42 protein-coding genes and 1 other RNA gene (2 of these 43 only partly in view) are annotated in these 57,671 nt (G+C 61.2%); 16 read left to right on the forward strand and 27 right to left on the reverse strand.

The features are described 5' to 3' along the window. The 6 genes from ND528_RS02595 to dnaX all read right to left on the reverse strand — a co-directional run. Window positions 1-1,310 carry the 5' end (the start) of an SET domain-containing protein-lysine N-methyltransferase gene (locus ND528_RS02595; RefSeq protein WP_263469607.1) on the reverse strand. It extends 4,615 nt beyond the left edge of the window, so 1,310 of the gene's 5,925 nt are visible here — the first part of the coding sequence; the start codon lies at window positions 1,308-1,310; its stop codon lies beyond the left edge, outside the window. Between the two features lie 165 nt (window positions 1,311-1,475). Continuing rightward, the gene (locus ND528_RS02600) at window positions 1,476-2,624 is read right to left on the reverse strand and encodes an acyl-CoA dehydrogenase family protein (protein ID WP_263469608.1); all 1,149 of its coding nucleotides are present in this window, start codon (window positions 2,622-2,624) and stop codon (window positions 1,476-1,478) included. A 189-nt stretch (window positions 2,625-2,813) separates the two neighbouring features. After that, window positions 2,814-3,416 carry a recombination mediator RecR gene (gene recR, locus ND528_RS02605; RefSeq protein ID WP_016773861.1) on the reverse strand — a complete coding sequence of 201 codons (603 nt, stop codon included), beginning with the start codon at window positions 3,414-3,416 and terminating at the stop codon, window positions 2,814-2,816. A gap of 66 nt (window positions 3,417-3,482) precedes the next feature. Then, window positions 3,483-4,517: an NADP-dependent oxidoreductase gene (locus ND528_RS02610; RefSeq protein ID WP_130911529.1), complete on the reverse strand. Its 1,035-nt coding sequence runs from the start codon at window positions 4,515-4,517 to the stop codon at window positions 3,483-3,485. Between the two features lie 264 nt (window positions 4,518-4,781). Further along, window positions 4,782-5,120 carry a YbaB/EbfC family nucleoid-associated protein gene (locus ND528_RS02615; protein ID WP_003223337.1) on the reverse strand — a complete coding sequence of 113 codons (339 nt, stop codon included), beginning with the start codon at window positions 5,118-5,120 and terminating at the stop codon, window positions 4,782-4,784. Between the two features lie 66 nt (window positions 5,121-5,186). After that, on the reverse strand, window positions 5,187-7,271 hold the full coding sequence (gene dnaX, locus ND528_RS02620; protein WP_263469609.1) for a DNA polymerase III subunit gamma/tau: 2,085 nt from the start codon (window positions 7,269-7,271) through the stop codon (window positions 5,187-5,189). Between the two features lie 145 nt (window positions 7,272-7,416). Here dnaX and ND528_RS02625 point away from each other — a divergent pair, with 145 nt between their 5' ends. After that, complete coding sequence (locus ND528_RS02625; RefSeq protein ID WP_263469610.1) at window positions 7,417-8,166, forward strand: substrate-binding periplasmic protein; 750 nt, start codon at window positions 7,417-7,419, stop codon at window positions 8,164-8,166. A 107-nt stretch (window positions 8,167-8,273) separates the two neighbouring features. Here the strand turns inward: ND528_RS02625 and ND528_RS02630 are convergent, their stop codons facing one another. The 8 genes from ND528_RS02630 to ND528_RS02665 all read right to left on the reverse strand — a co-directional run bounded on the left by ND528_RS02630 (window position 8,274) and on the right by ND528_RS02665 (window position 20,413). Further along, complete coding sequence (locus ND528_RS02630) at window positions 8,274-10,241, reverse strand: hypothetical protein (RefSeq protein WP_263469611.1); 1,968 nt, start codon at window positions 10,239-10,241, stop codon at window positions 8,274-8,276. Window positions 10,242-10,277: 36 nt separating this feature from the next. Beyond that, entirely contained in the window at window positions 10,278-10,766 is a 489-nt protein-coding gene (locus ND528_RS02635; protein WP_263469612.1) for a hypothetical protein, read from the reverse strand. Between the two features lie 204 nt (window positions 10,767-10,970). Further along, an RNA gene (gene ffs, locus ND528_RS02640) (signal recognition particle sRNA small type) lies at window positions 10,971-11,067 on the reverse strand. A 132-nt stretch (window positions 11,068-11,199) separates the two neighbouring features. Next, window positions 11,200-12,363, reverse strand: coding sequence for a zinc-binding metallopeptidase family protein (locus tag ND528_RS02645; RefSeq protein WP_263469613.1), 1,164 nt, complete (start codon window positions 12,361-12,363; stop codon window positions 11,200-11,202). 312 nt (window positions 12,364-12,675) lie between these two features. Continuing rightward, complete coding sequence (gene ligA / locus ND528_RS02650; protein WP_263469614.1) at window positions 12,676-15,033, reverse strand: NAD-dependent DNA ligase LigA; 2,358 nt, start codon at window positions 15,031-15,033, stop codon at window positions 12,676-12,678. A 140-nt stretch (window positions 15,034-15,173) separates the two neighbouring features. Beyond that, window positions 15,174-16,037 carry a cell division protein ZipA gene (gene zipA / locus ND528_RS02655; protein ID WP_016773851.1) on the reverse strand — a complete coding sequence of 288 codons (864 nt, stop codon included), beginning with the start codon at window positions 16,035-16,037 and terminating at the stop codon, window positions 15,174-15,176. A 225-nt stretch (window positions 16,038-16,262) separates the two neighbouring features. Then, window positions 16,263-19,751: a chromosome segregation protein SMC gene (smc, locus tag ND528_RS02660; protein ID WP_263469615.1), complete on the reverse strand. Its 3,489-nt coding sequence runs from the start codon at window positions 19,749-19,751 to the stop codon at window positions 16,263-16,265. Window positions 19,752-19,753: 2 nt separating this feature from the next. Continuing rightward, window positions 19,754-20,413: a GntR family transcriptional regulator gene (locus tag ND528_RS02665; protein ID WP_039763015.1), complete on the reverse strand. Its 660-nt coding sequence runs from the start codon at window positions 20,411-20,413 to the stop codon at window positions 19,754-19,756. A 268-nt stretch (window positions 20,414-20,681) separates the two neighbouring features. Here ND528_RS02665 and xdhA point away from each other — a divergent pair, with 268 nt between their 5' ends. The 4 genes from xdhA (at window position 20,682) to guaD (ending at window position 26,821) form a co-directional block, all read left to right on the forward strand. Next, complete coding sequence (xdhA, locus tag ND528_RS02670) at window positions 20,682-22,136, forward strand: xanthine dehydrogenase small subunit (protein WP_122602796.1); 1,455 nt, start codon at window positions 20,682-20,684, stop codon at window positions 22,134-22,136. Next, entirely contained in the window at window positions 22,129-24,528 is a 2,400-nt protein-coding gene (gene xdhB, locus ND528_RS02675; protein WP_217850993.1) for a xanthine dehydrogenase molybdopterin binding subunit, read from the forward strand. The genes xdhA and xdhB overlap by 8 nt, the downstream gene beginning before the upstream one ends. A gap of 118 nt (window positions 24,529-24,646) precedes the next feature. Then, window positions 24,647-25,507 carry a xanthine dehydrogenase accessory protein XdhC gene (gene xdhC, locus ND528_RS02680; RefSeq protein ID WP_263469616.1) on the forward strand — a complete coding sequence of 287 codons (861 nt, stop codon included), beginning with the start codon at window positions 24,647-24,649 and terminating at the stop codon, window positions 25,505-25,507. A gap of 9 nt (window positions 25,508-25,516) precedes the next feature. After that, window positions 25,517-26,821: a guanine deaminase gene (gene guaD, locus ND528_RS02685; protein WP_263219290.1), complete on the forward strand. Its 1,305-nt coding sequence runs from the start codon at window positions 25,517-25,519 to the stop codon at window positions 26,819-26,821. A gap of 156 nt (window positions 26,822-26,977) precedes the next feature. Here guaD and ND528_RS02690 read toward each other — a convergent pair whose 3' ends face one another. Then, a complete protein-coding gene (locus ND528_RS02690) occupies window positions 26,978-27,742 on the reverse strand; it encodes a GntR family transcriptional regulator (protein WP_007918375.1) in 765 nt (254 codons plus the stop codon). Between the two features lie 359 nt (window positions 27,743-28,101). On the opposite strand from ND528_RS02690, the gene ND528_RS02695 reads away from it, so the two are divergent. Further along, entirely contained in the window at window positions 28,102-29,292 is a 1,191-nt protein-coding gene (locus tag ND528_RS02695) for a benzoate/H(+) symporter BenE family transporter (RefSeq protein ID WP_263469617.1), read from the forward strand. Between the two features lie 250 nt (window positions 29,293-29,542). Here the strand turns inward: ND528_RS02695 and ND528_RS02700 are convergent, their stop codons facing one another. Continuing rightward, a complete protein-coding gene (locus tag ND528_RS02700) occupies window positions 29,543-29,887 on the reverse strand; it encodes a YggL family protein (protein WP_016773843.1) in 345 nt (114 codons plus the stop codon). A 234-nt stretch (window positions 29,888-30,121) separates the two neighbouring features. On the opposite strand from ND528_RS02700, the gene dacB reads away from it, so the two are divergent. Then, window positions 30,122-31,582, forward strand: coding sequence for a D-alanyl-D-alanine carboxypeptidase/D-alanyl-D-alanine endopeptidase (gene dacB / locus ND528_RS02705; RefSeq protein ID WP_024012313.1), 1,461 nt, complete (start codon window positions 30,122-30,124; stop codon window positions 31,580-31,582). A gap of 159 nt (window positions 31,583-31,741) precedes the next feature. Here the strand turns inward: dacB and ND528_RS02710 are convergent, their stop codons facing one another. Both ND528_RS02710 and rlmKL read right to left on the reverse strand, forming a co-directional pair. Beyond that, a complete protein-coding gene (locus ND528_RS02710) occupies window positions 31,742-34,126 on the reverse strand; it encodes a sensor domain-containing diguanylate cyclase (RefSeq protein WP_263469618.1) in 2,385 nt (794 codons plus the stop codon). A 145-nt stretch (window positions 34,127-34,271) separates the two neighbouring features. Then, window positions 34,272-36,542, reverse strand: coding sequence for a bifunctional 23S rRNA (guanine(2069)-N(7))-methyltransferase RlmK/23S rRNA (guanine(2445)-N(2))-methyltransferase RlmL (gene rlmKL / locus ND528_RS02715; RefSeq protein WP_039763005.1), 2,271 nt, complete (start codon window positions 36,540-36,542; stop codon window positions 34,272-34,274). Window positions 36,543-37,072: 530 nt separating this feature from the next. On the opposite strand from rlmKL, the gene rmf reads away from it, so the two are divergent. After that, window positions 37,073-37,288: a ribosome modulation factor gene (rmf, locus tag ND528_RS02720; protein WP_003223300.1), complete on the forward strand. Its 216-nt coding sequence runs from the start codon at window positions 37,073-37,075 to the stop codon at window positions 37,286-37,288. 299 nt (window positions 37,289-37,587) lie between these two features. Here the strand turns inward: rmf and ND528_RS02725 are convergent, their stop codons facing one another. Beyond that, entirely contained in the window at window positions 37,588-38,607 is a 1,020-nt protein-coding gene (locus tag ND528_RS02725; protein ID WP_016773841.1) for a quinone-dependent dihydroorotate dehydrogenase, read from the reverse strand. Between the two features lie 218 nt (window positions 38,608-38,825). On the opposite strand from ND528_RS02725, the gene ND528_RS02730 reads away from it, so the two are divergent. The 8 genes from ND528_RS02730 (at window position 38,826) to cobA (ending at window position 50,621) form a co-directional block, all read left to right on the forward strand. After that, the gene (locus ND528_RS02730) at window positions 38,826-40,037 is read left to right on the forward strand and encodes a CmpA/NrtA family ABC transporter substrate-binding protein (protein WP_263469620.1); all 1,212 of its coding nucleotides are present in this window, start codon (window positions 38,826-38,828) and stop codon (window positions 40,035-40,037) included. 15 nt (window positions 40,038-40,052) lie between these two features. Continuing rightward, on the forward strand, window positions 40,053-40,628 hold the full coding sequence (locus tag ND528_RS02735; RefSeq protein ID WP_007916390.1) for an ANTAR domain-containing response regulator: 576 nt from the start codon (window positions 40,053-40,055) through the stop codon (window positions 40,626-40,628). A gap of 432 nt (window positions 40,629-41,060) precedes the next feature. Then, the gene (locus tag ND528_RS02740) at window positions 41,061-42,272 is read left to right on the forward strand and encodes a nitrate/nitrite transporter (RefSeq protein ID WP_016773839.1); all 1,212 of its coding nucleotides are present in this window, start codon (window positions 41,061-41,063) and stop codon (window positions 42,270-42,272) included. Between the two features lie 7 nt (window positions 42,273-42,279). Next, window positions 42,280-43,950: a bifunctional protein-serine/threonine kinase/phosphatase gene (locus ND528_RS02745; RefSeq protein ID WP_263469621.1), complete on the forward strand. Its 1,671-nt coding sequence runs from the start codon at window positions 42,280-42,282 to the stop codon at window positions 43,948-43,950. A 417-nt stretch (window positions 43,951-44,367) separates the two neighbouring features. Continuing rightward, the gene (gene nirB / locus ND528_RS02750) at window positions 44,368-46,821 is read left to right on the forward strand and encodes a nitrite reductase large subunit NirB (protein WP_016773837.1); all 2,454 of its coding nucleotides are present in this window, start codon (window positions 44,368-44,370) and stop codon (window positions 46,819-46,821) included. After that, window positions 46,818-47,135 (forward strand): nitrite reductase small subunit NirD, encoded by a 318-nt coding sequence (nirD, locus tag ND528_RS02755; protein ID WP_016773836.1) that lies wholly within the window; start codon window positions 46,818-46,820, stop codon window positions 47,133-47,135. Before nirB ends, nirD begins: the two co-directional genes overlap by 4 nt. Continuing rightward, complete coding sequence (locus ND528_RS02760; RefSeq protein ID WP_263469622.1) at window positions 47,135-49,846, forward strand: nitrate reductase; 2,712 nt, start codon at window positions 47,135-47,137, stop codon at window positions 49,844-49,846. The genes nirD and ND528_RS02760 overlap by 1 nt, the downstream gene beginning before the upstream one ends. A 13-nt stretch (window positions 49,847-49,859) precedes the next feature. Then, a complete protein-coding gene (gene cobA / locus ND528_RS02765) occupies window positions 49,860-50,621 on the forward strand; it encodes a uroporphyrinogen-III C-methyltransferase (RefSeq protein WP_263469623.1) in 762 nt (253 codons plus the stop codon). A gap of 102 nt (window positions 50,622-50,723) precedes the next feature. On the opposite strand, the gene ND528_RS02770 is transcribed toward cobA, so the two are convergent. From ND528_RS02770 to ppsA, 8 genes are all read right to left on the reverse strand, one after another. Continuing rightward, complete coding sequence (locus ND528_RS02770; RefSeq protein ID WP_016773833.1) at window positions 50,724-51,758, reverse strand: OmpA family protein; 1,035 nt, start codon at window positions 51,756-51,758, stop codon at window positions 50,724-50,726. Window positions 51,759-51,865: 107 nt separating this feature from the next. Further along, complete coding sequence (gene sigX, locus ND528_RS02775; RefSeq protein ID WP_016773832.1) at window positions 51,866-52,456, reverse strand: RNA polymerase sigma factor SigX; 591 nt, start codon at window positions 52,454-52,456, stop codon at window positions 51,866-51,868. 90 nt (window positions 52,457-52,546) lie between these two features. Then, on the reverse strand, window positions 52,547-53,371 hold the full coding sequence (locus ND528_RS02780) for a mechanosensitive ion channel family protein (protein WP_016773831.1): 825 nt from the start codon (window positions 53,369-53,371) through the stop codon (window positions 52,547-52,549). 2 nt (window positions 53,372-53,373) lie between these two features. Next, window positions 53,374-53,622 (reverse strand): hypothetical protein, encoded by a 249-nt coding sequence (locus ND528_RS02785; RefSeq protein ID WP_003223293.1) that lies wholly within the window; start codon window positions 53,620-53,622, stop codon window positions 53,374-53,376. 63 nt (window positions 53,623-53,685) lie between these two features. Then, window positions 53,686-54,681, reverse strand: a complete 996-nt coding sequence (locus ND528_RS02790) for a zinc transporter ZntB (protein ID WP_263469624.1) — start codon at window positions 54,679-54,681, stop codon at window positions 53,686-53,688. Window positions 54,682-54,702: 21 nt separating this feature from the next. Then, window positions 54,703-55,194, reverse strand: a complete 492-nt coding sequence (rraA, locus tag ND528_RS02795) for a ribonuclease E activity regulator RraA (RefSeq protein WP_016773829.1) — start codon at window positions 55,192-55,194, stop codon at window positions 54,703-54,705. Window positions 55,195-55,405: 211 nt separating this feature from the next. Continuing rightward, entirely contained in the window at window positions 55,406-56,395 is a 990-nt protein-coding gene (locus ND528_RS02800; protein ID WP_263469625.1) for a lysophospholipase, read from the reverse strand. A 98-nt stretch (window positions 56,396-56,493) separates the two neighbouring features. Further along, a protein-coding gene (ppsA, locus tag ND528_RS02805; RefSeq protein ID WP_263469626.1) for a phosphoenolpyruvate synthase crosses the window boundary here: on the reverse strand, window positions 56,494-57,671 show its end. Its footprint extends 1,192 nt past the window's final position; only the last 1,178 of its 2,370 coding nucleotides appear in the window; the start codon falls outside the window, past its right edge; it ends in the stop codon at window positions 56,494-56,496.

Genomic DNA, 57,671 nt, shown 5'->3' on the forward strand with positions numbered 1-57,671 from the left:
GCATTGGCGAACTGCTCTTCGAAAGCCGCCAGCACGCCAAATGCCGGGTTATGGTTTACAGCCTCCAGCGGAAGGCGAGCGTCGGTTGACTTGAGGGGCCGCAGATTGGGCAGGTCCATCATTGCGTAATCCAGAAGCGAATGAGTGCCACCGAACCCTCTTTGCCCGTTTTCCCCTCGATACATATCTGTACTGAGCGCCTTCACTTCAAACAGCGCACCGAGATCACCAAATCGCTTCTTCAGAATTGCCAGTGCGATTTCTCTGCGCGTTGGTATCTCACTGGTCAATATGCTGGAGGCAGCAAGTCGCTGATCAAGTTGTGCGTTGAATGCATTTCTCGCCGTTTCGAGTGTCGCGGCGGTGTACGCGTCATCGTAGTTTCTTCTTATCACTCCGTTGGCTACTGCCCAATCCAGTACCGAAACTGTCCGGGCGCTTTGAGTGACGGCGGTATCGATCTGGCGGAATTGGTCAGCATCATTCATGACCTGAGCGAACGTCATGTCGAGAACCTTGCCCGGGTGCAACGCCTCTATTGTCATTGCCGCGATCGTCACGTTGGCCCAGGCCTGGCTGCCGATTGTTACATTAGGGGGAACCTGCTGAATCAACAGAGACGGGGCGATTCTGGCAATCAGGATGCGGGCACCGATTTTTGCCATTGCGGCGCTGGTGCGACCGGTCGAGCTCAAGTGCTCAGCAAGACCATCCACGACCGCGCGAGGAGCCTTTCCCCAATACTGCTCACTGGCCAGGTCAAAACCAGCGACTTTATTGCGCACGGGGGCGACGATTGATTCAGGATCCAGCTGCAGAGCAATCCCGGCCAGCAGGTAATCCGTGACGCTTCTATCGCTTTCCATGCCCTGCATTTTATGTTGCAGCGCTTTGCCCATCAGCTGCCCCTGTGGGGAGTCGACCAACGCTTCGAGCATCTTCGCCGGCTCATGCTGCGCCATTAAGGGGATGGGGTGGCAATAGTTCAGGAACTCCAGCACACCGCCCTTGATTTGCATGACCAGCGGCTGATCGCCCAAATGGTGTTGATGGCTCATGGTGACAAGACGCAAGCGGCGCTGCTCGTCTGTGTTCAAGGGAATCGACCATGACAACGCTCCTCCGAGATTGCCCAAGCGGCGCAATTCGGCGCCGGCGATTCTGTCAACGTCGGGAGGTAACGCAATATCCCCTCTTGATCCCTCAGGGGTGGTCAACGACTCGACTTTGTCGGCTGGTGGGTGCGCGTGGTTATCAGATGTACTGGCCACGAACGGAAGATGTGGGGGTGCTGGGGTAATGCCGGTCATGAAAAATACCTGTCCTTGGTAAAAAGTCATCCTGCTGTACTGCTCTTGGGGAATGTACCTGCCAGTCCGTGATGCAGTCACCCCGCCTTCGCGGCGAATTTGATTCAAGTTATCTTCGCTGTCCCTCCGGGCGAGCTTGCTCACAAGCAGCCCTCACGCTTTTGGTCAAAGCCCCATCTGCTTGCTGATGATTTCGTTCATCACTTCCCGCGTCCCGCCGCCAATCGACAGAATGCGGTTATCCCGATACAGCCGTTCCACCAGGCTTTCGCGCATGTAACCGAGCCCGCCAAGAATCTGCACGGCCTCGGTGGTGATACGGTCCGAGGTGTCGGTGGCGAAGTTCTTCGCCATGGAAATCTCCTTGATCACGCTCTGCCCCGCCGCCATTTTTGCCGCTTGCCGATACGTGAACTCGCGCGACACTTCCAGCGCCGTGGCCATTTCGGCGAGCCGATGCTTGATCACCTGAAATTTGCCGATGGGCTTGCCGAATGCCTCCCGCTCGCGCGCCCACTTCAGGCTCTCCTCCAGCGCCAATTGCGCCGTCATGTTGGCCATCAGCGCCAGCGCCAGGCGTTCGCTCTGGAAATTGCCCATGATGCAGGCGAAGCCCATGTTCTCCCCGCCGATGAGGTTTCCTACAGGCACGCGGCAATCGTCGAAGAACAATTCAGCCGTGTCCGACGCCCACCAGCCCATTTTCTTTAACTGCCGACCCACGGTGAACCCAGGCGTACCCTTCTCGATCAGCAACAAACTGATGCCGCCAAACCCCGGCGCACCGGTACGCACAGCGACGGTGTAGAAATCCGCGCGCACGCCGCTGGTGATAAAGGTCTTGCTGCCGCTGACCCGGTAGAAGTCACCGTCACGCACGGCGCGGGTTTGCAGGTTGGCGACGTCGGAACCGCCACCGGGCTCGGTCACCGCCAGGGCGCTGATCTTTTCGCCGCTGAGCACTTGGGGGACGACCCGCTCTCGCACCTCAGGCCGCGCCCATTTGACGATCGGTGGCAGGCCGATATCCAGCGAACCCAGCCCCGCCACCAGGCCACCAGAGCCACAGCGCATCAGCTCTTCACTGGCGGCGACCTTGGCGAACAGATCGCCTTCATGGCTGCCGCCAAGCGCTTCGGGATAGCCGATACCGAGAATGCCCGCCGCACCGGCCTTGAGGTACAGCTCACGGGGAAAGCTTTCGGCTTCTTCCCACTGATCGATGTCCGGCAGGATCTCGCGCTCGACGAAACGTCTGACGCTGTCGCGTATCAATTGGTGGCTGGGGTCGAAGTATTCCTGAAAGGCAGGCATGGGCGAGCTCCACGGAAGGGTTCGCCGACGTTAACCGAGCGCTTGCTTGGTTATCAATGAGATTGTGTGAATCAGATGGACCGCGGCGCGCCATTCGCGAGCAGGCTCGCTCCCACAGGGGATTTGTGAACGACACAAAAATGTGGGAGCGAGCCTGCTCGCGAAGGCGTCAGTTCAGACGCCGCAAATTCAGAGGGAAATCGGTTTACGCCCGGCAAACGAATGCGCCAGCGTGCCGCCGTCGACCAGCTCCAGCTCACCGCCCAGCGGCACGCCGTGGGCAATCCGCGAGGCGACCAGGCCTTTGTTGTTGAGCAACTGCGCGATGTAGTGCGCCGTCGCTTCGCCTTCCACGGTCGGGTTGGTGGCGAGGATGACTTCGGTAAAGGTCCCCGCCTCTTCAATCCGCGCCATCAGTTGCGGAATACCGATCGCTTCCGGCCCCAGGCCATCCAGCGGCGACAAGTGCCCCTTGAGCACGAAATAGCGGCCACGGAAGCCGGTCTGCTCTACCGCATAAACATCCATCGGCCCTTCGACCACGCAAAGCAGCGTGTCATCGCGGCGCGGGTCGGCGCATTGCGGGCACAGATCGTCTTCGGTCAGCGTGCGGCATTGGCGGCAATGGCCGACGCCTTCCATGGCCTGGCTCAAGGCCTGGGCCAGACGCGTACCGCCGCTGCGATCACGTTCGAGCAACTGCAACGCCATGCGCTGAGCGGTTTTCTGACCCACGCCCGGCAAGGTGCGCAGAGCGTCGATCAGTTGGCGAATCAAAGGGCTGAAGCTCATGGGTAAACAGTCCGACTAAACAACGAGACGCGGTTTATACCCGCGCCTCTGGCCAGCGTCAAATCCTCAGTCCTGGGCGACCCGGACTACCAGTTTGCCGAAGTTGCGCCCTTCCAGCAGACCGATGAAAGCCTCGGGCGCCTGCTCCAGGCCTTCGACCACATCCTCGCGGAATTTCACTTTGCCGTCGCGTACCCACGGCACCATGTGGCTGATGAATTCCGGCTGACGATCACCATAGTCATCGAAGACGATGAAGCCCTGAATCCGCACACGTTTGGTCAACAGTGTGCGTTGCAGCATCGGCAGGCGATCCGGGCCGGTCGGCGCTTCGGCGGCGTTGTAGCCGGCGATCAGGCCGCACAACGGGATGCGCGCCTTGGGATTGAGCAACGGCACGACCGCGTCGAAGACATGGCCGCCGACGTTCTCATAATAAATGTCGATGCCGTTGGGGCAGGCCTTGGCCAGTTGCTCGGCGAAGTCGTCGGCCTTGTGGTCGATGCAGGCATCAAAACCCAGCTCCTCAACGACGTATCTGCACTTCTCGGCACCACCGGCCACGCCGACCGCGCGCAGACCTTTGATCTTCGCCACTTGCCCAACCACCGAGCCGACGGCGCCGGACGCCGCAGCCACCACCAGGGTTTCGCCTTCTTTCGGCTGGCCGATGTCCATCAGGCCCATGTACGCGGTCATGCCCGGCATGCCCAGTACGCCAAGGGCCATCGAAGGGCTAGGCAGGCCGGCCGGGATCGGCATGATGTTGCGGCCATCGCTGATGCTGTGGCTCTGCCAACCGGTGGCGCCAACCACCAGATCACCGGTGTGGAATTTCGGGTGATTGGACTGCTCGACCCGGCTGACCGCGCCGCCGGTCATGACTTCGCCGATTTGCACTGGCGCAGCGTAGGACGGTGCGTCGCTCATACGTCCGCGCATGTACGGGTCGAGCGACAGGTACAGGGTTTTCAGCAATACCTGGCCGTCCTGCAGATCCGGCAGCGCCTCGCGCTCGAGACGAAAGTTCTCCGGGGTCGGCGCGCCGGTCGGGCGCGAGGCGAGGACGAAGCGTTGATTGAGGGTGAGAGGGTCGGACATGTCAGCGTCTCCTGTGAATGGGGAATTCGGTGTATAGGGAGCAGACCTTGGTTGCCGTGGTGTGTTCGATGTTTCTTCAGTTTTGAACGAGGCGCCCCCCCTTCGCGAGCAGGCTCGCTCCCACAGGGGAATGCATTCCAAATGTGGGAGCGAGCCTGCTCGCGAAGGCGTCAGTCCAGCCGGCATATGTCCATCAGGCAGAAACAAAAATGCCAGGCGCGATGCCTGGCATTTTGTGTAGCTCATCTGCCGCCCAAAGGCGAATCAGAATGGCAGTTTCATACCCGCTGGCAGGTTCATGCCGGCGGTCATGCTGCCCATTTTTTCCTGGCTGTTGGCTTCGATCTTGCGCACGGCGTCATTGACGGCGGCGGCGACCACGGCTTCCAGCATCTCTTTGTCGTCTTCGCTCAGGCCTTCGACCAGGCTTGGGTCGATGCTCACGCTCTTGACGTCGTGACGACCGGTCATCACCACGGTGACCATGTCGCCGCCGGCCTTGCCGGTGACTTCGGCGTTGGCCAGTTCTTCCTGCATCTTGGCCATTTTTTCCTGCATCTGCTGCGCCTGCTTCATCAGGCCGGCCATGCCACCTTTCATCATGGGAATCACCTCAAACGTACTTGGATAAAACAGCGCCCGGCCATCGAGGCCGAGCACCTTCAGTTATTAGCCTTGGGTGACCAAGGCGTCGACAGGTTCAATAGTATCGCTTCGCACCACTGCGCCGAACTGCTGAACCATCTGCTGGATGAACGGATCACCGTGGATCGATTCCTCCGCCTCACGCTGGCGATTGGCGCGGCGGCGCGAGGCGGCCTGGGCCGGGGTTTCCTGCTCGGGCTTGATCAGCTCGATGGTCAGCGTCAGCGTGCGCCCGTGGAACTGGTTCAACGCGTCGTTGAGGCGACGCTGTTGCGTGGCGTTGAACAGGGCGCTGTGAGCCGGATCAAGGTGCATCAGCCAGTGATCGCCATCGACCGCAATCAACGTGCAGTTGGCGGCGATGCTGCCGGTCATGCCGGAAATCGGCAGTTTCGGGAACAGCTCCAGCCATTGCAGGGCCAGACCGGTGGCCGGCGCGGCGGCAGGTTCCGGCTCGGGCTCAGGATCGGGATCGGCAGCGTGTTCGCTGGCCAGTTCGTCGAGATAGCTGTAGGCCGAATCCATGTCCGGCTCGATGTAGTCTTCATCCAGCGGCGGTTCGTCGTCCATGTCCATGCCCGGCGTAGCGGCATCGACGTCAGCGACGGATGGCTCGGGAATTGGCGCGGCAGCCCACTCCGGCGCATCCGGGACCACGCTGTCCGGGGTCGGCAACGGCATCGGCGGCAATTCAGGCTGCTCGCCAGCAGTTTCCAGTACCGGCTCGACGGCGGGTTGCTGTACCGGCGCTGGCTCGGCCTCGGCTTCCACCGGGTCGTTCCACGGCAGATCGACCACGGCTTCGACGGCGACTGGCTCAGGCTCCGGTTGTGCTTCGACAACCGGCGCCACAGGTTCTGGCTCGGCAACCGGCGCCGCTACCGGTGCGGGCGCAGGTGTGGGCGCAACAGCCGCAGCGACCACCGGCGCAGGCTTCGGCGCGGCAGCCACTGAGTTTGCGGAATCAACTGTGGCCTGGCTGATCCCCACTGGCTTTAGCGGTTGCCTCGGCGCGTCCGCCGTATCCGCCGGGCGGAACGCGAGCATCCGCAGCAAGACCATTTCGAAACCGCCGCGCGGGTCCGGCGCCAGCGGCAAATCGCGGCGCCCGATCAGGCCCATCTGGTAATAGAACTGCACGTCTTCGGCCGGCAACGCTTGGGCAAGGGCCAATACGCGATCACGGTCGCCGTGGCCATTGTCGACCCCTTCCGGCAACGCCTGAGCGATGGCCACGCGGTGCAGCACGTTAAGAATTTCCGAGAGCACGCCGTTCCAGTCCGGGCCTTGCTCGGCCAAGTGACGCACGGCTTCGAGCAGCGCCTTGGCATCGCCTTCGATCAGCGCATGCAGCACGTCATAGACCTGACCGTGATCCAGTGTGCCGAGCATCGCGCGCACGTCGGTCGCGAGGACCTTGCCTTCACCGAACGCGATGGCCTGATCGGTCAGGCTCATGGCGTCACGCATCGAACCGTCAGCCGCGCGGCCGAGCAGCCACAGTGCATCGTCTTCGAACGGTACGTTTTCCGCGGTCAGAACGTGGGTCAAGTGCTCGACCACACGCTCGGGCGTCATGTTCTTCAGGGAGAACTGCAGGCAACGCGAAAGAATCGTTGCCGGAAGTTTCTGCGGATCGGTGGTCGCCAGGATGAACTTGACGTAGGGCGGCGGCTCTTCGAGGGTTTTCAGCAGCGCATTGAAGGAATGGCTGGAAAGCATGTGCACTTCGTCGATCAGGTAGACCTTGAAGCGCCCACGGCTTGGCGCGTACTGCACGTTATCGAGCAGTTCGCGGGTGTCTTCGACCTTGGTGCGGCTGGCGGCGTCGATCTCGATCAGGTCGACAAAACGGCCTTCATCGATCTCGCGGCACACCGAACACTCGCCGCAGGGGCTGGAAGTGATACCTGTCTCGCAGTTCAGGCACTTGGCAATGATCCGCGCGATGGTGGTCTTGCCGACCCCGCGCGTCCCGGTGAACAGGTAGGCGTGGTGCAGCCGCTGGCTGTCCAAGGCATTGATCAGAGCCTTGAGCACATGGGTCTGGCCGACCATTTCGCGGAACGAGCGTGGACGCCATTTACGTGCAAGAACCTGATAACTCATCGAAAACCGTCGCAGCGAAGGAAGCAGAAGCGGCTAATGCTAGCGGAGCAAGGGCAAAATTGCATCCGGTGTCCTCGTCTAATATGGCTAAGCTGCATCAGCAGAGGCTTTTATCAGCTCGGGATGGGGAATTACCGGAGCGTCTATGCGGTGGGCCGTGGCGGCATTGCTGGGTATCAGCCTCAACGCGATGGCAGCGCAAGCGCCGTTGCGCTTCGCCGTGCCGGACAGTTGGGCGATGCCGATGGTGCAACTGCAAAGCGGCAGACCGACCCAGGGCATCCTGCATGACATTCTGCTCAGCCTGGCGACCCAGGTCGGCGCGCCCGCGCAATTCGTCGTCCTGCCGCGCGCGCGGGTACAGAGCGCCATGGAGCACGGCGACATCGACGTGCGCTGCTATGCCGCACAGTCGTGGCTGCCGAATCAGTCCGGCGATTACATCTGGAGCGTGCCGCTGTGGTTTCAGCGCGACCTGCTGATCAGCCGCAAGGAACAACCGGCGCAGATCAATCCCGCCCGGCTGCCGCGCCAGGCCATCGGCACCGTCCTCGGTTACAGCTACCCTACCCTGCAACCGCTGTTCGACGCCGACCAGTTGCAACGCGAAGACGCGCGCAATCAGGAACAGGTACTGGAAAAGCTCCTAGCCGGGCGATATCGCTATGCGGTGAGCAATCAGTGGACGCTGGACTGGATCAATCAGCGCCTGTTGCCGGAGCAGCAGCTGCAAGGGGTCGCGGTGTTGCAGGAACAGAATATCGGCTGCTATGTGCGGAACGACCCGAAAGTGCCGGTGCAGCGGATCCTGCGCACGTTGCTGCGGATGAAAATGTCCGGCGAGATCGACGACATAATCCGGCTCTACACCGGCGCCGCTTCAACCACACCCTAACCCCGTGTGGGAGCGAGCCTGCTCGCGAAAGCGGTAAAACAGGCGACACAATTGTTGAACACGCCGACGCCATCGCGAGCAGGCTCGCTCCCACAGGGTTGGCCGGGTCAATAACCGTGCGATTCGCGGAATTTCGGCTCACGGCTGTGGTGATAATCGATCCATTCCACCACGTCATAAGGCAGATAGAGCTGCTGGCGGGCACGGGACACGGCGATGTACACGGCACAGATGCGCTGATCGAACTCGTAGGCATCCTTGAATTTCTCATTACTGAGCAACGTCCGGGTCAACAGCACGCGCCTGAACTCCATGCCGCCGGCCCGCTCGGCCATCATCAACAGACAGGCCTTGCCCGGCTCGATGATCTTTTGGCTCAGTCGCGTCAGGTCGGCAATCATGAAGCCGTTTTGCAACTGTGCCTCGATCCACAAGAATGCTTCATCGAACTGGTTGGCGGCGCGCACCTGCTGCCAATCAGCCATGTCGCTGAAATACGGGTGCGGTCCTTTCTCGCTGGACCCGGCGTTATAGAAATCGCGGCGGAACAGCTCGATGGCGGTGGTCATGAAATGCTTGATGTCGTCCTGCGCTTCCCGGTCGGGAAAACTGAAGGCGCAATTGGAATCGTGCAGGTGGATGGCCCACATCATCGTGTCCCACGGTGAAGCGGTCAGCACCACGCAACCTTCGGGCGGCACGAAGGCTTGCGGATAGTACTCGATATCGACGTCGGCGTGACGAGCGCCTTCGAACGGCACTTTGCTCTTGTGCGTGTGGCGCGAGATCAGCGGATTGACCAGGCGCTCGACATTGCGTCCCGAGCGCACCGAATAGCAGATATCGCTCTGACGAACTTCACGCTTGCGCTTGGGCGCCTCGCCCGTGGCCTGCTGATACTCATCGCCGAGGGTGATCAGCACCTGCTGCCCGCGCTCGATGATTTGCAGCAGCGACGCCGGCACATCCTGGCTTTCGTCGATGATCACATGGGTGTAGCGCGGCGGGACGCGGCAACCGGCGAGACTGGCGCGCTTGACCATCAACAACGTCGGAAAACCGCTCTGGCTGGCCCAGGCCGGGTTGGCCTCCAGATACACCCACAGGCGACTGGAGTATTCCAGCAGCGCTTGCGAGTCTGCGCCGGTCAAGGGCTGCTGGAAGTGCGGCAAGTGCCTGGCGGACAGCGTGTGATCTCTTGAGGCGCAGTACAGCTTGAGCACGCGCAGACAAACCTCGAGGGTGCCCGGCCCGTCGTGGTGGCGAAAGCCGAAGATATGCAGTTCCTGCGCCAGCGCCTGTTTGCTCGGGAGACGCGCGGGCGTCCTGGCCATAGGCAACCGGGGACCGAGCAGCTGGGCCTGGGCGAAATCGAAAAAGGTCTGGCCAATTTCCGTGTCGTGGACCTGCACGATGTGCTTGCGCAGCGTCGCCAGTTTCGCCGGGGTGCGCGCCAGTACCAGGGTGCGTTTCGAGCGCAGGCATTCGATCAGCGCGCTGAGCATGTAGCTCTTGCCGATGCCCGCATAACCCTGCACGTGCAGGTCTTCGTCGAGGTTGGCACGGAAGGTTCGCAGCAGTTTGTCCTGCGCCGCACTTAACCAGTGTTCACGCTCGCGTGGCGTGACCATTTGCTGGCGAAACGGGTTGTTCTGTTGCTGATGGCGGATCTTGTAGTCCACATCCCACTGCCCGCCGGGCAACAGAAATGCCTGCGCGGCGACTTCATCGGCCATGAGAAAGCGCAAGTTCAGGCCTTTGAGAGCATTGAGGCCGAAATACAATTTGCGCGAATCGAACAGACGCCGCGCCTCTGCAAGCAGTCCCGCTGATCCGGAGCGCCGAGAGGTGACAGACCAGTCAATGAGTCTGGCGAGAATCTTCTCCGCGGCGCTGGCGCTCAGATCCTGTTCCGTGGCCTGGGCGAGGCTCTGAATGACCAGCACTGCCGCCAGTTCCGGGTCGCTCAGGCTTGCCAGTGTCGCGACACCCTCGGGCTGCAACAGCGCCGTACACGCATCATGGGTGATGGGCAGAAATACCGGGGTGGCCAAATCAAAATGTTCCGGGTGCATACAACCTCGCCGCCTGGGCTTTAATACAACACCAGATCAGTCCTGGTCATTCTCGTCGTGCATTTCATGGGACTGCGGCAAGTTTCCCTCACTGCCGGACTCGGGGCTGATCCGCAGTTCGAAGGAGTAGCCGCCGAGCGTGCCGGACATGCCGCGTCGATCTGCGCCGCCAGCCAGCGGCCCTGCTTCAATCTGCGCCTGCACTTCGTAGAGCGCCATTTCCAGCAGTTTGCGCAGGTGTTCAGGGCTTTGCGCGCTGGCGTGCAGTTGCAGGTCGTACTGGCCGGCCACCGATTCAGTGATGACGGGCTGGTCCTGCACCGCGAGCGGCTGCGCAGCTTCTTCAGCCGCATTGAACACGGTCGAAGCCGCCAGAATCGCGGCGTGCTCCTCATCCATCAGGTCGAGCACTCGCGACAATTCCAGCGTGCGCTCGGGCTGATCCTGCATCTGCGTTTTGACTTCCAGACGCCGCATCTGCCATTCGCGCAGTTTTTCACGAGTCAGATCGTCGATTTCACCCACTTGCCTTACCTCTCGTTGCCAGGCGAGGGAGTATGCCACTGTTCGCTGTCGACAGCCGCACGGGCACCGGGACGCTGCGCGGCTGATCCGCGCGTTTCTGATGGCGGATCAACGCCACTAGCCAAATCGCAGGCATAAAAAAACCGCAGTGGGCAAACCCATGCAGTTCTCTTTGAATTCTCGGTTGGTTCGTTAAGGTGGTGCCCCCACCAGCCACACCCCGGCACACAATGTTCCCGCTGTGGCTGCTTCCTTCCGGATCTGACCAGGTTCACGGGTAATCGTTGCGGGGGGACCGATGGGGTCACCATAACGACGCTTGCCTATCGGCGAGCCGCGCCATTGTACCTGTCTGAGATGAACTTACAACCGTTGGTTGCAGATAAAAAACCTGAACGGCTTCAAGGACATAAACATCACGGCCCTGCGACACCTACAAGGCCAGCACCTCATCCGCCCTGCCCCCGGCCTGCTGGATCACCAGATGAATGAAGTGCAACTTGGCGATCGCCGCCGCCGGCAGTACGAACGGGTAGAAATCCGGCTGGCCCATGCTGCGCGACAGTTCGTTGAGCATGCCGGCCAGTTCGATCCACGCATTGACGAACGACAGGAACGCGCCACCGCCGGGATGCTCGGGGTCGTACAGGGTGCTGGTCGGAAATGGCTGATAGTCGAAGTCCATTTCCCGCGCGCTCATGCCGAAGCCCAGCGCCGTGTCGACCGCGTCCATCATGTGCAGGTAATGCGCCCAGGTTTCCGCCCAGTCTTCCCACGGGTGCATGGTCGCGTAGGCGCTGACGTAATGCTGCGGCCAGTCCAGCGGCGCGCCTTGCTGGTAGTGCCGGTCCAGCGCCTCGGCGTAACTGGCGCGTTCGTCGCCGAACAGATTGCGGAACGCGTCCAGCCAAGGGCCGTTGGCGATGAGGCGGTCCCAGTAGTAGTGGCCGACTTCGTGGCGAAAATGCCCGAGCAGCGTGCGGTAAGGTTCGTGCATCGCCGCCCTGACCTGCTCACGGTGTGCATCGTCGGCCTCTTTGATGTCGAGGGTGATCAGGCCATTGGCGTGGCCGGTCATCGGCGCGTTGCCTTCGAGGTCTACGCCAATGAAGTCGAACGCCAGTCCGGTTTCTTCGTCGACGATTTTCGGGATGACCGGCAAGCCGAGGGTGATCAGTTGCGCGACCAGTCGACGCTTGGCGATTTCGACCTTGCGCCAGCGTTCGGGGTTTTCCGCGACGGACAGGTCGGGAATGGTGCGGTTGAGGCTGCAAGCGATGCACAAGGTGTCGTGATCGTTGGCCGGCAGCAGCCAGTTGCACGCGGCGGGCATGTCGAGGTTGGCGCAGCGGCGGAACAGTCCGGCGTCGGGATCGGCGTCGAGCGTCCAGGTGCCCTCTTCCGGCCCCGGCTGCAGCGAGGTCAGGCGACTTTCTTCAGGTTGATAGCCGAGCAAGGCGTTACAGGCCAGGCACTGACTGTTGCGAAAAAACAGCGACTGGCCGCAACGGCACGGCCAGACTTTGCTGTTGCGCGAGGATCCGGCCACGAACGGCGCGATGATGCGGGAACTGAGCTGCTCGAAGAAGCGGTGCATGGCGATCTCTCCCTGGGACTGGCCAAGACTAGATCATTCTGAAGACAACATCGTTCCCACCCATAACCGCGCAGCCGGGTGATAGCAGCATTGTGGTGAGGGGATTTATCCCCGCTCGACTGCGCAGCAGTCGCAAAAAACCGTACACGCGATACAGATGAAATGATCGGTCGCAGGGTTTTGGGGTCGCTGCGCAACCCAGCGGGGATAAATCCCCTCGCCACAGGTGTCCATCCGGAGAGGGATAAATCCCCTCGCCACAGGGGTTCATCCGGAGAGGGGTAAATCCCCTCGCCACAGGGGTTCATACCGTCAGACAGCGACGCCGTGGGTTTTGAGGAAGGCGATAAACGCTTCTTCGTCCATGACCTTCACGCCCAGCTCATTGGCCTTGGTCAGCTTCGAGCCGGCACCGGGCCCGGCGACCACGCAATGGGTCTTGGCCGACACGGAGCCGGCAACTTTCGCGCCGAGGCTTTCCAGATGATCCTTGGCCACATCCCGGCTCATCAGTTCGACCTTGCCGGTCAGCACCCAGGTTTCGCCGGACAGCGGCAGACCTTCGACGACTTTTTTCTCGCTCTGCCAATGCATGCCGAAATCGCGCAGCTGCTGCTCGGCCCGCTCGGCCAGTTGCCGATGCTCAGGCGAGGCGAAGAACTCGCGCACCGAGTTGGCCTGCTTCTCCGGCAATGCCTGGCGCATGTCCAGCCAGTCAGCGTTCATCACCGCTTCCAGCGAACCGAAGCGATCGGCGAGTTTCTGCGCACCACCGGGGCCGACGAAGGGAATGTGCAGTTTGTCGAGCAAGCCGCCCAACGTGGTACTGGCGGCGAACTCCGCGCCCAGCTCGCCCTGATCCTGAATCTGCAGACCATGGCCGAGCAGTTCGCTGATGACCTGCTGGTTGTGCGCATCCTCGAAGAAGCTGTGAATCTCGTGCGCCACTTCCAGGCCGACGTCCGGCAGGTAAGTCAGCACATGCGGCAAGGCCTGTTGCACGCGCTCCAGCGAACCCAGCGAACGCGCCAGCACCTTGGCCGTTTCTTCGCCGACATCGGGAATGCCGAGGGCGTAGATGAAACGTGCCAGGCTCGGTTGCTTGCTGTCTTCGATGGCTTTGAGAAGCTTGTTGCTCGATACCTCGGCAAAGCCTTCCAGATCGACGATGTCGTCGAACTTCAGCGCATACAGATCGGCCGGCGAGCTGACCAGCCCTTCGTCGACCAGTTGCTCGACGCTCTTGTCGCCCAAGCCTTCGATGTCCATGGCCCGGCGCGAGACGAAGTGAATGATCGCCTGCTTCAATTGCGCGCCACAGGCCAGTCGGCCGACGCAGCGATACACCGCACCTTCGCTGAAGGTTTCCTTGCCCTTGCTGCGCTTGACCAGTTGCGTGCGTTCAACGTGGGAGCCGCACACCGGGCAGCTTTCGGGAATGGCCACCGGGCGCGCGTCATCGGGGCGACGCTCGGTGACTACCTGCACCACTTGCGGAATCACATCACCGGCGCGGCGGATGATCACCGTGTCGCCGATCATCAGGCCCAGTCGCGCCACTTCGTCCATGTTGTGCAACGTGGCGTTGGCCACGGTGACGCCGGCGACCTTCACCGGTTTCAGACGCGCCACCGGCGTCACCGCACCGGTGCGGCCGACCTGGAATTCCACGTCGAGCAGCTCGGTGAGTTCTTCCATCGCCGGGAATTTGTGTGCGATCGCCCAGCGCGGCTCGCGGGCGCGGAAGCCCAGCTCACGCTGGTCAGCGATGCTGTTGACCTTGAACACCACGCCATCGATTTCATAGGCCAGCGAGTTACGACGTTCGCCGATGTCGCGGTAGTACTCCAGGCACTCATCGATGCCCTTGGCCAGCTTCAGTTCGTGACTGATCGGCATGCCCCACTTCTGCAACTGCTTGAGGTTACCGATGTGGGTGTCGGCGATATCGTGAGACACCTGACCGATGCCATAGCAGCAGAATTCCAGCGGACGATTGGCGGTGATCTTCGAATCGAGCTGGCGCAGGCTGCCTGCTGCTGCGTTGCGCGGGTTGGCGAAAGTCTTGCCGCCGATTTCCAGTTGCGAAGCATTGAGGCGCTCGAAACCGGCCTTGGACATGAACACTTCACCGCGCACTTCCAGCGTCGCCGGCCAGCCTTCGCCGTGCAGCTTCAGCGGAATATTGCGCACGGTACGCACGTTGACGCTGATGTCCTCGCCGGTGGTGCCATCGCCACGGGTGGCGCCGCGCACCAACAGACCGTCCTGATACAGCAGGCTGACCGCCAGGCCATCGAGCTTCGGCTCGCAGCTGTATTCCACCGCCGCGCCGCCACCGAACAGATCGCCGGCCGGCACGTCGAGGCCTTCGTTGACGCGGCGATCAAACTCGCGCATGTCGGATTCTTCGAAGGCGTTGCCGAGGCTGAGCATCGGGATTTCGTGACGCACCTGAGTGAATGCGGTCAACGCCATGCTGCCGACGCGCTGGGTCGGCGAATCGCTGGTGATCAGTTCCGGGTTGGCCGCTTCCAGCGCCTTGAGCTCGTGGAACAAGCGGTCGTACTCGGCATCGGGAATGCTCGGCTCGTCGAGAACGTGATAGCGATAGTTGTGCTGATCCAGCTCAGCGCGCAGCTCTAGAATGCGGATTTTGGCGGCGGTCATGGGTGTTCTCTCATAAAGCAAAAGAGCAGCCGAGGCTGCTCCAGTTTCATTCCATTATCGGCGGCGGGGCCAAAAGATCGCAGCCTCGTTGCACTCGTCAGCTCCTACAGGCCGAAGGCTGCGATCTTTCGATTTTGGCCTTAGCGCTTCTGCGTCAATGCGCGGCGTTCGAATTCGACGATGCGCTGACGGTAGTGCTCAATCGTCTGCGCAGTCAGTACGCTGCGCTGATCGTCTTTCAGTTCGCCGTTCAGTTCCTGGGACAGCTTGCGGGCCGCCGCGACCATTACGTCGAAAGCCTGCTTCGGATGACGCGGGCCAGGCAGACCGAGGAAGAAGCTCACCGCCGGAGTGCTGAAGTGGTCGATGTCGTCCAGATCAAAGATGCCCGGCTTGACCGCGTTGGCCATGGAGAACAGCACTTCGCCGTTACCGGCCATGCTTTCGTGGCGGTGGAAAATGTCCATCTCGCCGAAACGCAGGCCGCTTTCGAGAATGTTCTGCAGCAGCGCCGGGCCTTTGAAGCCGGCCGGGTCGCGGCAGATCACGCTGATCACCAGCACTTCTTCGGCTTGCGGCTGATCTTTTTCCGCCACGGCCGCTGCAGGCTTGCTGTCTTCGGCGAAATCGTCATCGCGGCTGCTGAAGCTCGGGCCGCCGTCCAGATCGAGGTCGAGGTTCAGGTCGCCCTGCGCCGGGCCGTTGCTGCCGCGCTTGCCACGTTTCGAGCCGGATTCACGCGGCTCGCGGGCTTCGCGGTTGGGCATGCTCACCGACGGCAGATCGTGCTCGTCCAGTTGCGGCTCTTTGTGCGTGTCCAGGACGCGGGCCGGGCCCAACAGCTCGGCGCTGGTGTCCTCGTCCGGCAGATTGGACAGGCTCCGGTCGAGACGGAATTTCAGCTTTCCCTTGCCGCCGCGCATACGGCGCCAGCCATCGAAAAGAATACCGGCTATCACAATGATGCCGATGACGATCAGCCACTCGCGCAGACCGATTTCCATGTAATCCCGTGCCTCTATAAAAAATGCTGAAAAATAAGGGGTTTACACTGCGTAAACCGCTTTAAAACGTGGCGCCAACTCTATGTTCTGACAGGCGTTTTGCCCACGTATACGAAAAATTGACATTAAACTAGCACGATCAAAGGCTTCGCAGCTACAAGCTTTAAGCTCCAAGCCACAAGCCGTCCACTTGCAGCTTGGAGCTTGTAACCTGCAGCTGCGCCGCTAGGCGTCCACCATCGCCATCGCCTCCTCGACATCCACCGCCACCAGTCGCGAACAGCCCGGTTCATGCATCGTCACACCCATCAACTGCTCGGCCATTTCCATGGCGATCTTGTTGTGGGTGATGTAAATGAACTGCACGGTCTGCGACATCTCTTTGACCAGGCGTGCGTAGCGTCCAACGTTAGCGTCATCCAGTGGCGCGTCAACCTCATCGAGCATGCAGAACGGCGCCGGGTTCAACTTGAAGATGGCAAAAACCAGGGCCAGTGCAGTCAGGGCTTTTTCGCCGCCGGAGAGCAAATGGATGGTGCTGTTCTTCTTCCCGGGCGGCTGCGCCATGATCGTCACCCCTGTATCGAGTAGATCTTCGCCCGTCAGTTCCAAATACGCGCGCCCGCCACCGAAAACTTTCGGGAAAAGTGCCTGCAAACCACCGTTGATCTGATCAAAGGTATCTTTGAAACGGTTGCGGGTTTCCTTATCGATTTTGCGGATGACGCTTTCCAGGGTCTCCAGCGCCTCGACCAGATCGGCGTCCTGCGCATCCAGATAACGTTTACGCTCCGATTGTTGCGTGTATTCATCGATGGCCGCGAGGTTGATCGCACCCAGGCGCTGAATCCGCGCGTTGATGCGTTCGAGTTCTTCTTCGGCCTCGCGTTCACTGGCTTGTGCGGTCAATGTGGCGAGCACGCCGTTGAGATCGTAGCCGTCCTCAAGCAATTGATCCTGCAACGCCTTGCGCCGTACGGTCAGCGCCTGCCATTCCATGCGTTGCTGTTCGAGCTGGCCGCGAATCAACTGCGATTGCTGCTCGGCCTGGGTGCGGCGTTTTTCCGCGTCGCGCAATTCACGATCGGCGTCTTCCAGGGCGATCTGCGCGGTCTTGAGTTCTTCATCGACGGTCATGCGCTTGTCGAGCAACTCTTCGAGTTTCAGACGCAGCTCTTCCAGCGGCGCCTCGCCCTCCTCCAGATTCAGACTCAACTGTTCGCGCTTTTCAGTCAGGCGCTCGGCCTGCATTTCCAGACGCTCCAGCGCCTGCCGCGTGGAGTCATGCTGAGCACGCAACGAGCCGAGACGCACGGCCAATTGATGGGCGTGATCCTTGTGCTGCCGCGCTTCCTGACGCACGCGATCAAGGCGCTCGCGCAGGCTGTCGCGCTGGGCCAGCAGCAACTCGCGCTGCTCGGTGTCGAGCGCCATGGAATCCAGCGCTTCCTGCAAATTCATGCGCGCTTCGCCGACCTGCTCGTGCTCAAGCTCGCGCTGTTCGGCGAGTTCGACCAGTTCTTCATCGAGACGGGTGCGGCGCAATGTCAGCTGTTCGGCTTTGGCCTTGCCGGCGGACAACTGCGCTTTCAGTTCGCCTTGCTGGCGCGCTTCGTCCTGCAGCAAGCGGCGCAGATGTTCGCGGCCGTTTTCCTGCTGGCGCTGCTGCGCGCGCAAGGTTTGCAGACGGGTTTCCATGGCTTCGACCGTGGCTTCGCGCTCTTCGCGCTCCAGTTGCAGGTCTTCGATTTCCTGGCCACGGGCGAGCATGCCGCTTTCCGCTTCGCTGGCGCGACGTACGCGTAAAAAGTGTCGACCGACCCAATAGCCGTCGCGGCTGATGAGGCTTTGCCCGGCGCTCAACTGGCCGCGCAAGGCCAGCGCCTGTTCAAGGCTGTCGACCGGTTTGACCTGGCCGAGCCACGGCGACAGATCGATCTGCGCCTCGACTTTGTCCAGCAGGCTGCCCGCCACCCGCACGCCATCGCTGGCCGGGCTGAGCAGGCGCAAATCGCCTTGAGTGAAACCGGACAGATCAAAACCGCTGAAATCGTCGACCAGCACCGCTTGCAGATCGGCGCCGAGCACGGTTTCCACCGCCAGCTCCCAACCGGCCTCAACCTTCAGACCTTCGGCCAGACGCGGGCGCTCGGCGAGATTGTGTTCCTTCAACCATTCGGCGGTGCCGGTGCCCGGATCGAGCGCGGCCTGCTGCAAGGCTTCCAGCGACGCCAGACGCCCGTTGAGCCGCTGCAGATCGCCCTGCGCCTGCTGCTGTGCGGTCAACGCTTGCTGTAATTCCTGACGCAGTTGTTCAAGCTTTTCGACTTGCGCTTCTTCGCTGGTCTGTAAATCTTCGAGGGTCGCTTCGGACTCGGCGAGCTGCTCGTTGAGCGCCATGATCGCCGCGTCTTCCGGGTCGGCGGACAGCAACGCGCGCTCTTCAGCGAGACGTTTCTGCCGGTCGGCCAGACGCTCCATGCTGCTTTCCAGCTGCTGGATTCGCGATTGCTGGACTTCAGCCTGACGGCGCGGTTCGGCAGCGGTCAGGTTGAAAGCATCCCACTGCTCCTGCCAGCCGTGCATGGTGGTTTCGGCTTCTTCGAGGGCCGCAGCGGCTTCCTCGGCGGCGGCGCTGGTGACTTCCTGTTCTGGCGTGAGCATGTCCAGCTCTTCGCCGAGGGTCAGCAACAGCGTGCGGTCGTGGCCAAGGTGCGATTCGGTTTCCAGACGCGCGCGTTCGGCTTCTTTCAGATCGTCCTGCAACTGGCGCAACCGCTGCTGGCCATGCTGAATGCTCTGCTCGACCCGGGCGATATCGCCGCCGACCGAATAGAAGCGGCCCTGCACCAGATTGAAGCGCTCGGACAGGTCGTGGTGACCGTCGCGCAGGCGTTCGATGGCCGCATCAGCGTTACGCTGTTCAGCGACCAGCGCTTCGAAGCTGACTTCCTGGTTGCCGATGATCGACTCGCGCTGACCGACCTGCTCGTTAAGATCCTGCCAGCGCAGGGCCGACAGTTGCGCCTTGAGCTGACGCTCTTCGGCCTTGAGTTCCTGATACTTTTTCGCCGCCTCGGCCTGACGGTGCAGACGTTCGAGCTGGCGCTCCAGCTCCTCGCGCAGGTCGGTGAGGCGGGCGAGGTTCTCGTGGGTACGGCGGATACGGTTTTCCGTCTCACGGCGACGCTCCTTGTACTTGGAGATGCCCGCCGCTTCTTCGATGAAATTGCGCAGGTCTTCCGGCTTGGATTCGATCAGCTTGGAGATCATCCCCTGTTCGATGATCGAGTAGCTGCGCGGGCCGAGGCCGGTGCCGAGGAAGATATCGGTGATGTCGCGCCGACGGCATTTGGTGCCGTTGAGATAATAAGTGGTCTGGCTGTCGCGGGTGACTTTGCGGCGAATGGAAATCTCCGCATAGGCCGCGTATTCGCCGAGCAGCGTGCCGTCGGAGTTGTCGAACACCAGTTCGATGCTCGCCTGGCTCACCGGTTTGCGGCTGGTCGAACCGTTGAAGATGACGTCGGTCATCGACTCGCCACGGAGGTTCTTCGCCGAACTTTCGCCCATCACCCAGCGCACGGCGTCGATGATATTCGACTTGCCGCAACCGTTCGGCCCGACGACCGCCGCCATGTTACTGGGGAAGTTCACCGTGGTCGGGTCGACGAAGGATTTGAACCCCGCCAGTTTGATGCACTTCAGCCGCACGCTCAGGCAACCGTCAGCGCAGACACCACCAGATCGCAGCTGCGCTGGGCATACGCCGTGAGCACGATGCGGATCTGCGGCAAATCACGGGCGAGTACGGCGGCGAGCAAGCGTTCGAACAGTTCGAGGAATTCGCTCATTTCCGCCTTGCGCTGCTCGAGGGCGAGGAAATACGCGCGGCTCATCGCCGGCTGGAGGTTCTCGACGGTTTCTTGCAGGTACGGATTGTTGGCAAACGGATAGGCGGCGCGCATCACCGCAAAGCTGTCATCGACGAAGCTGCGGATATCGCCGCGTTCGTAATTGGCGGTCAGGCGCTGCTGGATCTGCACGAACGGCGCCATGTCCGACTGCACTTGCCAGCCATTGGCCACCGAATTGCCAAGCAGGATATACAGCTCGCTCATCAGCGTGCACAGGCTCTGCACCTTGTGCGGCGTCAGCTCGGTAACGTGGGCGCCACGACGCGGCAGGATCGCGATCAGGTGACGGCGCTCGAGGATCAGCAAGGCTTCGCGGACCGAACCGCGGCTGACGTTGAGCGCCAGCGTGACCTTCTGTTCCTGGATACGCTCTCCAGGCTTCATTTCGCCACGAATGATGCGCTCGGCGAGGTGGTGAGCGATTTGCTCGGCGAGGCTGTCCGGCGCCTTGAACGTCATGGTTGTCCTTCAAACTCTATCGATCTGCACAAGCGGCGCAGTGTAGCGCAAATGCGCGGTCATGGCGGAGTGCCCACGCAGCGGTTTTTGGCACGAATCCCGCAAAAAAGCGCAGTGACCGATGAAGGTCAATACTGAATAGACACGCTGTTGATCGACGAAACGGATTTTCCTGACCTTTAAGTCAGAAAACCATTGACCGAAAAGTCAGACCTGCTAAATTCGGTTCACGTCGGTTAACAACAATAATGAGTCTGCGAGGCCTTCCGTGATCCAGTTTTTACTTAACCAGGAACTCCGTAGCGAGCACGCCCTGGACCCGAATCTGACTGTGCTCAATTACCTGCGTGAACATGTGGGCAAGCCCGGCACCAAAGAAGGTTGCGCCAGTGGCGACTGCGGCGCCTGCACCGTGGTGGTTGGCGAGTTGCAGACCGATGATACGGGGCGTGAACATATTCGCTATCGCAGCCTCAATTCGTGCCTGACTTTCGTCTCGTCATTGCACGGCAAGCAACTGATCAGCGTTGAAGACCTCAAGCACAAGGGCGAACTGCACAGCGTGCAGAAAGCCATGGTCGAGTGCCACGGTTCGCAGTGCGGCTTCTGCACCCCCGGTTTCGTCATGTCGTTGTTCGCCCTGCAAAAGAACAGCGATGCGCCGGATCAGGCCAAGGCTCACGAAGCGCTGGCCGGCAACCTCTGCCGCTGCACTGGCTACCGGCCGATTCTCGCCGCTGCCGAACAATCCTGCTGCGCCAAGCCTGCGGATCAGTTCGACGCCCGCGAAGCCGAAACCATTGCCCGCCTCAAAGCCATCGCGCCGACCGATATCGGCGAACTCAACAGCGGCGACAAGCGCTGCCTGGTGCCGCTGACCGTCGCTGACCTGGCCGATCTCTACGACGCTTATCCACAAGCGCGGCTGCTCGCCGGCGGCACCGATCTGGCGCTGGAAGTCACCCAGTTCCACCGCACTCTGCCGGTGATGATCTATGTCGGTAACGTCGCCGAAATGAAGCGCATCGAAACCTTCGATGACCGCATCGAAATCGGCGCCGCCACCGCCCTCTCCGACTGCTACGAGGCCTTGAATGCCGAGTACCCGGACTTCGGCGAACTGCTGCACCGCTTCGCTTCGCTGCAAATCCGCAATCAAGGCACCCTCGGCGGCAACATCGGCAACGCCTCGCCGATCGGTGACTCGCCACCGCTGCTGATCGCCCTCGGCGCGCAGATCGTGCTGTGCAAAGGCGAAACCCGCCGCACGCTGAACCTGGAAGATTACTTCATCGACTACCGCGTCACCGCGCGTCAGGAAAGCGAGTTCATCGAAAAAATCATCGTCCCGCGCGCCAGCGCCGAGCAGTTGTTCCGTGCCTACAAAGTGTCGAAGCGCCTGGATGACGACATCTCCGCCGTCTGCGCTGCCTTCAATCTGCGCGTGGAAAATGGCGTGATCAGCGACGCGCGCGTGGCCTTCGGCGGCATGGCGGCGATTCCGAAACGCGCTGCGCACTGCGAAGCCGTGCTGCAAGGTGCACCGTTCAACAACGCCGTGATCGAGCGCGCCTGCGCCGCGCTGGCCGAAGATTTCACACCGCTCTCGGACTTCCGCGCCAGCAAGGAATATCGCCTGCTCAGCGCGCAGAACCTGCTGCGCAAATACTTCATCGAACTGCAAACACCGCACATCGAGACTCGGGTGACCGCTTATGTCTAACCATCACGCCGTAGAGAAGACCCAGGCTGAACTGGCCGAACTGTTCGCCCAGGACCTGACCACCGGTGTCGGCCGCAGCGTCAAGCACGACAGCGCCGCCAAGCATGTGTCCGGTGAAGCGCAGTACATCGACGATCGCCTGGAATTCCCCAACCAGTTGCATCTGTATGCGCGCCTGTCGGACCGCGCCCACGCGAAAATCCTCAGCATCGACACGTCGCCGTGCTACGCCTTCGAAGGCGTGCGCATCGTCATCACCCACGAAGACGTTCCGGGGCTGAAAGACATCGGCCCGCTGATGCCGGGCGATCCGTTGCTGGCTATCGATGACGTGCAGTTCGTCGGCCAGCCGGTGCTGGCGGTCGCGGCGAAAGACCTGGAAACCGCGCGCAAGGCAGCGATGGCGGCGATCATCGAATACGAAGATCTGGAACCTGTGCTCGACGTCGTCGAAGCCCTGCGCAAGCGCCATTTCGTGCTCGACAGCCACACCCACCAGCGCGGCGACTCGGCCTCTGCACTGGCCACGGCGGAACATCGTATTCAGGGCACGCTGCACATCGGCGGCCAGGAACACTTCTATCTGGAGACGCAAATCTCCTCGGTGATGCCCACCGAAGATGGCGGGATGATCGTCTACTGCTCGACGCAGAACCCGACCGAAGTGCAGAAACTGGTCGCCGAAGTGCTCGACGTGTCGATGAACAAGATCGTTGTCGACATGCGCCGCATGGGCGGTGGTTTCGGTGGCAAGGAAACCCAGGCCGCGAGCCCGGCGTGCCTGTGCGCGGTGGTCGCGCACCTCACCGGCCAACCGACCAAGATGCGCCTGCCGCGCGTCGAAGACATGCTGATGACCGGCAAGCGCCACCCGTTCTACGTTGAATACGATGTCGGTTTCGACAGCAGCGGCCGTCTGCACGGGATCAACATGGAGTTGGCCGGAAACTGCGGCTGCTCGCCGGACCTGTCCGCCTCGATCGTTGACCGCGCGATGTTCCACTCGGACAACTCCTACTATCTCGGCGATGCCACCATCAACGGTCACCGTTGCAAGACCAACACCGCCTCGAACACCGCTTATCGTGGTTTCGGCGGCCCGCAAGGCATGGTCGCCATCGAGGAAGTGATGGACGCGATCGCCCGGCACTTGAAGCTCGACCCGCTGGCGGTGCGCAAGGCCAACTACTACGGCAAGACCGAGCGCAACGTCACCCACTACTACCAGACCGTCGAGCACAACATGCTCGAAGAGATGACCGCCGAACTGGAAGAAAGCAGCCAGTACGCCGAGCGCCGCGAAGCGATCCGTCGCTACAACGCCAACAGCCCGATCCTGAAAAAAGGCCTGGCGCTGACCCCGGTGAAATTCGGTATTTCCTTCACCGCGAGCTTCTTGAACCAGGCCGGTGCGCTGATCCACATCTACACCGACGGCAGCATCCACCTGAACCACGGCGGCACCGAAATGGGTCAGGGCCTGAATACCAAAGTCGCTCAGGTCGTGGCGGAAGTGTTCCAGGTCGAAATCGACCGTGTGCAGATCACCGCGACCAACACCGACAAAGTGCCAAACACCTCCCCGACCGCTGCTTCCAGCGGCGCCGACCTGAACGGCAAAGCCGCGCAGAACGCAGCACAGACCATCAAGCAACGCCTGGTCGAATTCGCCGCGCGGCACTACAAAGTCAGCGAAGAAGACGTCGAATTCCGCAACGGCCACGTGCGGGTGCGCGAGCAGATCCTGACCTTCGAAGCGCTGATCCAGCAGGCATATTTCAATCAGGTCTCGCTGTCGAGCACTGGCTTCTACAAGACCCCGAAAATCTATTACGACCGCAGTCAGGCCCGTGGGCGTCCGTTCTATTACTTCGCTTTCGGCGCAGCCTGCTGCGAAGTGATCGTCGACACCCTGACCGGCGAGTACAAGATGCTGCGCACCGACATCCTGCACGACGTCGGCGCCTCGCTGAACCCGTCGATCGACATCGGTCAGGTCGAGGGCGGTTTCGTCCAGGGCATGGGCTGGCTGACCATGGAAGAGCTGGTCTGGAACAACAAGGGCAAGCTGATGACCAACGGCCCGGCCAGCTACAAGATCCCGGCGGTGGCGGACATGCCGCTGGATCTGCGGGTGAAACTGGTGGAAAACCGCAAGAACCCGGAAGACACGGTGTTCCATTCCAAAGCTGTCGGTGAACCGCCGTTCATGCTCGGCATCGCCGCGTGGTGCGCGATCAAGGACGCGGTGGCGAGTCTCGGTGATTATCAGCATCAGCCGAAGATCGATGCGCCGGCCACGCCGGAGCGGGTGTTGTGGGGCTGTGAGCAGATGCGCCAGCTCAAAGCGGTGAAGGCTGTCGAAGCTGAAACCGAGCTGGCTCCGCTCTAGGACCGAGGCGCGGCCATTCGCGAGCAGGCTCGCTCCCACATTTGGAATGCATTGCCAATGTGGGAGCGAGCCTGCTCGCGAAGAGGCCGGCACAGACAACGAAGATGTCGAGGTGAACATGTACAACTGGATCGACGCCCTCGCCGACCTGCAGAACCAGGGCGAACCCTGTGTGCTGGTGACGATCATCGAAGAACTTGGCTCGACGCCACGCAATGCCGGCTCGAAAATGGTCGTCAGCGCCGACCGGATGTTCGACACCATCGGTGGCGGGCATCTGGAATTCAAAGCCATGCAGATCGCCCGCGAGATGCTCGCCAGCGGCAAGCAGGACACCCATCTGGAGCGCTTCAGCCTCGGTGCCAGCCTCGGCCAGTGCTGCGGCGGCGCCACGGTGTTGCTGTTCGAACCCATGGGCCAGGTGCAGGCACAGATTGCCGTATTCGGTGCCGGCCATGTCGGGCGCGCCCTCGTGCCGCTGCTGGCCAGCCTGCCCTGCCGGGTGCGCTGGATCGATTCGCGCGAGGCCGAGTTCCCTGAACACATCCCTCACGGCGTGCGTAAAATCGTCAGCGAAGAGCCGGTGGACGAAGTCGATGATCTGCCCGCCGGCAGCTACTGCATCGTCATGACCCACAACCATCAGCTCGATCTGGAGCTGACCGCGGCGATTCTCAAGCGTAACGATTTCACTTGGTTCGGCCTGATCGGCTCGAAAACCAAACGCGCCAAATTCGAACACCGCCTGCGCGATCGTGGTTTCGACCCGAGCGTGGTGCAGCGCATGCGCTGCCCGATGGGCATCAGCGAAGTCAAAGGCAAACTGCCTGTGGAAATCGCCATCTCCATCGCCGGTGAAATCATCGCCACCTATAACGCCAATTTCGGCCAGCACAGCGCCCGCGCCGAACCGATTGCCCGACTGCTGCCCGCCTCGCGCCGCAGCCAGTCCGCCAAACTCAAAGCCTCAACTGATTAGAGAACCCTCATGCCTCTGACTCGCAAAGCCTACCGCGCCGCCATCCTGCACAGCATTGCCGACCCTGCCGAAGTCGGCATCGAAGCCTCCTATGAATATTTCGAGGACGGCCTGCTGGTGGTCGACGACGGCAAGATCAGTGCCCTCGGCCACGCCAGCGAACTGCTGCCAACCCTGCCGGCAGATATCGAGATCAACCATTATCAGGATGCGCTGATCACACCGGGCTTTATCGACACACACATTCACCTGCCGCAGACCGGCATGGTCGGCTCCTACGGCGAGCAACTGCTCGACTGGCTGAACACCTACACCTTTCCTTGCGAAAGCCAGTTTGGCGACAAGGCCCACGCCGACGAAGTGGCCGATATTTTCATCAAGGAACTGCTGCGCAACGGCACCACCACGGCGCTGGTGTTCGGCAGCGTGCACCCGCAATCGGTGAATTCGTTTTTCGAAGCGGCGGAAAAGCTAGATCTGCGCATGATCGCCGGCAAGGTGATGATGGACCGCAATGCCCCGGATTATCTGGTCGATACCGCCGAATCCAGCTACGTCGACAGCAAGGCGCTGATCGAGCGCTGGCACGGCAAGGGTCGCTTGCACTATGCGGTGACGCCGCGCTTCGCCCCCACCAGCACCCCGGAACAACTGACCCTGGCCGGGCAATTGCTGACGGAATATCCGGATCTGTACATGCAGACCCACATCAGCGAAAACCTCAAGGAAATCGAGTGGGTCAAAGAGCTGTTCCCGGAGCGCAAGGGTTACCTCGACGTCTATGATCACTACCAGTTGCTTGGCGAACGCTCGGTATTCGCCCACGGCGTGCACCTGTGTGACGAAGAATGCGCGCGACTGGCGGAAACCGGCTCGGCGATCTCGTTCTGCCCGACCTCGAACCTGTTCCTCGGCAGCGGCCTGTTCAACCTGCCGATGGCCGAGAAGCACAAGCTCAATGTCGGCCTTGGCACCGACGTCGGCGGCGGCACCAGTTTCTCCCTGCTGCAAACCCTCAATGAAGCCTACAAGGTCATGCAACTGCAGGGCGCGCGGTTGAGCCCGTTCAAGTCGCTGTACCTGGCGACCTTGGGTGGTGCGCGGGCGCTGCGCCTGGAAGACAAGATCGGTAACCTGCAACCGGGCTCCGATGCCGACTTCCTGGTGCTGGATTACAACGCCACGCCGCTGCTGAGCTACCGCTTGAAGCAGTCCAATAACATTGCCGAGACGTTGTTTGTGTTGATGACCTTGGGCGATGACCGCACCGTGGCGCAGACGTATGCAGCGGGGGCGCTGGTGCATCAGCGCTGAGTTTTTCCAGAGCATAAAAAATCCCCCGGCGGTGTTTACCCCGGGGGATTTTTGTTGCCGGTCAGGTTGTCTTCGCGAGCAGGCTCGCTCCCACCTTTGAAATGCATTCCCCTGTGGGAGCGAGCCTGCTCGCGAAAGCCGCGACTCGGTCTCAGCTTAGAGCTTGGCCGCTGGGCGCCCCGGCTTCTTGGTCTGCAACAAATGCGAGAACACCGCATGCAGATCATCCGACGCGCCTTCCTCGTCGAGGTTGAGCTTGCTGTCGATGTGATCCATGTGATGCATCATCAGGTTCACCGCCAGTTCGCCGTCGCGCTTTTCAATGGCGTCGATCAACTGCGTGTGTTCGTCGTACGAACAATGCGAGCGGTTGCCGCTTTCGTACTGGGCGATGATCAGCGAGGTCTGCGACACCAGGCTGCGCTGGAAGCTGATCAACGGTGCGTTCATTGCCGCTTCGGCCAGCTTCAGGTGGAATTCACCCGACAGACGAATACCGGCACCGCGATCGCCGCGGGAGAAGCTGTCGCGCTCGTCGTTGACCATCTGCCGCAGTTCGGCGATCTGCTCGGCCGTGGCATGTTGCACCGCCAGTTCAGTGATCGCCCGCTCGACCAGACGGCGGGCGAGAAACACCTGACGCGCTTCTTCAACACTTGGGCTGGCGACGACGGCGCCACGGTTCGGCCGCAACAGCACCACGCCTTCATGGGCCAGACGCGACAGCGCGCGGCGAATGATGGTGCGGCTGACCCCGAAGATTTCCCCCAGCGCTTCTTCGCTCAACTTGGTACCGGGCGCCAGGCGCTGTTCGAGGATGGCCTCGAAGATATGCGCGTAGACAATATCGTCCTGGGTTCCGCTGCGGCCGGCTTTGCCTGCTCGCGGTTGTTTCTTGAGGGGTTGCAACTGTTCGTTCATGGGCACTCGAGTCGGGAAAACTGCGGCGAATAGACCGTGACTGTAATACGGCACAGTAGGTCGCTGGCAAGTATCGCGTAAAAAACAGCGCGATTGTACACAATGAATGGTGGCAACACGACTGTACGGCTGTTTGCGCCTGCGGCTGTATTGCAACGTTGGGTTACGTTTGAGTTTAGGCTTGATCGCAGAATCCGCTGCATGACCGCAATCCTCCCGTGGGAGCGAGCCTGCTCGCGAAAGCCATTCCACATTCACTATGAATGTTGACTGACCTACCGCTTTCGCGAGCAGGCTCGCTCCCACAGAGGTGATGTGTTGTGGCGGACATCTCCATTGGTATAAGGAACACCGCCGTCATGACCGACGCCACCCACGCCCGCTTGCGCCCTCTGGCCGACACCTCGCCTTCCGCCATCGTCGCCGGTTTCATCGCGATGATGACCGGCTACACCAGTTCGCTGGTGCTGATGTTCCAGGCCGGGCAAGCGGCCGGCCTGAGCAGCGGGCAGATTTCTTCGTGGATCTGGGCAATTTCTATCGGCATGGCAGTGTGTTCGATCGGCCTGTCGCTGCGCTATCGCACACCGATCACCATCGCCTGGTCGACCCCCGGCGCGGCGTTGCTGATCACCAGCCTGGGCGGTGTCAGTTATGGCGAGGCAATCGGCGCCTATGTCACCTGCGCGGTGCTGGTGACGATCTGCGGCCTGACCGGCAGCTTCGAACGGCTGGTAAAAAAGATCCCGGCCTCTTTGGCGGCGGCCTTGCTGGCAGGGATTCTGTTCAAGATCGGCAGCGAAATCTTCGTCGCCGCGCAACACCGTACCGGTCTGGTGCTGGGAATGTTCTTCACTTATCTGCTGGTCAAGCGCCTGTCGCCACGCTATGCCGTGCTCGCGGCGCTGCTGATCGGCACCGCGCTGTCGGGCTTCATGGGGCTGCTGGATTTCAGTGCGTTTCATCTGGAAGTTGCCACGCCAGTCTGGACCACCCCGCACTTTTCACTGGCGGCGACCATCAGCATCGGCATTCCGCTGTTCGTTGTAGCGATGACCTCGCAGAACATGCCCGGCATCGCGGTGCTGCGTGCCGATGGCTATAACGTCCCGGCCTCGCCACTGATCACCACCACCGGCATCGCCTCGCTGTTGCTGGCGCCGTTCGGCTCCCACGGCATCAACCTCGCGGCCATCAGCGCGGCGATCTGCACCGGCCCGCATGCCCACGAAGATCGCAACAAGCGCTACACCGCAGCGGTGTGGTGCGGGGTGTTCTACGGCATTGCCGGGGTGTTCGGCGCGACGTTGGCGGCATTGTTTGCGGCGTTGCCCAAGGAACTGGTGCTGTCGATTGCCGCGCTGGCGCTGTTCGGCTCGATCATCAATGGCTTGAGCATCGCCATGAACGAGGTGAAGGAACGGGAAGCGGCGTTGATCACCTTCATGGTCACGGCATCGGGGTTGACGCTGTTTTCCATTGGTTCGGCGTTTTGGGGGATTGTTGCGGGGGTGCTGACCTTGCTGATCCTCAATTGGCGCAAAGCCTAAGGCACAGGATCAAAAGCCCCTCACCCTAGCCCTCTCCCAGAGGGAGAGGGAACCGACCGTGGTGTTTTGGAAGAGGTGCGCCGACATGGGATACCGAGTCGAACGCGAATCCTGAAAAGCCCAACAATCGGCTCCCTCTCCCTCGGGAGAGGGCTGGGGTGAGGGGCGAATCCACCACCAAACCCAAGCCGTACCACCCAAACCCCAGACGAAAAAAAACGGCGACCCGAAGGTCGCCGTTTTTTCAGTATCACTTGGCCGCGTTGATCGGCTTTTCCGGATACCACACGTCCAGCAGCGGGCTGACTTCGTACTTGGTCAGCTCGGAGCGGTTTTTCAACCAGGCTTCAACGGCAGCACGCTGCTCTTCGTTGACCGAGCCACGCTTCTGCAGGCACACCAGACCGAAGTCGTCGCCGCCAACATAACCCAGACCGTTGGCTTCCATGGCTTCTTTGATGAATGCTTCGAGGAAAGCGTCAATGGCTTCTTCGGACAAGTCTTCTTTGAAGTCCAGGTTCAGTTCGAAACCCAGCTCTTGAAATTCATCAACGCACAGTTTTTTGCGCAGACGCTGGGAACGGTTAGTCGCCATTGGAACAATCCTCTTAAGTAATAACGGCCGGCACTTTACCAGTTTAAGCCGGCGATTGCCCGACTCTCTGGCCGCTGCGGCCGACCGCCTGTAAAAAAATAAGCGATTGGCCGGGCCTGACACGGCACAAGCTGTTACAGCTTGGGGCATAATGCCGACACTTTCATGACCACTGAGGGCCTTTTCATCCATGTCCTCGTCTTTTTTCCCCTCTTTTGCAGGGTTTTATTGCATATGATCAAATCGTTGCGTCCACTGTTTCTCGCCGGCCTTCTTCTGCCTCTGGCCCTGCCTGTCTCCGCTGCCACCATCAACACTTCCCTCACCCCGAACGTCGAAAAAGCCCTCAAGGCCAGCAAGTTGCAGCCCACTGCGCTGTCGCTGGTGATGGTGCCGCTCGACGGTCCGGGCACGCCGACGGTGTTCAACGCCGACGTCTCGGTCAACCCGGCCTCGACAATGAAACTGGTCACCACTTACGCGGCGCTGGAAATGCTCGGCCCCAACCATCAGTGGAAAACCGAGTTCTATACCGACGGCGATCTGAGCGGCGGCATTCTCAACGGCAACCTCTACCTCAAGGGTGGCGGTGACCCGAAGCTGAACATGGAAAAACTCTGGCTGCTGATGCGCGACCTGCGCGCCAACGGCGTGACCCAGATTACCGGCGACCTGATCCTCGACCGCAACTTCTTCGTGCAGCCGCAATTGCCGGAATTCAACGATGACGGCAACGACGACAACAAGCCGTTCCTGGTCAAACCCGACTCATTGCTGGTCAACCTCAAGGCCCTGCGCTTTGTTGCGCGCAATGACGGTGGCCGCGTACTGATTTCGGTTGAGCCGCCGATTGCCAGCATCCGCATCGAAAACACCGTCAAGGCGCTGCCGTCCAAGCAATGCACCGGCGGCGTGCGCTACAACCCGGTGCCGCAGGCCGATGGCAGCGTGACCGTAACCGTCGGCGGCCAGTTGGGCGAAGGCTGCAGTTCGCAGACCTACCTGTCGCTGCTCGACCACGCGACCTACACCGCCGGCGCCGTCCGCGCGATCTGGAAGGAGCTGGGTGGCAGCATTCAGGGCAAGGATCGTCTGGCGCCAACGCCGAGCGGCGCCAAACTGCTTGCCCGCGCGTACTCGCCGGATCTGGCCGAGATCATCCGCGACATCAACAAATACAGTAACAACACCATGGCCCAGCAGCTGTTCCTCAGCCTTGGCCAGCGTTTCCGCAACGATGCCGACGGTGATGACGCCCGGGCTGCGCAGCGCGTGGTGCGGCAGTGGCTGGCGAAGAAAGGCATCACCGCGCCGCATCTGGTGATGGAGAACGGCTCCGGTCTGTCGCGGGCCGAGCGGGTCAGCGCGCGTGAGATGGCCAACATGCTGCAAGCCGCCTGGCACAGCCCGTACGCCGCCGAGTACATCAGCTCGCTGCCGATTGCCGGCACCGACGGCACCATGCGCAAACGCCTGAAAACCACGGCGATGCGCGGTGAGGCGCACGTCAAGACCGGTACCCTGAACACCGTGCGCGCGATTGCTGGCTTCAGCCGTGATGTGAATGGCAATACCTGGGCGGTGGTAGCGATCCTCAACGACAAGGCCCCGTTCGGCGCCTCGTCGGTACTCGATCAGGTGCTGCTGGATCTGTACAAACAGCCGAAACTGCCGCAGACCGCTTCGGTGCTGTAAGCGCGGCAGATTCATTTGTGGGAGCGAGCCTGCTCGCGAAGGCGTCAGTTCAGGCAGCATGTTCAGTGACTGTCAAACCGCTTTCGCGAGCAGGCTCGCTCCCACAGAAAATCAGCGCCAAGTCCCCTCTGCCCCACAGGATCAGGTGTCAGGTTGGAATCAGCTCATCTCCCGCTCAACCCGATCCCGGCCATTCTGCTTCGCTGCGTAAACCCCTGAGTCAGCGCGCAGCAACAGCGCATCTGCGCCCTCCCCCGGGCGCCAGCTGGCGATGCCGAAACTGGCGGTGACCAAGCCGACCACGTCCACCGGCGCGCTGCGCAAACCTTCCCACAACTCCATCGCCAGCATGTAGGCGTGTTCACCGTCGATATCCGGGCACAGCACCATGAACTCTTCACCGCCCAAACGGCAGAACACGTCGGTGCGGCGCAGGCGATGGCCGATCCGCTCGCAGACTGCCTGCAGCACGCGGTCGCCGACGGCGTGGCCGAACTGATCGTTGATGCGCTTGAAGTGGTCGATGTCGAGCATGATCACCGACAACTCGCCGCCGCCACGCTCGACCCGGGCCATTTCGGTGGTCAGGCGCTCCTGGAAATAGCGGCGGTTGTGAATGCCGGTCAGCGAGTCGGTGATCGACAACGCGCGCAATTCTTCTTCCACGCGCTTGAGATCGGAGATATCCGATATATAACCGTGCCACAGCACCCCGCCGCCCGGCAGCTCTTCCGGTGTCGCCTCGCCGCGCACCCAGCGCAGACCGCGCTCGGGCAGTTGCACGCGGTACTCCTCGCGCCAAGGGCTGAGGTTTTCCGCCGATTCGCGGATCGAGCTGCGCACGCGAATCGCATCCTGCGGGTGGATACGACTGAAGATCGCCTCGGAGTCGAGCAACAGCACATCCGGTTCCAGCTCGTAGATTTCGCGGATGCCATCGCTGGCGTAGATCACGCTGAAGCGTCCGTCGAATTCCATCTTGAATTGGTAGATGCCACCGGGAACATGGGCGCTGAGCTTCTTCAGCAATGTGTCGCGTGCTGCCAGCACCTCGTGCACTCGCTTGCGTTCGGTGATGTCGATGCAGATCGCCAGATGACCGACCCACAGGCCTTGCTCGTCAAGCACCGGGGTGGCGAGCATGTTCACCGGCAGGTGGCTGCCATCGCTGCGCACCAGCGTCCACTCGCGTGCTTCATGGCCACCGACTTCGCCGCCCTCGACCAGCATCGCGTGGCAAGTCGGAATACTTTTGCCGTAACGCGCGCTCAGCTCCGCCGAACGCGCTGCCAGCTCGCGGGGCAAATGCAGGTTTTCCAGGGTCATCCGCCCAACGACTTCGGCACTGCTGTAGCCGAGCATTTGCTCGGCACCGGGATTGAAAGTGTTGATCACGCCGCGCAGGTCGGTGGCAATGATCGCGACCTGAGTGGCGGCATTCAGCACGCCGCGCAACTGACCGTGAGTGCCGCGCAACTCCTGCTCGCGCTCGTGCAATTCCTGGGTGCGCACCTCGACCAGCCGCACCGCGCGCTGGCGCTGGCTCACCAGCACATAAAGCAAGGCGCTGAGCAGCGCGCTGAGCAAGCCGCCCAGAATGATCACGCTGCCCACCGAAGAATGGTTGGCCTGCATGAACGCGTAGCTTGGCAGGATATCGACCTGATAGTCGTGATCGGCCATGCGCAGCAAACGCGTCGCCGCCAGATCGCCGGGCACCGCTTCGTTGGTCGATTCGAACAACGCCTCGTGCTGACCCTGGGTCGACAGGTCGAGAATGCGCACCGACAGGTAATCGTGCAGGGCATCGGGCAAGCCGTCGGCGAGCAACTGGCGCATGCTGATCACCGCCATCACATAGCCGAACGGCTGTGACCCGCCCGGGCGACTGACCGGCGCCAGCAGCAACACCCCACGCGCGTATGACGACTCGATCCCGACCAGATGCATCGGTTTCGACACTGCCATGCTGCCCAACTGGTCGGCGCGTTGCAGGGTTTCGCGGCGCAAGGGTTGGGCGAGCAAGTCGTAACCCAACGGTGGCGCCAGTCGGCTTTGAGTCTGGGTGTACAGCACCGGCACATATTCGTCGCGCGGCGGAGCCAGTTGCAGCTCACCCTTGGCGTCCAGCTCGCGAATGGTGAAATCGCTCAGGCCTTCGTCACGCACGCGCTGTTCGAACGCGGCCCGATCGGCGCCAGCGACTCTCGGGGCATAGGTGTAGGCCTGGGTACGCAGCAATAAAGGTCGGGAGTAGCCGTCGAATTCGGCGCGGGACACCGATTCAGAGTTGGCGAAGAACCGGCGCAGACCATCGAGACGTTGCTCCTGGTCCTGAAAACGTTCGGCGATGCGGCTGTAGCGTTCGTTGGCCAGCAGTTGGAAACGCTGACGCGATTGTTGCTGAAACTGGTTGAAGGTGCCCCATGCGAGCAGCCCGGTGAGAATCCCGCCGGCGAGCAATACCAACAGCGCGACCAGCCAGGCTGAGACGTCTTCGCTGATGAAACCGAGGATTTTCGGGCGCACGGGGTGCAACGGCATAAGCACGACTCACTCCGCCAGATTCCCGGGAAAAACCCCATTGGCGGTGTGTGAGTTATAGCTATTAGCCACTAATTTAGCTAGCACCGCTGGATCCACCGAGCCGTTAAAAATCAAGGCTCTGTGGATCCAACCAGTGAAAGCGTCAACGAGCCGTGATTTTCCAGGCGCGGTGGATCTTGGTATTGCGGGCGAAATCCGGATCAATGGTCTGCGCGCTGATTTCCTCGACTGCATAACGCTCGGCGAGGTTTTCCTCCAACTGGAATTTGCGGAAGTTGTTGGAGAAATACAGCACGCCACCCGGTGCCAGACGTGCCATGGCCAAGTCGATCAACTGCACCTGATCGCGCTGCACGTCGAAGATGCCTTCCATGCGCTTGGAGTTGGAGAACGTCGGCGGGTCGATGAAGATCAGGTCGTACTCGTCGCGGCTGCTTTCCAGCCACGCCATCACATCGCCCTGCTCCAGACGGTTCTTGTCCGAGAAGCCGTTCAGCGACAAATTGCGACGGGCCCAATCCAGATAGGTTTTCGACAGGTCGACGCTGGTGGTGCTGCGCGCGCCGCCCTTGGCCGCGTGCACGCTGGCGGTCGCGGTGTAGCAGAACAGATTGAGGAAGCGCTTGCCGGCCGCCTCTTTCTGGATACGCATGCGCATCGGCCGGTGATCGAGGAACAGGCCGGTGTCGAGGTAGTCGGTGAGGTTGACCAGCAACTTCACGCCACCCTCATTGACCTCGACGAACTTGCCTTGCGCCGCCTGACGCTCGTACTGCTTGGTGCCGCTCTGCCGCTCGCGGCGCTTGACCACCACGCGGTTCTTGTCGACGTTCAACGCCTGCGGAATCGCCGCCAGCGCATCGAACATGCGCGCCGAGGCTTTTTCCGGGTCGATGGATTTCGGCGCAGCGTATTCCTGAACGTGCACCCAGTCGTGGTACAGGTCGATGGCCATCGCGTATTCCGGCATGTCGGCATCGTAAACGCGGTAGCAATCGATGCCTTCGCGCTTGACCCACTTGCCCATTGCCTTGAGGTTCTTTTGCAGACGGTTGGCAAACATCTGCCCGCCTTCGCTCAGGCGCGGCTGCTCGATCACCGGCGCCGGGGCTGGCGTCGGCTTGATCGGGTTGCCGTTCTTGTTGAACTTGCGCTCTTGCGGCTCGTCCGGGGTCTGATCGTAAGCCGCTTGCTCGCGCTCGGCCTGACGCTGTTCCGGGGTGCGGCGTTCGCCAGTGACGAACTGATCCGGCAGAACCTTGATCAGCAGCAACTTGCACGGCAGCGCGCCGTTCCAGAACGAATACTGCTTATGGCTGCGGATACCCATGCGCTTGCCCAGATCCGGGGCGCCGGTGAATACCGCCGCTTCCCAGTTCAGGCAGGCCTGACGCAGACGCTCGCCCAGATTCTGGTAGAGATACAGCAGGCTGGCTTCGTCACCGAGACGCTCGCCGTACGGCGGGTTGCAGATGACCAGACCTTTCTGGTTCTGATCCGGGCGCGGCTCGAAGGTCGCCACTTCGCCCTGGTAGATCTTGATCCACTCACTGAGGCCGGCGCGCTCAACGTTGTTGCGGCCTGGCTGAATCAATCGTGGGTCGGCTTCGTAACCGCGAATCCACAGCGGTGGCTTGGCCAGACCGGCGGCGGCGCGCTCGACGGCTTCTTCATGAAGTTTTTTCCACAGTGCCGGCACGTGACCGAGCCACGCGGTAAAACCCCACTGCTCGCGACGCAGGTTCGGCGCCATATCGGCGGCGATCATCGCCGCTTCGACGAGGAACGTACCGACACCGCACATCGGGTCAGCCAGTGCGCCACCTTCGGCGGCAATGCGCGGCCAGCCGGAACGGATGAGGATGGCGGCGGCGAGGTTTTCCTTCAGCGGCGCCGCGCCCTGCTGCAAGCGATAGCCGCGCTGGTGCAGGCTGTGGCCGGAGAGGTCGAGGGACAGAATCGCTTCGCCGCGATCCAGACGCAGGTGAATGCGCAGGTCCGGGTTGAGTTTGTCGATGGATGGACGATCGCCCTGCGGCGTGCGCAGTTTGTCGACGATGGCGTCTTTGACTTTCAGCGCGCCGAAGTGGGTGTTGTCGATGCCCGAGCCGTGGCCGCTGAATTCGACGGCCAGGGTGCCGTCGCTGAGCATGTGATCCTGCCAGTCGATGTCGAGCACGCCGTGGTAGAGGTCTTCGGCGTCCTTCATCGGGAAACGCTTGAGCACCAGCAACACACGGTTGGCCAGACGCGACCAGAGGCACAGGCGATAGGCGGTTTCCATGGTCGCCATGCCACGCACGGCGGAGGTGTGCTCGCGCGCTTCTTCAAGGCCAAGCCCGACGGCTTCCTCGATGAGCAGGCCTTCAAGGCCTTTGGGGCAAGTGAGGAAGAGTTCGAAACGATCGGACATGGTAATTCCAGAGCCTTTGGCTAGTGGGCCGGCAACGCATTGCCGACCCGGTTTTCAATCAGGCGCTTTTCTGAAAGAGCGCCCGCGTGGCACGAAGGTGTGCCGTTCCATCCCCGCTGCTCGGGTTAAAAGAGCTTAGATGCCGGGACAGATAAAAAAGTTGGTGCAACAAAAAGACTGAAAGCGACCCTTCGTCGAATATTACCCAAGCGCAAACGTGGGTCATTCTCACTAAAGGATTAACCCCCTGAGCCAGCGGGGCGCCGATCATACCGGGGTTTGCGCAATGAACGTTGAATAAATACGCGGTTACTTATCGCCATAGCATCCTTTACGTTACGTGCTTATGACAAAACGATCATTCCCTCGGTGTGACTCATTGGTTAGAACTGAGCACAGGTTGACGTCGCAACGGCGTCAACACCTTGGCTCGCCACGCCGGCAGCGAGCCGCACGATGGCAGGTTTTTCCTGCCAGACCTCAATTGAGGTCAACGCGACACTACAGTCAACAAGTGAGGGAAACACCCTATGAGAAGACTTAAGCGTGATCCGTTGGAAAGAGCATTTTTGCGCGGATATCAATATGGCGTTGGTGGCAAATCCCGTGAGCTTTGCCCATTTACTCTACCGTCGGTACGTCAAGCCTGGATCAACGGCTGGCGAGAAGGACGCGGCGACAACTGGGACGGTATGACCGGCACTGCGGGAATCCACAGACTCAACGAACTTCACGCCGTCGGCTGACACAGGGCATTTATTCCGACACGACAATCTGAATTTGCATTGAATTAACCACGCACGTCCTTCCCGGACGGCGGGCTACGGCCCAGGGGCTCCTTCGAGGAGCCCTTTTTAATGCCTGCAAAAAGGGTTAACCGGGATCCACGTGGCGAGGGGATTTATCCCCGCTCGGCTGCGCAGCAGTCGCGAAGTCGGAATTTCAATTTAACTGGCATATCAATGTGCAAGGTTTGGGGCTGCTGGGCAGCCCAGCGGGGATAAATCCCCTCGCCACAAAGGCTCCCACAAGGCCTCCGCAATCCTCAGCGCAACGCGGCGATGGCATCCACCGATTCACGAATCAGCGCCGGGCCTTTGTAGATGAAGCCCGAATAGATCTGCACCAGGCTTGCACCGGCCGTGATCTTCTCCGCCGCGTGTTTGCCCTCGGTAATGCCGCCCGCGGCAATGATCGGCAAACGCCCGGCCAACTCGCCCGCCAGCACTTTCACGGTATGGGTGCTCTTCTCACGCACTGGCGCGCCGGACAGACCGCCCGCCTCGTCGCCATGCTCCATGCCTTCGACGCCGATACGGCTCAAAGTCGTATTGGTGGCGATGACCGCGTCCATGCCGGTTTCGATCAATGCCTGGGCAACCTGCGCAGTCTCTTCGTCGGTCATGTCCGGCGCGATCTTGATCGCCAGCGGCACATGCTTGCCGTGACGCAGGGCCAGTTCGGCGCGACGGGTGGCCAGATCAGCGAGCAATTGCTTGAGCGAATCACCGAACTGCAGGCTGCGCAGGCCCGGGGTGTTTGGCGAGCTGACGTTGACGGTGACGTAGCTGGCGTGGGCGTAAACCTTGTCCAGGCAGATCAGGTAATCGTCGACCGCACGCTCGACCGGGGTGTCGAAGTTCTTGCCGATATTGATCCCCAGCACGCCTTGGTATTTCGCCGCAGCGACCCGCGCCAGCAGGTTATCCACGCCAAGGTTGTTGAAGCCCATGCGGTTGATGATCGCCTCGGCTTCCGGCAGGCGGAAGATTCGTGGTTTCGGGTTACCCGGCTGCGGACGCGGGGTCACGGTGCCGATTTCGACAAAACCGAAACCCAGTTGCGCAAAGCCATCGATGGCCGCGCCGTTCTTGTCCAGACCTGCCGCCAGCCCCACCGGGTTCGGGAACTCCAGCCCCATGACGGTCACCGGCATTTTCGCCGGCGCCTTGCACAGCAAGCCGTTGAGGCCCAAACGTCCACCCGCGCCGATCAGATCCAGCGACAGATCGTGGGAGGTTTCCGGGGAAAGTTTGAACAACAGCTGACGGGCCAGGGTGTACATGGGCGGCAATGACTCGGGCGGCGAAAAGAGGCGGCGATTATAGCCGGGCATCGTCCCCCGGCGCGAGGCGCCTGCGCGAATCAGGCGACTGGCATATGCCTTGCACCACCCCGCTCATCAGTCTGCCGACCAATGACGGCGCGCAGGCCAGGACAATGGCGTCGTCCCCGGGTTTTGCCTGCGCAGAATCCGGGACGACGTTTTTTTTGAGGTAGCGTATGAACGAAACGTCCTTGGGGCCTCTGGCCTGGGTCAATGGCAGCGATGCGCCGGAAAAGAGCGCGATCAATCTCGGCTTCATGGCGCTGAGCGACTGCGCCTCGGTGGTGGTCGCCGCCACCCAGGGCTTCGCCCAGCCCTACGGCCTGACCCTGAACCTCAAGCGTCAGGCGTCATGGGCCAACTTGCGCGACAAACTGGTCAGCGGCGAACTGGATGCCGCGCACAGTCTGTACGGGCTGATTTACGCGGTGCACCTGGGCATCGGCGGCGTCGCCCCCACCGACATGGCGGTGCTGATGGGTCTGAACCAGAATGGCCAGAGCCTGAACCTGTCCCATGGCTTGCAACAGGCTGGCGTGAACAGTCCTGAAGCGCTCGATCGGCATGTGCACCAAAGCCGCGCAAAACTGACCTTCGCCCAGACCTTCCCCACCGGCACCCATGCGATGTGGCTTTATTACTGGCTGGCGAGCCAGGGCATTCATCCGTTGCAGGACGTCGACAGCGTGGTCGTGCCGCCGCCGCAAATGGTCGCGCACCTGCAAGCCGGACGCATCGACGGCTTTTGCGTCGGTGAACCATGGGCGGCCAGCGCCGTGCAGCAGGATCTCGGTTTCACCCTGGCGACCAGCCAGAGCATCTGGCCCGACCACCCGGAAAAAGTCCTCGGCTGCACCCGGGAATTTGTCGAGCAATACCCCAACACCGCGCGGGCGCTGGTCATGGCCATTCTTGAGGCCAGTCGCTTCATCGAAGAAAGCCCGGAAAACCGCCGCAGTACCGCGCAATTACTCAGCGCCACCGAATACCTCGACACCCCCGCCGCGTGCATCGAGCCGCGTTTTATGGGCGACTACGCCGATGGCCTCGGTAATCGCTGGCAGGATCCGCATGCGCTGCGTTTTCATGGCGATGGCGAGGTCAATCTGCCCTACCTTTCCGACGGCATGTGGTTCATGACCCAGTTCCGTCGCTGGGGTCTGTTGCGCGAGGATCCGGATTATCTGGCCGTCGCCCGCCAGGTTCAGCGTCTGGATCTGTATCGCGAGGCAGCGAGCGCTGTCGGCGTCGCGACTTCCTGCGCAGACCTGCGCAGCAGCCAGTTGCTCGATGGCAAGGTCTGGGACGGCAGCGATCCGGCGGGCTATGCGCGCAGTTTCAAGCTGCATGCCCTGAGCGACGCCGCCCCGCTTCTCGCCCAGCGCTGACAGGAGACCGCGAACATGTTGCGCATTCTGCTGATCAACGACACCGCGAAAAAAGTCGGACGCCTCAAAGCGGCGCTGACCGAGGCCGGCTTCGAGGTAATCGACGAGTCCGGCCTGACCATCGACCTGCCGGCGCGCGTCGAAACGGTGCGCCCGGACGTGATCCTGATCGATACCGAGTCACCGAGCCGCGATGTCATGGAGCAAGTGGTGCTGGTCAGCCGCGACCAGCCCCGGCCGATCGTGATGTTTACCGACGAACATGACCCGGGGGTGATGCGTCAGGCGATCAAGTCCGGGGTCAGTGCCTACATCGTCGAAGGCATTCACGCACAACGGTTGCAGCCGATTCTCGACGTGGCGATGGCGCGCTTCGAGAGTGACCAGGCCCTGCGCGCGCAATTGCAGGCCCGTGACCAGCAACTGGCCGAGCGCAAGCGCATCGAACTGGCCAAGGGTTTGCTGATGAAGATGAAGGACTGCAACGAGGAAGAGGCCTATACGCTGATGCGCCGCCAGGCCATGAGCCGCCAGCAGAAGCTGATTCAGGTGGCGGAGCAGATCATTGCCATGAGCGAGTTGCTGGGCTGAAATCTTCGCTGCAAATCAAGAGCCCCCTCACCCTAGCCCTCTCCCGGAGGGAGAGGGGACCGACCGCGTTGTCTTGCGCTGTCCGCCGACCTGAACGACCGAGTCGATTATGGATTCACTCGAAATCGTTCAGATCGGCAAATGACTCGGCCATCCCCCGCTCGGTTCCCTCTCCCTCTGGGAGAGGGTTAGGGTGAGGGGCTTTTGCTTTTCAGCTGTTGGCACAAATCTCGCTATGTAAACCGCACAGGTAACCAACGGCGGTTGCCCCACCTACGACAAAGACGTCGCTCACCCCGTTCGCCCCTCGGCGAATCAGGTAGCGGCGTTTTTGCGTTTTGGCCCCACAGAGCGGGGCCGGTGGTGCGGCCGTGAGGCGCTCCACCTGCTGTGCATGACTCCTTTCGAGACTCTTTTCAGCCGAGGTGCGCGATGAATTCAAGCTTCTGGAAATCCGGCCATACCCCGACCCTGTTCGCGGCCTTCCTGTATTTCGACCTGAGCTTCATGGTCTGGTACCTGCTCGGCCCGCTGGCAGTGCAGATTGCCGCCGACCTGCACCTGACCACCCAGCAGCGCGGCCTCGTCGTCGCCACGCCGATTCTCGCCGGCGCGGTGTTGCGCTTCGCCATGGGCATGCTCGCCGATCGCTTGTCGCCGAAGACCGCCGGGCTGATCGGCCAGGTCATCGTCATCTGCGCGCTGTTCGGCGCCTGGAAACTCGGCATCCACAGTTATGAACAGGCGCTGATCCTCGGCCTGTTCCTCGGCATGGCCGGCGCGTCGTTCGCCGTGGCCCTGCCGCTGGCCTCGCAGTGGTACCCGCCAGAGCACCAAGGCAAAGCCATGGGCATCGCCGGCGCGGGCAACTCCGGCACCGTGTTCGCCGCGCTGCTGGCGCCAGTGATTGCCGCCGCGTTCGGCTGGAGCAATGTCTTCGGTTTCGCCCTGATCCCGCTGGTTTTGACCTTGGTGCTGTTCGCCCTGTTGGCAAAAAACGCCCCGCAGCGGCCGAAACCGAAAGCCATGGCCGACTACTTCAAGGCCCTCGGCGATCGCGACAGCTGGTGGTTCATGTTTTTCTACAGCGTCACCTTCGGCGGCTTCATCGGCCTGGCCAGCGCCCTGCCCGGTTACTTCAACGATCAATACGGTCTGAGCCCGGTAACCGCCGGCTACTACACCGCTGCCTGCGTGTTCGGCGGCAGCTTGATGCGGCCGTTGGGTGGCGCGCTGGCCGATCGCTTCGGCGGCATCCGCACCTTGCTGGCGATGTACACCGTCGCTGCCATCTGCATCGCAGCGGTGGGCTTCAATCTGCCAAGTTCCTACGCGGCGCTGGCGCTTTTCGTCTGCACCATGCTCGGCTTGGGCGCCGGCAACGGTGCGGTTTTCCAACTGGTGCCACAGCGTTTTCGTCTGGAGATCGGCGTGATGACCGGGCTGATCGGCATGGCCGGCGGTATCGGCGGCTTCGCCCTCGCGGCCGGCATGGGCGCGATCAAGCAAAGCACCGGCAGTTATCAACTGGCGCTGTGGTTGTTCGCCAGCCTCGGTGTGCTGGCGTGGTTTGGCCTGCACGGCGTCAAGCGTCGCTGGAGAACCACCTGGGGTTCGGCGGCGGTGACAGCGGCGCGGGTCTGAGGCCCCAATGGCCCTGCAACTGAGCTTCGCCGAAGCCAGCGCCACCGGCCCGCGCGCGGAGAATCAGGACGCCCTGCGTTCGGTGACACCGGCGCCGGCACTGGCGGTGAGCAAGGGTTATCTGTTCGCCATCGCCGACGGCGTCAGCCAGTGCGCCGATGGCGGCCTCGCCGCGCGTTCGACCTTGCAGGCGCTGGCGCTGGACTACTACGCGACGCCGGAAACCTGGAGCGTGGCCCAGGCGCTGGATCGCCTGCTGCTCGCGCAAAATCGCTGGCTGCAGGCCAACGGCGGCGGGCAACCGTTGCTGACCACGGTCAGCGCGCTGGTGATGCGCGGTCGACGCTTCACCCTCGCCCACGTCGGCGATTGCCGGGTCTATCGCTGGCACGCCGAGCGCTTGCAGCGCATCAGCGAGGATCACGTCTGGGAGCAACCGGGCATGCAACACGTGCTCAAGCGTGCGCTCGGGCTCGATCAGCATCTGGTCCTGGATTTCCTCGACGGCGAACTGCGTGAGGGCGAAAGCTTCGTGCTGCTCAGCGACGGCGTCTGGTCGACCCTGGGCGATACCGCGATCGCGGCGATTCTGCGCGATCAAGCGGATCTGCCCAGCGCCGCGCAAACCTTGGTCAACGCCGCGCATCTGGCCGGCAGTCAGGACAACGCCAGTGCCCTGCTGGTGCGCGTCGATGCGCTGGGCGAAGCGAGCATCGGCGATGCGCTGGTGCAATTGCAGCAATGGCCGCTGCCGCCAGCGCTGAAACCCGGGCAAGCGTTTGAAGGCTGGCAGGTGCAAGGCATCATCGGCAAGAGCCAGCAATCATTGCTGTATCGCGTGCTCGATGGTCAGGGCCAGCCTTGGCTATTGAAGACCTTGCCGACGCGGCTGGCCGACGATCCGCAGGCCGGGCAGGCGCTGCTGTCGGAAGAATGGTTCCTCAAGCGCGTGGCCGGCCGGCATTTTCCGCAAATCCATGCCTGCACTCAGCGTCAGCATTTGTATTACGTCATGCGCGAATACGCCGGGACGACGCTGACCGACGTGTTTCAACACAGCGGCCCATTGCCTTTGGCGCAGTGGCTGGACATCGCCGAACGGCTATTGCGCGCGGTCGGGCTGCTGCATCGGCGGCAGATTCTGCATCGCGACATTAAACCGGAAAACCTGCTGCTGGATGACGACGGCGAGCTGCGCCTGCTGGATTTCGGCCTGGCTTATTGCCCGGGACTGTCCGAGGACGCGCCGTCGACCCTGCCAGGAACACCTAGTTTCATCGCCCCGGAAGCGTTTCGCGGCGAACCACCGAGTGCACAACAGGATTTGTATTCTGTCGGTGTCACTCTCTATTACCTGCTCACCGGGCATTTTCCCTATGGCGAAATCGAGGCGTTCCAGCGGCCCCGATTTGGCGTACCGGTGAATGCCAGTCGCTATCGCCCGGACCTGCCGGAATGGCTGGCGCAAAGTCTGGAACGCGGCGTCGCCGCCGATCCGCAGCAACGCTTTGAAACCGCCGAAGAGTGGCTGCTGGTGCTGGAACAGGGTGAGCGGCAAAGTTTGAGTGTGCGGCCCCGGCCTTTGTTGGAACGGGAGCCGTTGAAGGTCTGGCGGACCATGGCGCTTCTGGCATTGCTCGGGAATGTGGTGCTGCTGGTTTTGTTGTTTCACAGTTGAACCGCACCGCGCCATTCGCGAGCAGGCTCGCTCCCACAGGGAATTTGTGTCGTTCGCAGACACCTCGTGGGAGCGAGCCTGCTCGCGAAGGCATTCGGCGTCACACCGCATAACCCAAGAATTAACGCGCCACGAACGAGCAACACGCCTCGATTCGGTGCAAAAAAACCTCCTGTCACAACCCCAATCCCCAATAAATCCGCGTCCACCCAAGTTGGCACAACCACTGCATTACCCCAATCACCATACATAAGGCCCAACCTTCAACGACGAAGGCTGCGCTTCCCGAGAGAACGGGACCAGGACAAAGGCGTCCTCGCTAGGCAACTAGCGGGACGCCTTTTTTTGTTTGCGCAAAATTTGTCGAGCAAGGCCCGACGGCCCACCAGAGGCCAGCCGCAGCTCCCGGAGAACCTGATGAAAAAACTCAAACTGGTGATGATCGGCAATGGCATGGCCGGGGTGCGTACCCTGGAAGAACTGCTCAAGCTGAGCGACGAGCTCTACGACATCACCGTCTTCGGCGCCGAACCGCACACCAACTACAACCGCATCCTGCTGTCGCCGGTGCTGGCCGGCGAGCAGACTTTCGAAGAGATCGTCCTCAACGACCTCGACTGGTACCTGGAAAACAACATCAAATTGCTGCTCAACCGCAAAGTGGTGGAGATCGACCGTGTCAAACGCCGAGTGATTGCCGAGGACGGCACCGAGGCCGAGTACGATCGCCTGCTGATCGCCACCGGCTCGACCCCGTTCATCCTGCCAATCCCCGGCAACACTTTGCAGGGCGTGATCGGCTATCGCGACATCGCCGACACCCAGGCCATGATCGACACCGCCAGGACCCACAAGCACGCCGTAGTCATCGGCGGCGGCCTGCTCGGCCTCGAAGCGGCCAATGGCCTGATGCTGCGCGGCATGCACGTCACCGTGGTGCACCTCGGCGAATGGCTGCTGGAGCGGCAACTGGACAAGACCAGCGGCCAGCTTCTGCAATCGGCGCTGGAATCCCGTGGCCTGCATTTTCGCCTGTGCGAACAGACCCAAGCCTTGCACGATGCCGGCAATGGCCGGGTCGGCTCGGTGCAGTTCAAGAACGGCGACATCATTCCTGCCGATCTGGTGGTGATGGCCGCCGGCATCCGCCCCAACACCGAACTGGCAGAAAAGGCCGGCATCCCGTGCAATCGCGGGATTCTGGTCAACGACACCCTGCAAACCTATGACCCGCGCATCTACGCAATCGGCGAATGCGCCAGCCATCGCGGCATTGCCTACGGCCTCGTTGCGCCGCTGTTCGAACAAGCCAAGGTCTGCGCCAATCACCTCGCGCAACTGGGTTTCGCTCGCTATCAGGGCTCGGTGACTTCGACCAAATTGAAAGTCACCGGCATCGACCTGTTCTCCGCCGGCGATTTCATGGGCGGCGAAGGCACCGAGACCATCACCCTCTCCGACCCGATCGGCGGCGTGTACAAAAAACTGGTGATCAAGGATGACGTGCTGGTCGGCGCCTGTCTGTATGGCGATACGGCAGATGGTGGTTGGTATTTCCGGCAGATTCGTGAGAATCACGCCATCGGCGAGATCCGCGATCACCTCATGTTCGGCGAAAACGCTTTAGGCGACGTAGGACATCAGGGCCAGGACAAAGCCATGGTCATGGCCGACAGCGCCGAAGTCTGCGGCTGCAACGGTGTGTGCAAGGGCACCATCGTCAAGGCGATTCAGGAACACGGCCTGTTCAGCGTCGATGAAGTGAAGAAACACACCAAGGCTGCCAGCTCCTGCGGTTCCTGCGCCGGCCTTGTTGAACAGATCCTGATCAATACGGTGGGTGGCGCGGCCGACGTCAAACCGAAAAGCGAAAAAGCCATCTGCGGTTGCAGCGATCTCAACCACGGGCAGATTCGTCAGGCGATCCGTCAGGAACACCTGCTGACCATCGCCGAGACCATGAGTTACCTGAACTGGCGCACGCCCAATGGCTGCGCGACCTGTCGCCCGGCGCTCAACTACTACCTGATTTCCACCTGGCCCGGCGAGGCCAAGGACGACCCGCAATCGCGTCTGATCAACGAACGCGCCCACGCCAACATCCAGAAGGACGGCACCTATTCGGTGGTGCCGCGCATGTGGGGCGGCGTGACCAACCCATCGGAACTGCGGCGGATCGCCGATGTGGCCGACAAGTACAACGTGCCGATGGTCAAGGTCACCGGCGGTCAGCGCATCGACTTGCTGGGGATCAAGAAACAGGATCTGCCCGGCGTCTGGAAAGACCTCGACATGCCGTCCGGCCACGCCTACGGCAAATCCATCCGCACGGTGAAAACCTGTGTCGGCAGCGAGTTCTGCCGCTTCGGCACACAGAACTCGACGCAACTGGGCATCGAACTCGAGCACGACCTGTTCAACATGTGGTCGCCGCACAAAGTGAAGCTGGCAGTGTCCGGTTGCCCACGCAACTGCTCGGAAGCGGGCATCAAGGACGTAGGAATTATCGGCGTCGACTCCGGCTGGGAGATGTACATCGGTGGCAACGGCGGGATCAAGACCGAAGTCGCCGAGTTCTTCGTCAAGCTCAAGACTGCCGAAGAAGTCCGTGAATACAACGGCGCGTTTCTGCAGCTCTACCGCGAAGAAGCCTTCTACCTCGAGCGCACCGTGCACTACCTGCAACGGGTCGGCATGGAGCACATCAAGAAGAACGTGCTCGAAGACGCCGAGCGGCGCAAGGCCCTGAACGAGCGGCTGCAATTCTCCCTGTCGTTCGAACAAGACCCGTGGAAGGAGCGCCTGGCGCAGCCGCAACTGAAGAAAGAATTCGACGTGATCCCCGTGAAAAACCTGGAGGTGCCGGCATGAACTGGCTCGATATCTGTGCGCTGGAAGAGATCAACGCCCTCGGTTCGCGGATCATTGCCGGGCCGAAAGGTGACATCGCGATTTTTCGTACAAGCGACGACGAGGTTTTCGCCCTCGATGACCGCTGCCCGCACAAGGGCGGCCCGCTGTCGCAAGGCCTGATCTACGGCAAGCGCGTGGCCTGCCCGCTGCATAACTGGCAGATCGACCTCGAAACCGGCGAAGCCCAGGCGCCGGACATCGGCTGTGCGCACCATCATCCGGCGCGGGTCGAGAACGGCCGGGTGCAACTGGCCCTGCGGGACGCCATCTGATGAACCGCCAGACGACCGCCTCGACCTGCTGTTACTGCGGGGTCGGCTGCGGCGTACTGATCGAGCATGACGGCGAGCGCATCCTCGGCGTCAGCGGCGATCCGGCGCACCCGGCCAACTTCGGCAAACTGTGCAGCAAAGGCTCGACGCTGCACCTGACCGGCGACGTCGCCGCCCGCGCCTTGTACCCGGAACTGCGCCTGGGCAAAGGCCTGGCGCGCAGCCGTACTGACTGGGATACCGCCCTCGACCACGCGACCAACGTGTTCGCCGAAACCATCGCCGAACACGGCCCGGACAGCGTGGCGTTCTACATCTCCGGGCAGTTGCTCACCGAGGACTACTACGCCTTCAACAAGCTGGCGCGGGCGCTGGTCGGCACCAACAACATCGACAGCAATTCGCGGCTGTGCATGTCCTCGGCGGTGGTCGGCTACAAACGCAGCCTCGGCGCCGATGCCCCGCCGTGCAGTTATGAGGATCTGGAGCTGAGCGACTGCGTGATGATCGTCGGCAGTAACATGGCCTACGCCCATCCGGTACTTTTCCGTCGACTTGAAGAAGCCAAATCCCGTCGCCCGCAGATGAAAGTCATCGTGATCGACCCGCGTCGCACGGACACCTGCGATTTGGCTGACCTGCATTTGGCTATTCTTCCAGGCACCGATGTCGCGTTGTTCCATGGGATTTTGCATCTGCTGCTGTGGGAAGACTGGATCGATCGCGATTTCATCAAGGCGCACACCGACGGCCTCGCCGAGCTTAAAACGCTGGTACGCGATTACACCCCGCAGATGGTTTCGCAGCTGTGCGGCATCAGCATCGAGCAACTGCAGCAATGCGCAGAATGGGTCGGCACTGCGCCGAGCTTCCTGTCGCTGTGGTGCATGGGCCTGAATCAGTCCAGCGCCGGCAGCGCAAAGAACAGCGCGCTGATCAATCTGCACCTGGCCACCGGGCAAATCGGCCGGCCCGGTGCAGGACCTTTCTCCCTCACCGGTCAGCCAAATGCCATGGGCGGGCGGGAAACCGGCAGTCTGTCCAATCTGCTGCCCGGTCACCGCGATGCCGCCAACCCGGAGCATCGCGCCGAAGTGGCTGCGTACTGGGGCGTGGAGAGCTTGCCCGAGGCGCCGGGCCTGAGCGCCATCGAACTGTTCGAAAACCTGCGCAGCGGCAAAATCAAAGCACTGTGGATTGCCTGTACCAATCCGGCCCAATCGATGCCTGATCAGAGCGCAGTCCGCGCAGCGCTTGAGGCCTGCCCTTTTGTGGTATTGCAGGAAGCCTTTCGCACCACCGAAACCGCTGCGTTTGCCGACCTGCTGTTACCCGCCGCCAGTTGGGGCGAGAAAGAAGGTTCGGTGACCAACTCCGAGCGGCGCATTTCCCACGTGCGCAAAGCGGTTGTCGCACCGGGCGAAGCGCGGCCGGACTGGGCAATCACGGTGGATTTCGCACAGCGTCTGGAGAAACGTCTGCGCCCCAAGCAGCCAAGCCTGTTCGCTTTCGATCAACCTTCGCAGTTGTTTGATGAATTCAAAGCGCTGACCCGTGGGCGAGACCTGGATCTGTCCGGGATCAGTCATGCCTTGATCGACGAGCTCGGCCCGCAGCAATGGCCCTTCCCTGCCGGCGCCCGCCAAGGCACGCCACGCTTGTACGGCGACGGCATTTTCCCTACAGCCAATGGTCGCGCGCAGTTCATTGCCGATCCGTACCGCGCCGCCAAGGAACAACGCGACGCGCGCTTCCCGCTGACTTTGATCACCGGTCGCCTGCGTGACCAGTGGCACGGCATGAGCCGCACCGGCACCGCCGCGCAATTGTTCGGCCACGTCAGCGAAGCCGTGCTGAGCCTGCACCCTGACGAAATGCGCCGGCACCGCTTGCAGCCCGGCGATCTGGTCAATCTGAAAAGCCGCCGTGGCGCGGTGATTGTTGCGGTCGGCAGCGACGACAGCGTGCGTCCGGGCCAGGCGTTTCTGCCGATGCACTGGGGCGATCGCCATCTCAAGGGCGGCGTCAACACGCTGACCTTGCCGGCGTTTGATCCGCTGTCCAAGCAACCGGAGCTCAAGCACAGCGGCGTACGTCTGGAGGCAGTCAACCTGCCATGGCAACTGTTCGCATTGATCGAGGGTGATGTTCAACGGCATTTCGAGACGCTACGACCACTGTGCGAGGCGTTTTCCTACGTCAGCCTCAGCCTTGTCGGGCGGGAGCGGCCAGCGTTGCTGATACGCGCTGCACACGCCGAGGCGCCGGATCCACAGTTGCTGGGTGAGATCGACCAGTGCCTGTCCCTGCTGGATGGCCCGGTTCTGGCCTATGACGATCCGCGTCGCGCCATTGGCAAGCGGGTGCGCATCGAAAACGGCCGTATCACTGCGATTCGCCTGGCCGGCGAAACCCTTGCGCAACACTGGTTGCAGAGCCTGTGGCTGGAGGGCCGCGCCGACCAACAACTCCGGCGCTGGCTGCTCGCACCGATGAGCGCGCCACCGGGCGCTGTCGGCGCCATTGCGAGCGACAAGACCTTGTGCAATTGCGAAAACGTCAGTCTCAAAACGGTCTGCGCCGGCATTCGCCAAGGCCTGGATCTGCAAGGCCTGAAAAAAACTCTCCGATGCGGTACGCAATGCGGTTCCTGCGTGCCGGAAATCAAGCGTCTGCTGGCTGCCGAAGCGCGGCCGGTCGCGGTCATTTAACGAGGACAACACCATGAATGCGAAAGTCTGGCTGGTGGGCGCAGGCCCTGGCGATCCAGAGTTGCTGACGCTCAAAGCAGTGCGCGCGTTGCGCGAGGCCGATGTGGTGATGATCGATGATCTGGTCAACGACGCCGTGCTGGAGCACTGCCCGGCTGCTCGGGTGATCCCGGTGGGTAAACGCGGCGGCTGCCGTTCGACGCCACAGGCGTTCATTCATCGCCTGATGCTGCGTTATGCGCGCCAGGGCAAATGCGTGGTACGGCTCAAGGGCGGCGATCCGAGCATTTTCGGGCGCGGTGGCGAAGAAGCCCAGTGGTTGCGCGAGCGCGGGGTTGAAGTGGAACTGGTCAATGGCATTACCGCCGGGCTGGCCGGGGCGACCCAGTGCGATATTCCGCTGACGTTGCGTGGCGTCGCGCGCGGGGTGACGCTGGTCACTGCGCACACGCAGGATGACAGCCAGTTGAACTGGCAGGCGCTGGCGCAAGGCGGGACGACGCTGGTGGTTTACATGGGCGTGGCCAAGCTGGGCGAGATTCGTGATCAGCTGCTGGCCGGAGGGATGGCGGCGGATACGCCGGTGGCGATGATCGAAAACGCCTCTTTGGCGCATCAGCGTGAGTGTCGCAGTGACCTGAGTGCGATGGCTGAGGATGCCTCGGCGTTTGAATTGAAAAGCCCGGCGATTCTGGTGATTGGTGCGGTGGCTGCTGTCGTGGAAGAGCAAAAGATCGCAGCCTTCGGCAGCTCCTACAGGACACATATGATCTGAATGTAGGAGCTGCCGCAGGCTGCGATCTTTCAAGATTCAAAGCCAAATCGCAGACAAAGAAAAGCCCGGCCTGAGCCGGGCTTTTCCATCAGCGGCAGCTAATTACTTAGCTTGAGCTTCAACCTGCGCTTCTACGCGACGGTTTACAGCGCGGCCAGCGTCAGTTTTGTTGTCAGCAACTGGGCGGGATTCGCCGTAGCCAACAGACTGAACGCGGGACGATTCAACACCGTACTGGTTGGTCAGAACCTGCTTAACGGCGTTTGCACGACGCTCGGACAGTTTCTGGTTGTAAGCGTCAGGACCGACGGAGTCAGTGTGACCTTCAACAGTAGTGGTGGTGGATGGGTACTGCTTCATGAAGTCAGCCAGGTTTTTGATGTCGCCGTAGCTGTTTGGCTTGACTACCGACTTGTCGAAGTCGAATTTCACGTCCAGCTCAACACGAACAACTTCAGCAACTGCTGGGCAGCCATCAGCGTCAACGGTTACGTTGGCTGGGGTGTCCGGGCACTTGTCAACGTTGTCGCAAACGCCATCGTTGTCGCTGTCGGAGCAGACTTCAGCAGGTGCTGGAACTGGAGCAGCAGCTGGCTTGGAGCCGCCACCGAAGTTCACACCGATACCAACGCTAGGAGCCCACTCGGTGTCGCCCTGGTCGATGTTGTACTGAGCTTCAACGCCGGCACGGGCGTAGAAGTTCTCGGTGAAGTACAGCTTGGCACCGCCGCCAACGTTGGCGAAGGTGGAACGGTTACGACCGTTCGAACCGTTCTGGTCGATGCTCTGGTCAGAGAAACCGGCCGAAACGTATGGACGAATCATGTCGCCTGGGTTGTTGAAGTGGTACAGAGCGTCCAGAGCGGTGTTAGCGCCTTTGACGTTCTTGCCATCGTCGGCACGTACGTTGTGCACTTCGTCGTAGCCCAGACGCAGTTCAACGTCGTCGGTCAGGAAGTAACCGATCGAACCGCCGAACAGGTTGCCGTTGTTCTTGAAGTTACGAGCGCTGTCGAATTGTTCTTTCTTAGCGAAGCCTTCGATTTCAACTGCGCCTTGGCCTTGTGCCAGAGCGCCGAACGAAGTGGCGGCAATCAGAGAACCAATGGCCAAGCCCAAGGTGTTTTTCAGTTTCATCCGTTAAATCCCCATCTGGTGATTGTGAAGCAGTCCCGCAAACCGGGGGACAACTCGGCGGCAAGTCTATCAGAACTTGCCTACACGTAAGAGATATTTGCGCTGAACTAAGTTTCAGCAATGCCTGCAAATTTCTCACGCAATTTATCTAGAGCGCGTTTGTAACGCATTTTTGTCGCACTCAAACCCATGTGCATGATGTCTGCGATCTCCTGAAACTCCAGCTCTGCGACAAATCGTAGCACCAGAATTTCGCGGTCAATCGGATTCACATACACCAGCCAGCGATCAAGCCCACCCTTCTCCTCCGGCTTCGGCGCCTTTTCTTCAGACGCTTCTTCAAGAGGGTCCAGACTGAGAGCGTCCATCAAGCGACGCTTACGCCGTTCCTTCCGATACTGCGTGATGCATTCGTTGTAAGTGATGCTGTAAAGCCAGGTTTTGAACTTCGATTTCCCCTCGAAGTTCTTCAGGCCGTACAGCACCTTCAGCATCACTTCCTGACAGACATCGTCTGCGTCGCGATCGTTCCCAAGATATCTCGCGCAGACGTTAAATAATGTTCGCTGGTAACGCCGCATCAACTCTTCGTAGGCGCGCGTTACGTGAAACAGCTCGGTATGCGAGCGCGCGACCAACTCCTCATCAGAGAGCTCGCGGGGGTCGTAGCGCGTGGATAGCGGTTGGGCTTTATTCAAAACAAGTCGTGCCGACAGTCAGGTCAATGTCCGCCACAACCAGCCTCGGCTGGCATTTTGCGGCGGCATACATTAGCAGGGTTTGCCGGTTTAGCGGCTACTCACATGCTGTTCCAGCAGGATCCGATTGGAGAGAGAGACTAGCTCACCCTCATCGGTCAGCAATGTGGTTTTAACCGTGCCGATCTCTTCGATCTGGCCTTCGACCTCGCCAACACGCACTTGTTGCCCAACCTCGTACAGCTCACGCACATAGATTCCCGCAAGAATCTGACCGGCAATTTCCCGGCTTCCCAAACCCATGGCCAGCGCAACTGCCAGACCAACGGTAATCAATACGATAACAATCACATGGTTCAGCAGGTCGGTCTTGACCTCGAGCTGGCTGATCGCCACCGAGATGCTGATGATGATCACCAGCCCCTGCGCGATCCGCCCCAACCCCGAAGCGTAGTCCAGGCCTACGCCTTCTGCTGCGCCGCGCACCAGCCCGTTGGCCAGTTGCGCCAGCAGGACCCCGACCAGCAACACCAGCGCGGCGCCGAATACTTTCGGCAGATACAACGCCAGCATGTCCAGCGTAGCTGAAACTCGCTCGAGGCCAAGGGATTCTGCCGCAGATACCAGAAAAATCAGCAGAACGAACCAGTAGACGATTTTACCGATCAAGGTCGAGATCGGCACTTGCAGCCCGGCGCGCGACATCAGCTTGGTCAGCCCGGTGCCGCCCATCAGGCGATCGAGGCCCAGTTTGGCGAGCAATTTGGAGAGCAAGGTGTCGAGCAGCTTGGCCACGACGAAACCCAGCAGCAGCACAACCAGTGCGCCGAACAGGTTCGGAATGAAGTTAGCGACTTTGGTCCACAACGCAGTCATTGCAGTGACGAGGCTCTGAGTCCAGAGATCAAGTTCCATATTCAATCAGCCTTATCAGCAGTGCGAGCAGTGGTTTTACGAAGACGGGAAACCGGCGAGACATGCGCCGAGCCATTGTTCAGGGCAATCATCAGCGCGGGCAGCCAGCGGCCCAGCAGGCTGAACAGATCACCGGCGCCGACCTGGCGGTTGGCGGTTTTGAGTACGCGGCCAAGGCACGCATCGTCGTCGCGGCTGGACGGCGAAGCGTTGAGCATGTCGCGCAAAGACTGTTCAAACGGATCGTGCATACGCACCTCTCGTGATGTCTGTGAAAGACGCGGGCAGATTTGCTCGGGTCACATGCGCCATGTTCACACCCAGCGCAATCGACGGAACAACCACCACTGGCCGAATGCCAGGGCGAGCACCGTCAGACAGGCGATCAGGAAGCCATACGGGCTTTCGGCGAACGGAATACCGCCGACATTTATCCCGAGCAGACCGGTGATGAAACTCATCGGCAAAAAGATGCAGGTAATGATGCCGAAGCGGTACATGGTGCGGTTCATGTGCACGCTCAAACGCCGGTCTTCGGCCTCCAGCACAAGCCCCACGCGCTCTCGGGTCAATTCCAGCTCTTCCAGATAACGGGTCAGGCTGTTGTTCAATTCGTTCCAGTAGTCGGCGTCGTCTTCGACGAACCACGGCAGTTTGATCCGCGTCAGCTGTCCGAAAATATCCCGCTGTGGCGCGAGAAAACGCTTCAGCCCAGCGGCTCTGCGGCGGATGTGCAAAATCGCCCCATGCTCAGGCGTATACCGTTCGTCGGCGTCGAGCTTTTCTTCTTCCTCATCGACCACTTCCGACAGGCATGTGACCAGATCCTGCACTTTGTTGGTGAGGAACTGCGCCAGATACAGCATCAATTCCGAGGAAGTTCTCGGCCCTTTGCCCTCACCCAGCAGCGCCAGCAACTCATCCGTAGCGCGCAACGGACGCAAGCGCAGGGAAATCACTCGCTGAGCCGAGGCGAAAATCCGCACCGAAACCATGTCTTCCGGCTCGGCGCCCGGGTTGAGATTGACCCCGCGCAGAAACAGCAACAGCTCGGAGTCGGGCAATGGCAACAGACGCGGGCGGGTATTCTCTTCCAGCAACAGATCGCAGGTGAATTCATTGAGCCCGCTGGATTTGCGCAGCCAGGTACTGGTCTGCGGATGGCTGCGATCCCAGTGCAGCCACAGGCTTTCATGGGCCTGCAGCTGCAAATCGTCGAGCTCAGTCCGGGCTATCGAACGCGCACCGCCCTTGCCGTCCAGCACCAGGGCATGCACCAGCCCCCATTGCGCGTTTTCTTCCTCGAACATCCGCATCCCTTGTCGAAAAGCTTATTCAGGCATTTTCAGCGGGCTCGGCGACACGATCACGCCGTTGTTGTCCGCATAAATGTACTGGCCCGGGTGGAACGTCACGCCAGCGAATGTCACCGGGACGTTGAGGTCGCCAATCCCGCGCTTGTCGGTTTTCATCGGGTGGCTGGCCAGCGCCTGCACGCCGAGATCGGTCTGCGCAATGACGTCGACGTCACGAATGCAACCATAGATCACCAGCCCTTCCCAACCGTTCTGCGCGGCCTTGGCGGCGATCATGTCGCCCAGCAGGGCGCGGCGCAGCGAACCGCCGCCATCGACCACCAGCACTTTGCCTTTGCCGTTGAGTTCGGCCTGCTCCTTGACCAGCGAATTGTCTTCGAAGCATTTGATGGTCACGATTTCGCCGCCGAAGGAATCCCGGCCGCCGAAATTGCTGAACATCGGTTCCAGCACCTGCACCAGCTCCGGGTAGGCGTCGCACAGGTCAGGCGTAAGGTAATGTTCCATCGAAAAACTCCTGTAACAAGGAAGACGATCAAGGGATGCCGCATTCTGATGAGACGAGTTCCGGCGGTCGCTGTTTACCTTAGTCCATGCCATGGTCGCTGAGCGAACCTGAACCGCGGCTGAAACGTTATCGCTAAACAGTCACGAAATATGACCGGAACCGCACAATGCGTCATATCTTAGCCGCAAGCCAGGCTGAACGGAACGCCCCTCACACTGCAGCGGCCAGATCCGTCGTCTGCGCCAGCAATGGCGTCTGCTGATCGTTCAACCAGCGCGCCACCAGCGGCCATACCTCCGCCTGCGCTGCTTTGCTCACCAGCATTTCGACATGGCCGAAATTATCCGAGAAGCCCTGCTCGCGCCCCAGAATGATGAACTGCTTGTGCTCGGAGCCGATCTGCTCGAACAGCTTGCGGCAGGCCCACGCCGGATCCTGATGATCGCCCGCTGCGGTCACGGCCAGCACCGGCAGCTGAACCTCGGCAAGTCCGGCCCACCAGTCCTTGTCCTTGTCGCCGAAGCGACCGAACAAGCCGTACCAGCGCATGCTTTCGATGGCCAGGCCGATCGGCTCGTCTTCCGGACCGCGTTTGAGGCGTGAGCCGGACAGCTGCGCGAACCGCTTGAGAATGAAGCGCCCGCCCCACTCCACCGGTGGAATCTTCAGTGGCCAATAGGTACGGCTGACCTGGGTGCCGAAAAACGCCGCCGAGGCCACGGCCGGTTCGCCGAGGTATTCGCCACCGAGTGCCGCCGCCAGGGTAATGCCGCCCAGGGAATGGCCGATCCAGTGCGGGATCTGTCCACTTTGCTCACGCACGAACGCGGCAATCGCCGGCAGATCGTAACGGGCGTAGTAGGCCACGCGGTTGCGCCGATAGTCTTCGTTGCGCTGGGACAAGCCGTGACCACGCATTTCCGAGATCCACACGTCGAAGCCCAGCCGCGTCAGATACGCGCCGAGCCCGAGGCCTTTGGGGGAAAACCAGAAGCGCCGATTGGAAAAGCTGCCGTGCAACAGAATCACCGGCACGCCGCGTGGCGCCGTGTCATCGGCCATGCCCAGGCGGGTGACGGCGATCTCCACGGACCAGTCCGGGCTGTTGCCGGGTTTCAATCGATAGACGTCTTCGCTCAGATCGCCGCGCCGTTCGGCGCTGATCAGCGCGACAGGAAACAGGTTGCTGCTGCTTTGCATAATGCTCTTGCACAAAAAAGGGCGGCATCCGCTGGAGCCCGCCCTACTTAAATCTCAAGGCCCGCTCCCACATGGGGTGCGGGCCAATTACATACTGATCAAGCCTGACCTTCGGCGAGGAAGAACCAGGTTTCCAGCACGGTGTCCGGGTTCAGCGACACGCTTTCGATGCCCTGTTCCATCAGCCACTTGGCCAGATCCGGGTGGTCGGAAGGACCCTGACCGCAGATGCCGATGTACTTGCCGGCCTTGTTGCAGGCCTGAATGGCATTGGCCAACAGCTTTTTCACCGCTGGATTACGCTCGTCGAACAAGTGCGCGATGATCCCGGAGTCACGGTCCAGACCCAGCGTCAGTTGGGTCAGGTCGTTGGAACCGATGGAGAAACCGTCGAAGAATTCGAGGAATTCCTCAGCCAGAATCGCGTTGGATGGCAGCTCGCACATCATGATCACGCGCAGGCCATTCTCGCCGCGTTTCAAGCCGTTTTCGGCGAGCAGATCGACGACCTGGCTGGCTTCGCCGAGAGTACGGACGAACGGCACCATGATTTCAACGTTGGTCAGGCCCATCTCGTTGCGCACGCGTTTCAGCGCGCGGCATTCGAGTTCGAAGCAGTCGCGGAACGATTCGCTGATGTAACGCGAAGCACCACGGAAGCCCAGCATCGGGTTTTCTTCTTCCGGCTCGTAGAGCTTGCCGCCGATCAGGTTGGCGTATTCGTTGGACTTGAAGTCCGACAGCCGCACGATGACTTTTTTCGGCGTGAACGCAGCAGCGAGAGTGCTGATGCCTTCCACCAGTTTGTCGACGTAGAAGTCGACCGGGTCGTTGTAACCGGCGATGCGCTTGTCGACGCTGTCCTTGATTTCCTGCGGCAGGCCGTCGTAGTTCAACAGCGCTTTCGGGTGCACGCCGATCATGCGGTTGATGATGAATTCCAGACGCGCCAGACCAACGCCGGCGTTCGGCAATTGGGCGAAGTCGAAGGCGCGGTCCGGGTTGCCGACGTTCATCATGATCTTGAACGGCAGCTCCGGCATGGCGTCGACGGAGTTCTTCTTGATGTCGAAGCCCAGTTCGCCTTCGAAGATGTAGCCGGTGTCGCCTTCGGCGCAGGACACGGTCACGCCCTGGCCATCCTTCAGCAGCTGGGTGGCGTTGCCGCAACCTACCACCGCCGGGATGCCCAGCTCACGGGCGATGATCGCCGCGTGGCAGGTACGCCCGCCCCGGTTGGTGACAATGGCGCTGGCGCGCTTCATCACCGGTTCCC

The sequence above is a fragment of the Pseudomonas mercuritolerans genome, from assembly GCF_025706525.1.
GTDB classification, from domain to species: domain Bacteria; phylum Pseudomonadota; class Gammaproteobacteria; order Pseudomonadales; family Pseudomonadaceae; genus Aquipseudomonas; species Aquipseudomonas mercuritolerans.

Excerpts from the sequence above, each read along its gene's own strand:
- ND528_RS02600 (WP_263469608.1), bottom strand. The coding sequence starts at position 2,624 with ATGCCTGCCTTTCAGGAATACTTCGACCCCAGCCACCAATTGATACGC.
- recR (WP_016773861.1), bottom strand. The coding sequence starts at position 3,416 with ATGAGCTTCAGCCCTTTGATTCGCCAACTGATCGACGCTCTGCGCACC.
- ND528_RS02610 (WP_130911529.1), bottom strand. The coding sequence starts at position 4,517 with ATGTCCGACCCTCTCACCCTCAATCAACGCTTCGTCCTCGCCTCGCGC.
- ND528_RS02615 (WP_003223337.1), bottom strand. The coding sequence starts at position 5,120 with ATGATGAAAGGTGGCATGGCCGGCCTGATGAAGCAGGCGCAGCAGATG.
- dnaX (WP_263469609.1), bottom strand. The coding sequence starts at position 7,271 with ATGAGTTATCAGGTTCTTGCACGTAAATGGCGTCCACGCTCGTTCCGC.
- ND528_RS02625 (WP_263469610.1), top strand. The coding sequence starts at position 7,417 with ATGCGGTGGGCCGTGGCGGCATTGCTGGGTATCAGCCTCAACGCGATG.
- ND528_RS02630 (WP_263469611.1), bottom strand. The coding sequence starts at position 10,241 with ATGCACCCGGAACATTTTGATTTGGCCACCCCGGTATTTCTGCCCATC.
- ND528_RS02645 (WP_263469613.1), bottom strand. The coding sequence starts at position 12,363 with ATGCACCGCTTCTTCGAGCAGCTCAGTTCCCGCATCATCGCGCCGTTC.
- ligA (WP_263469614.1), bottom strand. The coding sequence starts at position 15,033 with ATGACCGCCGCCAAAATCCGCATTCTAGAGCTGCGCGCTGAGCTGGAT.
- zipA (WP_016773851.1), bottom strand. The coding sequence starts at position 16,037 with ATGGAAATCGGTCTGCGCGAGTGGCTGATCGTCATCGGCATCATTGTG.
- ND528_RS02665 (WP_039763015.1), bottom strand. The coding sequence starts at position 20,413 with ATGACGTTCAAGGCGCCGGACAGCCTCGCCGAGCAAATCGCTCACCAC.
- xdhB (WP_217850993.1), top strand. The coding sequence starts at position 22,129 with ATGTCTAACCATCACGCCGTAGAGAAGACCCAGGCTGAACTGGCCGAA.
- xdhC (WP_263469616.1), top strand. The coding sequence starts at position 24,647 with ATGTACAACTGGATCGACGCCCTCGCCGACCTGCAGAACCAGGGCGAA.
- guaD (WP_263219290.1), top strand. The coding sequence starts at position 25,517 with ATGCCTCTGACTCGCAAAGCCTACCGCGCCGCCATCCTGCACAGCATT.
- ND528_RS02690 (WP_007918375.1), bottom strand. The coding sequence starts at position 27,742 with ATGAACGAACAGTTGCAACCCCTCAAGAAACAACCGCGAGCAGGCAAA.
- ND528_RS02695 (WP_263469617.1), top strand. The coding sequence starts at position 28,102 with ATGACCGACGCCACCCACGCCCGCTTGCGCCCTCTGGCCGACACCTCG.
- ND528_RS02700 (WP_016773843.1), bottom strand. The coding sequence starts at position 29,887 with ATGGCGACTAACCGTTCCCAGCGTCTGCGCAAAAAACTGTGCGTTGAT.
- dacB (WP_024012313.1), top strand. The coding sequence starts at position 30,122 with ATGATCAAATCGTTGCGTCCACTGTTTCTCGCCGGCCTTCTTCTGCCT.
- ND528_RS02710 (WP_263469618.1), bottom strand. The coding sequence starts at position 34,126 with ATGCCGTTGCACCCCGTGCGCCCGAAAATCCTCGGTTTCATCAGCGAA.
- rlmKL (WP_039763005.1), bottom strand. The coding sequence starts at position 36,542 with ATGTCCGATCGTTTCGAACTCTTCCTCACTTGCCCCAAAGGCCTTGAA.
- rmf (WP_003223300.1), top strand. The coding sequence starts at position 37,073 with ATGAGAAGACTTAAGCGTGATCCGTTGGAAAGAGCATTTTTGCGCGGA.
- ND528_RS02725 (WP_016773841.1), bottom strand. The coding sequence starts at position 38,607 with ATGTACACCCTGGCCCGTCAGCTGTTGTTCAAACTTTCCCCGGAAACC.
- ND528_RS02730 (WP_263469620.1), top strand. The coding sequence starts at position 38,826 with ATGAACGAAACGTCCTTGGGGCCTCTGGCCTGGGTCAATGGCAGCGAT.
- ND528_RS02735 (WP_007916390.1), top strand. The coding sequence starts at position 40,053 with ATGTTGCGCATTCTGCTGATCAACGACACCGCGAAAAAAGTCGGACGC.
- ND528_RS02740 (WP_016773839.1), top strand. The coding sequence starts at position 41,061 with ATGAATTCAAGCTTCTGGAAATCCGGCCATACCCCGACCCTGTTCGCG.
- ND528_RS02745 (WP_263469621.1), top strand. The coding sequence starts at position 42,280 with ATGGCCCTGCAACTGAGCTTCGCCGAAGCCAGCGCCACCGGCCCGCGC.
- nirB (WP_016773837.1), top strand. The coding sequence starts at position 44,368 with ATGAAAAAACTCAAACTGGTGATGATCGGCAATGGCATGGCCGGGGTG.
- nirD (WP_016773836.1), top strand. The coding sequence starts at position 46,818 with ATGAACTGGCTCGATATCTGTGCGCTGGAAGAGATCAACGCCCTCGGT.
- ND528_RS02760 (WP_263469622.1), top strand. The coding sequence starts at position 47,135 with ATGAACCGCCAGACGACCGCCTCGACCTGCTGTTACTGCGGGGTCGGC.
- cobA (WP_263469623.1), top strand. The coding sequence starts at position 49,860 with ATGAATGCGAAAGTCTGGCTGGTGGGCGCAGGCCCTGGCGATCCAGAG.
- ND528_RS02770 (WP_016773833.1), bottom strand. The coding sequence starts at position 51,758 with ATGAAACTGAAAAACACCTTGGGCTTGGCCATTGGTTCTCTGATTGCC.
- ND528_RS02780 (WP_016773831.1), bottom strand. The coding sequence starts at position 53,371 with ATGGAACTTGATCTCTGGACTCAGAGCCTCGTCACTGCAATGACTGCG.
- ND528_RS02785 (WP_003223293.1), bottom strand. The coding sequence starts at position 53,622 with ATGCACGATCCGTTTGAACAGTCTTTGCGCGACATGCTCAACGCTTCG.
- ND528_RS02790 (WP_263469624.1), bottom strand. The coding sequence starts at position 54,681 with ATGTTCGAGGAAGAAAACGCGCAATGGGGGCTGGTGCATGCCCTGGTG.
- rraA (WP_016773829.1), bottom strand. The coding sequence starts at position 55,194 with ATGGAACATTACCTTACGCCTGACCTGTGCGACGCCTACCCGGAGCTG.
- ND528_RS02800 (WP_263469625.1), bottom strand. The coding sequence starts at position 56,395 with ATGCAAAGCAGCAGCAACCTGTTTCCTGTCGCGCTGATCAGCGCCGAA.